47 protein-coding genes and 3 pseudogenes are annotated in these 50775 nt (G+C 43.0%); 20 read left to right on the top strand and 30 right to left on the bottom strand.

Annotated elements, in window-relative coordinates; translation table 11 throughout:
- The 10 genes and pseudogenes from E2K74_RS11950 to E2K74_RS14550 all read right to left on the bottom strand — a co-directional run.
- Positions 1-271, bottom strand: a pseudogene (locus E2K74_RS11950) (Fe/S-dependent 2-methylisocitrate dehydratase AcnD); the annotation flags it as partial.
- On the bottom strand, positions 271-1428 hold the full coding sequence (gene prpC / locus E2K74_RS11945) for a 2-methylcitrate synthase (RefSeq protein WP_151207837.1): 1158 nt from the start codon (positions 1426-1428) through the stop codon (positions 271-273). The gene prpC and the pseudogene E2K74_RS11950, both read right to left, overlap by 1 nt.
- A gap of 76 nt (positions 1429-1504) precedes the next feature.
- Entirely contained in the window at positions 1505-2389 is an 885-nt protein-coding gene (prpB, locus tag E2K74_RS11940; protein ID WP_151207835.1) for a methylisocitrate lyase, read from the bottom strand.
- A 447-nt stretch (positions 2390-2836) separates the two neighbouring features.
- Positions 2837-4474: a long-chain-fatty-acid--CoA ligase gene (locus E2K74_RS11935; protein WP_151207833.1), complete on the bottom strand. Its 1638-nt coding sequence runs from the start codon at positions 4472-4474 to the stop codon at positions 2837-2839.
- 402 nt (positions 4475-4876) lie between these two features.
- Entirely contained in the window at positions 4877-5896 is a 1020-nt protein-coding gene (locus E2K74_RS11930) for an AraC family transcriptional regulator (RefSeq protein WP_151207831.1), read from the bottom strand.
- Positions 5897-6058: 162 nt separating this feature from the next.
- Positions 6059-7891, bottom strand: a complete 1833-nt coding sequence (locus tag E2K74_RS11925) for a DUF1302 domain-containing protein (RefSeq protein ID WP_151207829.1) — start codon at positions 7889-7891, stop codon at positions 6059-6061.
- 249 nt (positions 7892-8140) lie between these two features.
- A complete protein-coding gene (locus tag E2K74_RS11920; RefSeq protein ID WP_151207827.1) occupies positions 8141-8884 on the bottom strand; it encodes a carboxymuconolactone decarboxylase family protein in 744 nt (247 codons plus the stop codon).
- A gap of 85 nt (positions 8885-8969) precedes the next feature.
- A pseudogene (locus tag E2K74_RS11915) lies at positions 8970-10801 on the bottom strand (DUF1302 domain-containing protein).
- 337 nt (positions 10802-11138) lie between these two features.
- Positions 11139-11732 (bottom strand): RBBP9/YdeN family alpha/beta hydrolase, encoded by a 594-nt coding sequence (locus E2K74_RS11910; RefSeq protein ID WP_151207825.1) that lies wholly within the window; start codon positions 11730-11732, stop codon positions 11139-11141.
- Positions 11733-11871: 139 nt separating this feature from the next.
- Positions 11872-12033, bottom strand: a complete 162-nt coding sequence (locus E2K74_RS14550; protein ID WP_153228204.1) for a hypothetical protein — start codon at positions 12031-12033, stop codon at positions 11872-11874.
- A 585-nt stretch (positions 12034-12618) separates the two neighbouring features.
- Here E2K74_RS14550 and E2K74_RS11905 point away from each other — a divergent pair.
- Entirely contained in the window at positions 12619-13632 is a 1014-nt protein-coding gene (locus E2K74_RS11905; RefSeq protein WP_151207823.1) for an AraC family transcriptional regulator, read from the top strand.
- Positions 13633-13854: 222 nt separating this feature from the next.
- Here E2K74_RS11905 and E2K74_RS11900 read toward each other — a convergent pair whose 3' ends face one another.
- The 7 genes from E2K74_RS11900 to E2K74_RS11870 form a co-directional block, all read right to left on the bottom strand.
- Positions 13855-14847, bottom strand: a complete 993-nt coding sequence (locus tag E2K74_RS11900) for a YeiH family protein (protein ID WP_151207843.1) — start codon at positions 14845-14847, stop codon at positions 13855-13857.
- A gap of 37 nt (positions 14848-14884) precedes the next feature.
- Positions 14885-15202 carry a Rieske (2Fe-2S) protein gene (locus E2K74_RS11895; RefSeq protein WP_151207821.1) on the bottom strand — a complete coding sequence of 106 codons (318 nt, stop codon included), beginning with the start codon at positions 15200-15202 and terminating at the stop codon, positions 14885-14887.
- A complete protein-coding gene (locus E2K74_RS11890; protein WP_151207819.1) occupies positions 15199-15855 on the bottom strand; it encodes a DsbA family oxidoreductase in 657 nt (218 codons plus the stop codon). The genes E2K74_RS11895 and E2K74_RS11890 overlap by 4 nt, the downstream gene beginning before the upstream one ends.
- Positions 15852-17189, bottom strand: coding sequence for an MFS transporter (locus tag E2K74_RS11885; RefSeq protein WP_151207817.1), 1338 nt, complete (start codon positions 17187-17189; stop codon positions 15852-15854). Before E2K74_RS11885 ends, E2K74_RS11890 begins: the two co-directional genes overlap by 4 nt.
- A 132-nt stretch (positions 17190-17321) precedes the next feature.
- Positions 17322-18371: a 3-keto-5-aminohexanoate cleavage protein gene (locus E2K74_RS11880; protein WP_151207815.1), complete on the bottom strand. Its 1050-nt coding sequence runs from the start codon at positions 18369-18371 to the stop codon at positions 17322-17324.
- Positions 18372-18432: 61 nt separating this feature from the next.
- Complete coding sequence (locus E2K74_RS11875; RefSeq protein ID WP_151207813.1) at positions 18433-19281, bottom strand: TauD/TfdA dioxygenase family protein; 849 nt, start codon at positions 19279-19281, stop codon at positions 18433-18435.
- 24 nt (positions 19282-19305) lie between these two features.
- On the bottom strand, positions 19306-20292 hold the full coding sequence (locus E2K74_RS11870) for a quinone oxidoreductase family protein (RefSeq protein ID WP_151207811.1): 987 nt from the start codon (positions 20290-20292) through the stop codon (positions 19306-19308).
- Positions 20293-20586: 294 nt separating this feature from the next.
- On the opposite strand from E2K74_RS11870, the gene E2K74_RS11865 reads away from it, so the two are divergent.
- From E2K74_RS11865 to E2K74_RS11825, 9 genes and pseudogenes are all read left to right on the top strand, one after another.
- Positions 20587-21468, top strand: a complete 882-nt coding sequence (locus tag E2K74_RS11865; protein ID WP_151207809.1) for a LysR family transcriptional regulator — start codon at positions 20587-20589, stop codon at positions 21466-21468.
- A 231-nt stretch (positions 21469-21699) separates the two neighbouring features.
- Positions 21700-22404 carry a CoA transferase subunit A gene (locus E2K74_RS11860; protein ID WP_151207807.1) on the top strand — a complete coding sequence of 235 codons (705 nt, stop codon included), beginning with the start codon at positions 21700-21702 and terminating at the stop codon, positions 22402-22404.
- A gap of 3 nt (positions 22405-22407) precedes the next feature.
- Positions 22408-23058 (top strand): annotated as a pseudogene (locus E2K74_RS11855) (3-oxoacid CoA-transferase subunit B).
- A gap of 700 nt (positions 23059-23758) precedes the next feature.
- Positions 23759-24817, top strand: coding sequence for a porin (locus tag E2K74_RS11850; protein ID WP_151207805.1), 1059 nt, complete (start codon positions 23759-23761; stop codon positions 24815-24817).
- A gap of 488 nt (positions 24818-25305) precedes the next feature.
- Positions 25306-25497: a cytochrome oxidase putative small subunit CydP gene (cydP, locus tag E2K74_RS11845; protein WP_151203213.1), complete on the top strand. Its 192-nt coding sequence runs from the start codon at positions 25306-25308 to the stop codon at positions 25495-25497.
- The gene (locus E2K74_RS11840) at positions 25497-27083 is read left to right on the top strand and encodes a cytochrome ubiquinol oxidase subunit I (protein ID WP_151207841.1); all 1587 of its coding nucleotides are present in this window, start codon (positions 25497-25499) and stop codon (positions 27081-27083) included. Before cydP ends, E2K74_RS11840 begins: the two co-directional genes overlap by 1 nt.
- Complete coding sequence (gene cydB / locus E2K74_RS11835; RefSeq protein WP_151203215.1) at positions 27080-28225, top strand: cytochrome d ubiquinol oxidase subunit II; 1146 nt, start codon at positions 27080-27082, stop codon at positions 28223-28225. The genes E2K74_RS11840 and cydB overlap by 4 nt, the downstream gene beginning before the upstream one ends.
- Positions 28226-28250: 25 nt before the next feature.
- Entirely contained in the window at positions 28251-28352 is a 102-nt protein-coding gene (gene cydX / locus E2K74_RS11830; RefSeq protein ID WP_002120988.1) for a cytochrome bd-I oxidase subunit CydX, read from the top strand.
- A gap of 3 nt (positions 28353-28355) precedes the next feature.
- A complete protein-coding gene (locus E2K74_RS11825; RefSeq protein ID WP_151203216.1) occupies positions 28356-28655 on the top strand; it encodes a cyd operon YbgE family protein in 300 nt (99 codons plus the stop codon).
- Between the two features lie 99 nt (positions 28656-28754).
- On the opposite strand, the gene rodA is transcribed toward E2K74_RS11825, so the two are convergent.
- The 6 genes from rodA to E2K74_RS11795 form a co-directional block, all read right to left on the bottom strand.
- Positions 28755-29894 carry a rod shape-determining protein RodA gene (gene rodA / locus E2K74_RS11820; protein ID WP_151207803.1) on the bottom strand — a complete coding sequence of 380 codons (1140 nt, stop codon included), beginning with the start codon at positions 29892-29894 and terminating at the stop codon, positions 28755-28757.
- A gap of 117 nt (positions 29895-30011) precedes the next feature.
- A complete protein-coding gene (gene ispD / locus E2K74_RS11815; RefSeq protein WP_151207801.1) occupies positions 30012-30722 on the bottom strand; it encodes a 2-C-methyl-D-erythritol 4-phosphate cytidylyltransferase in 711 nt (236 codons plus the stop codon).
- Complete coding sequence (locus E2K74_RS11810; protein ID WP_151207799.1) at positions 30694-31077, bottom strand: septum formation initiator family protein; 384 nt, start codon at positions 31075-31077, stop codon at positions 30694-30696. Before E2K74_RS11810 ends, ispD begins: the two co-directional genes overlap by 29 nt.
- 17 nt (positions 31078-31094) lie before the next feature.
- On the bottom strand, positions 31095-32384 hold the full coding sequence (gene eno / locus E2K74_RS11805) for a phosphopyruvate hydratase (protein WP_151207797.1): 1290 nt from the start codon (positions 32382-32384) through the stop codon (positions 31095-31097).
- A 60-nt stretch (positions 32385-32444) separates the two neighbouring features.
- Positions 32445-33302, bottom strand: coding sequence for a 3-deoxy-8-phosphooctulonate synthase (gene kdsA / locus E2K74_RS11800; protein WP_151207795.1), 858 nt, complete (start codon positions 33300-33302; stop codon positions 32445-32447).
- Positions 33303-33333: 31 nt separating this feature from the next.
- Positions 33334-34974 carry a CTP synthase gene (locus E2K74_RS11795; RefSeq protein ID WP_151203222.1) on the bottom strand — a complete coding sequence of 547 codons (1641 nt, stop codon included), beginning with the start codon at positions 34972-34974 and terminating at the stop codon, positions 33334-33336.
- Positions 34975-35200: 226 nt separating this feature from the next.
- Between E2K74_RS11795 and E2K74_RS11790 the strand changes: the two genes are divergently transcribed.
- Positions 35201-35638: a hypothetical protein gene (locus tag E2K74_RS11790; RefSeq protein WP_201798535.1), complete on the top strand. Its 438-nt coding sequence runs from the start codon at positions 35201-35203 to the stop codon at positions 35636-35638.
- 58 nt (positions 35639-35696) lie between these two features.
- On the opposite strand, the gene E2K74_RS11785 is transcribed toward E2K74_RS11790, so the two are convergent.
- The 3 genes from E2K74_RS11785 to E2K74_RS11775 form a co-directional block, all read right to left on the bottom strand.
- Positions 35697-36797, bottom strand: a complete 1101-nt coding sequence (locus E2K74_RS11785) for a YheT family hydrolase (RefSeq protein ID WP_151207791.1) — start codon at positions 36795-36797, stop codon at positions 35697-35699.
- 69 nt (positions 36798-36866) lie between these two features.
- Positions 36867-37277: a nuclear transport factor 2 family protein gene (locus E2K74_RS11780; RefSeq protein ID WP_151203225.1), complete on the bottom strand. Its 411-nt coding sequence runs from the start codon at positions 37275-37277 to the stop codon at positions 36867-36869.
- 221 nt (positions 37278-37498) lie between these two features.
- Entirely contained in the window at positions 37499-39523 is a 2025-nt protein-coding gene (locus E2K74_RS11775; RefSeq protein WP_151207789.1) for an NADPH-dependent 2,4-dienoyl-CoA reductase, read from the bottom strand.
- A 164-nt stretch (positions 39524-39687) separates the two neighbouring features.
- Here E2K74_RS11775 and E2K74_RS11770 point away from each other — a divergent pair, with 164 nt between their 5' ends.
- The 5 genes from E2K74_RS11770 (at position 39688) to E2K74_RS11750 (ending at position 43773) form a co-directional block, all read left to right on the top strand.
- Entirely contained in the window at positions 39688-40221 is a 534-nt protein-coding gene (locus E2K74_RS11770; protein ID WP_151207788.1) for a PadR family transcriptional regulator, read from the top strand.
- Positions 40222-40256: 35 nt separating this feature from the next.
- On the top strand, positions 40257-41207 hold the full coding sequence (locus tag E2K74_RS11765; RefSeq protein WP_151207786.1) for an alpha/beta fold hydrolase: 951 nt from the start codon (positions 40257-40259) through the stop codon (positions 41205-41207).
- Positions 41208-41222: 15 nt separating this feature from the next.
- Entirely contained in the window at positions 41223-41921 is a 699-nt protein-coding gene (locus E2K74_RS11760; RefSeq protein ID WP_151207784.1) for an SIR2 family NAD-dependent protein deacylase, read from the top strand.
- Positions 41922-42166: 245 nt separating this feature from the next.
- A complete protein-coding gene (locus E2K74_RS11755) occupies positions 42167-42505 on the top strand; it encodes a hypothetical protein (RefSeq protein ID WP_151207782.1) in 339 nt (112 codons plus the stop codon).
- Between the two features lie 371 nt (positions 42506-42876).
- The gene (locus tag E2K74_RS11750) at positions 42877-43773 is read left to right on the top strand and encodes a LysR substrate-binding domain-containing protein (protein ID WP_151207839.1); all 897 of its coding nucleotides are present in this window, start codon (positions 42877-42879) and stop codon (positions 43771-43773) included.
- A 265-nt stretch (positions 43774-44038) separates the two neighbouring features.
- On the opposite strand, the gene map is transcribed toward E2K74_RS11750, so the two are convergent.
- Positions 44039-44833 (bottom strand): type I methionyl aminopeptidase, encoded by a 795-nt coding sequence (gene map / locus E2K74_RS11745; protein ID WP_151203230.1) that lies wholly within the window; start codon positions 44831-44833, stop codon positions 44039-44041.
- Between the two features lie 346 nt (positions 44834-45179).
- Here map and brnQ point away from each other — a divergent pair, with 346 nt between their 5' ends.
- A complete protein-coding gene (gene brnQ / locus E2K74_RS11740) occupies positions 45180-46466 on the top strand; it encodes a branched-chain amino acid transport system II carrier protein (protein WP_151207780.1) in 1287 nt (428 codons plus the stop codon).
- 596 nt (positions 46467-47062) lie between these two features.
- Entirely contained in the window at positions 47063-47278 is a 216-nt protein-coding gene (locus tag E2K74_RS11735; RefSeq protein WP_151203232.1) for a hypothetical protein, read from the top strand.
- Between the two features lie 101 nt (positions 47279-47379).
- On the opposite strand, the gene E2K74_RS11730 is transcribed toward E2K74_RS11735, so the two are convergent.
- Positions 47380-47838: a hypothetical protein gene (locus tag E2K74_RS11730; RefSeq protein WP_151207779.1), complete on the bottom strand. Its 459-nt coding sequence runs from the start codon at positions 47836-47838 to the stop codon at positions 47380-47382.
- A 115-nt stretch (positions 47839-47953) separates the two neighbouring features.
- Here E2K74_RS11730 and E2K74_RS11725 point away from each other — a divergent pair, with 115 nt between their 5' ends.
- Positions 47954-48820 (top strand): alpha/beta fold hydrolase, encoded by an 867-nt coding sequence (locus E2K74_RS11725; RefSeq protein ID WP_151207777.1) that lies wholly within the window; start codon positions 47954-47956, stop codon positions 48818-48820.
- 381 nt (positions 48821-49201) lie between these two features.
- Positions 49202-49687 (top strand): Lrp/AsnC family transcriptional regulator, encoded by a 486-nt coding sequence (locus tag E2K74_RS11720; RefSeq protein WP_151203235.1) that lies wholly within the window; start codon positions 49202-49204, stop codon positions 49685-49687.
- Positions 49688-49894: 207 nt separating this feature from the next.
- Here E2K74_RS11720 and E2K74_RS11715 read toward each other — a convergent pair whose 3' ends face one another.
- Both E2K74_RS11715 and E2K74_RS11710 read right to left on the bottom strand, forming a co-directional pair.
- Positions 49895-50116, bottom strand: coding sequence for a hypothetical protein (locus E2K74_RS11715; protein ID WP_151207775.1), 222 nt, complete (start codon positions 50114-50116; stop codon positions 49895-49897).
- 21 nt (positions 50117-50137) lie between these two features.
- Positions 50138-50689, bottom strand: a complete 552-nt coding sequence (locus E2K74_RS11710) for a hypothetical protein (protein ID WP_151207773.1) — start codon at positions 50687-50689, stop codon at positions 50138-50140.
- Between the last annotated feature and the right edge of the window lie 86 nt (positions 50690-50775).

Here is a 50775-nt window from a genome sequence, read left to right as displayed (position 1 = left end):
GGTCAACCAGTGCAGTTTGACCGAGAATGTCATGACAGACCACGCGGGCGGGATACCAGGGGAAATCGTGATCCTGTTTACGGTAAATCAGTTCTTTTAACGACTGTTCAAGAATCGCGGGATCACAGCGGCGCACCAGCTGCTCGGCCAGTACTTTGGAGGTATAGGGAAGTTTGGCATAGGCGCCTGGCTGGATATCTTCCACGGCCTGACGCACGTCATAATATTCCAGCGGGGTGCCTTGCAGCGGTTTACGATATTTTTTGTTCATTAATCACGCTCCGCCAATGGTTTAAACTGAAGATTTTCAGGACCTGTGTAGTTCGCGCTTGGACGGATAATTTTTCCATCTTGACGCTGTTCGATCACGTGCGCTGACCAGCCTGCTGTACGGGCAATCACAAACAATGGCGTAAACATTGCAGTCGGAACACCCATTAAGTGATAGCTCACTGCACTAAACCAGTCGAGGTTCGGGAACATGTTTTTTACTTCTTTCATCACTGCTTCCAAACGCTCAGCGATTAAGTACATCTTGGTATTTTCTTGTGCTTCTGCCAAATCATGGGCCACTTTCTTGATCACTTCATTCCGCGGGTCAGAAATCGTATATACCGGGTGCCCAAAACCAATAATCACTTCTTTATTTTCAACACGTTTACGAATATCAGCTTCTGCTTCATCTGCATTGTCATAACGTTGTTGAATCACAAATGCCACTTCATTTGCCCCACCATGTTTAGGTCCGCGCAGCGCACCAATACCGCCGGTAATTGCCGAGTACATATCAGAACCTGTACCTGCAACCACACGTGAAGTAAATGTAGATGCGTTGAACTCATGCTCGGCATACAAAATTAATGAGGTATGCATGGCCTGAATCCATTCTTCAGATGGTTTTTCGCCATGCAACAAATGTAAGAAATGTGCGGCAATGGATTCATCATCAGTTTCAACTTCAATACGACGACCGTTGTTGCTGAAGTGATACCAATACAACAAGATTGAGCCCAAACTTGCCATTAATTTATCGGCAATATCTTTGGCACCCGCTTCGTTATGATCTTCATGTTCTGGTGTTAAACAACCCAAAACTGACACTCCCGTACGCATTACATCCATCGGGTGTGCAGACGGTGGTAATTGCTCAAGGGCGGTTTTAAGTGCGACCGGTAAACCACGCAGGGCTTTTAATTTGGCTTTATAGGCTTTGAGTTCGGCTTTATTTGGTAATTTGCCATGGACAAGCAAGTAAGCCACTTCTTCAAACTCGCTTCCTGCTGCAAGATCAAGAATGTCATAGCCACGGTAATGTAAGTCATTGCCGCTACGTCCTACGGTACAAAGGGCTGTATTGCCTGCAACCTGCCCGCTAAGTGCAACTGATTTTTTTGGTTTGAAGCCTGTTGCTGGTTCATATGAGCTCATAAGATCGTCCTTTCCTATTTATTCCTGTCTGTTTAATTTTTTTGTAGAACACGGCAACATCCGCCGTGTTTACTGCTTATTTGGTTTTGGCAAATGCATTGTCCAGATAGTCTTCAAATGCGTAGTAATTAATACGTTCATATAACTCTTTACGCGTTTGCATAATGTCTACTACGTTTTTTTGAGTGCCCTCTTTACGCAGGGTTTCATACACGGTTTCAGCAGCCTTATTCATGGCACGGAAAGCCGAAAGTGGATAAAGCGCCAGGCTTACATCGGCAGATGCCAACTCTTCAGTCGTAAACAGTGGTGTAGAACCAAATTCGGTAATGTTTGCCAAAATCGGCGCACCAGTTTTCTGTGCAAATTGCTTGTACATCTCAAGCTCGGTAATTGCTTCAGGGAACAGCATGTCGGCACCTGCTTCAATGTAGGCACCTGCACGGTCAATGGCTGCCTGTAAACCGTCAACTGCCAAGGCGTCGGTACGTGCCATAATCACAAAGCTATCATCGCTGCGGGCATCTACCGCAGCTTTAATACGGTCAACCATTTCTGCTTGAGTCACAATGGCTTTGTTCGGACGGTGACCACAACGTTTGGCACCCACCTGATCTTCAATATGCATTGCACCGGCACCATACTTGATGAGCGATTTCACTGTACGGGCAATGTTAAAGGCAGAAGACCCAAAACCTGTGTCGGCATCTACCAGTAATGGCAGATCACAGACATCGGTAATACGGCGTACATCGGTCAAGACATCATCAAGGTTACTGATGCCCAAATCAGGCAATCCAAGAGAACCGGCTGCTACACCACCACCTGATAAGTAAATTGCTTTATAACCGGCACGTTTTGCTAAAAGTGCGTGATTGGCATTAATGGTTCCGACCACTTGTAAGGGCTGCTCTTGGGCGACTGCATCGCGAAATAGCTGACCTGCGGTTTGTTTAGCCATTGTTATATTCTCCTTGTCCTTGTGATAGTATGTACTCAATATTTTTCTAAGACGGATTGATCTACCGATGCATGATTAATTCGCCAGGTTCACGATTAACTCATGCAGTTACACATTTAAAATATTGGTATTTTTTCCGGTGCTTCTTCAGTCAAGCGCGGATATTTCAAAAGTTGCTCAGATTAATCAGGCTGAAGTTTATATATTTTCAAATCAACTATTTATCTCAATAAAACGTATTACAGCATGTCGTTTTTATTTAGAAAATAGCCTATAAACCTACTTGCAATAATCTTTCGTATTGAAAAGATTTGATTTTAAACACTATTAATTCGATGAGCTTGAGAAAATCCAGCAAGATGATGAACAGCTTGATTCATGGCTCTTTCCTTTGTTTCTAAATACCTTAATAGTGATTATATTTTCCTGATTAATCCGATTAAAAAATTAGACCGGAATGGCTTCCAATAGCACAGAACCATATAACTCACGTAAGTCTTTTTTCAGGATTTTTCCTGTCCCACCTACAGGGATTGAATCTACAAAAATCACTTTGTCTGGAATCTGCCATTTCGCAATTTTATTGGTATAAAAATCCAGCACTTCACTTTCTGTTAATTGACTATGCTGTGATTTCTTTGCAATTAAAATAGGCCGTTCATCCCATTTAGGATGGGTCGCCGCAATCACCGCGACGCTATCCAGCTCCGGATGTGCGATGGCAATATTTTCCAGTTCAACCGATGAAATCCACTCACCTCCAGATTTGATCAGGTCTTTAGAACGATCACAAATCTGCATATAGCCATCTTGATCGAGCGTGGCAATATCGCCTGTATCAAACCAGCCATCCGCAGTTAAGGCTTGATCAAATTGATTAAAATAAGATTCAACAATCCAGTGACCTTTAATTTGCAGATGCCCCGGCGTGTAACCATCACGTGCAGATTGCTCAACTCCTTTCTCTTCATGACACAGGCGCAGACTCACACCATAAGGTGGTCGCCCCTGAGCGTATCGGATTGGGGTCTGCTCGGCCTCATCGCTATCTAAATGCTTGGATTTAAGCTGGTTCACCACACCCAGCGGGCTGGTTTCTGTCATGCCCCAAGCGTGAATCGTTTCACATTGAAAATCATCTTTAAACGCTTTCAGCATAGATGGAGGACATGCCGCGCCACCAACAATATTGCGCACCAGACTTTCCAGTTTACTGCCAGACTGATAGGCTGCCGTTAACAGGCCCTGCCAGATGGTCGGCACACCTAAAGCATTCGTGACTTTATATTTATCAATTAACTGCACCAGGCTCGCACCATCCAGCATCGGACCCGGTAAAACCAGACTGCATCCCACCATCGCAGCAGAGTATGGAGTACCCCAGGCATTGACATGGAACATCGGCACCACTGGCAAGATGCGGTCAAGCGCCGAGAAATTAAATGAATCTGGCAAGCTCGCAGCATAGCTATGTAAAACAGTAGAGCGATGCGTGTATAAGACACCCTTAGGATGACCTGTGGTCCCCGAGGTATAACACAATGAACTGGCTTTAGATTCTTCCAGTTCTGGCCACTCAAACTGATCTGACTGGGCGCGGATTAAATCATCATAAAAATAAACATTCGGTAAAGCTTTTTGAATTTCATCATCAAAGGCATCCAGACAAATAAAGTGTTCAACACATGGAATGGAATCTTTAATAGATAACACTAAATTAATAAATGTTTTATCAAAAATCAGAACCTTATCATTCGCATCATTTACGATATAGCTGAGCTGTTCTGGAAATAGTCGAGGGTTGATGGTATGACAGACCAATCCACTGCCTGAAATGCCATACCAGGTTTCCAGATGGCGATGATTATTCCAGGCAATAGTGGCTACGCGATCGCTAATCACCAAATCGAAAGATTCCAACACATTGGCAAAACGCTTTGCATTTTGTGCAACCTGACCCCAGTTGGTATGGGTCATCGTGCCATCCGTATTCTTTGAGATAATCGCCGTATCAGCATGATAGGTTGCGGCATGCTCGATGAGGCTGCTAATCAGCAGCGGCTGAAACATCATATTTCCGATCATCTAAAAACTTCCTTATTCACTAATTTTTTAGAGTAGTTTTTACATCCGTCGAGTATTTTCACACGGGAATTGCCCCTTAAATTACTCGCTTTTTTTATTTTGTTTTTGTCATTTGGTTTTGTATTTTTGTCATTTCGTCACAATCAGACAAAATATTTAAATATCCTCTATATCATTGTATTTATTCAATATAATTAAAACAAATGAAGCTTATTTATAAAACTGAAGCCGTTTTTTTGCTTTAAACCCGTCAGCCCCCCAATTCCGCTCTTGATCCTTTGATAAATAACGACAGGTTTAAAAAAATGCAGATAAAATTCACCCTTCATTTTTAGCAATGAAGGGTGAAATGGAAGATGGTTTGCTCATGGGTTCAGCTATCGCGCCATGACAGAAAAATGTTTATGTCGCGACATGCATTCGCCGCCAACGTCCAGGCGTTATTCCATACCAGCGCTTAAACGCGCGGGTAAAATTGGCCTGATCGTCATAACCGACTTGATTCGCCACATCAATAATCATGAGCTTTTTGTTTTTCAATAAAGTGGAGGCCAGATTTTTACGGGTATTTTCCAGCAACGCTTCAAATGTGGTCTGATCGCGATGTAAATAGCGGTACAACGTAAAGCGGTGTACGGAAAAATACTCGGCCACTCGTTCAATGGTACAGTTACGGTGCGGCAAAAGCTCTTCAATGATTTTACAAATCTGGCTGATCAGATCCAGACTTTCCCGGCTTTGTAATTCCGACAAATGCTGACGTAAAAACTGGTCAAGCTGACGGTCATGTCCTGCCCGTTGTTGATCCAATTGTTCTTGTGGAAACAAAATTTCATGCTGCATTTGCCCGAACCAGACCGGACAGCCAAACACTTTTTCATACAGATGCGCGCACTTTGGTTTTGCATAGGAAATACGTACCAAAGACGGCCGCCAAGATTTGCCTAAAATCATTTCAATAATAGACACCATCGCGACCAAATAAGCAGTTTGATATTGCTCTTTGCCTGGAATATCCCCATCAATATGCATACAAATACGTGCATACCCCTGATCTTCCTGCAAATCCAGTTTTTGACCGCGGTACCACATGCTGCCGTAATTAAACAGGCTCTGCATGGCATCTCGCATACTGGCGGCATTCAACACCAAAAACCGTAAAGGCCCGATATTTAAAAACTGGGCTTTTTTCCCAATCAATAACCCTAAATGGTCACAACCCGTTAACTCTTCCACAGCCTGAAAAATATGGCCTTGCGTTTGCAGGGAAATGGGCAGCAAATTATTTTTCAAGTCATCTAATTGAATAGCGAACTGATCGAATAATGCTTGCGCATCATGGCCCTGCTCTTGTAAATAATCGGCAATCAGATTAAGTATGCCAATAGGATTAGATTTTTCTTGAATAAAACTGTCCATCATTTACTTTGACCTCCTGAACTGCCGAAGGAAAACCAGCTTATCCTTAGCCTGTTTCAGTACTATTTTCATTTTGCTAATCTGTCGAATGTGAACCCAGCTGATCCTGTTGACAAACATCAGGATAGATCAGGTCTCCTTGCCTTTATATTTTAATCCCTTGCGTCAAAAATTCATTTTGAATACCAAAGAGGCAAAATCACGGTCATCTAAAACACTAAACTCGTTTGATCCAAAAAAGTTGGTATAGGCAAGTTCCGCTGTATATTTTTGCTGATAGGTAGCCGATACACTGGCACTCATGGCCATTTGCCCTTCCTGAAAATTTTGGCTATACCCATGAATATCATGACGAAACATGAGACTTGGAGTAATAACGGTAGCAGGCAATAACTCCGGATAATTTAACGCACCTTTTAAACGATACCCTAACGACCATTCACTGAAAAATCCATCTTTACTATTACAAAAACGCTCGTTCATTCGATCAATAGCTTCATCGGGTAAATGGGCTGTTCCATAGGCAGTACATTGAAACTCTTTGGTTTGCGGATTATAAGCTCCCGTCGATAAATCACTTCGACCAAATGCGCTACTGCGTCCGATACGATGATTAGCAATATCTGCAATATGATTAGCACCAAATTCTGCGGTCCATTTTAAATCTTTCCCACCCCAAAAATCAGGGAATGTATGGTTTGCACCTATGGAAAATTGAGTAACAGGCAATCGGACATAGCCTTTGATATATTGATTTAATTCCGGTGACACTCCCGGTTCGGTGAAAGGAGTATCCTTGGCTAAAATTTGAAAATAGACGATATCAGGGCCATTGAGCTGTAAGGGCTGGTTGGGCTTATGGTTGAGTTCACTATAAATAGAAGTCGCGCCAACTGTGGTACTCAAGCTTAAGCCATACATTTCAATATTTTCTGGATAAACTGCAAAAAAAGCAGCCGTATCAAAGTTTTCAGGGCCATAGCCTTTGACAGTGGTCGCATCAAAATTTGCAATCCGATTGTGAAAGTTGGCGTAATAAATTCCAAGTTCAGCATTGTTAAGAACCGGAATATTTTGTTTCAATGCCAAACCAAATTGTCCACTGTCCTTAGGCATACGATCACTGGTCCTTGGAATATAAGTCTGATTGTTTAGCGCCGTTTCAGACAACTTGTCTCCTGAGGCAATCAACATAGGGCCACAGTTTTTAGGTAATACATCGGAAACTTCAAAAAAAGTTCCGCAGCCATCGGCCACCGTCGGCCTGAACTTAAATTGATAAAATCCTTCTACTTTTAGTTTTGCATTAAGCTGGGTAGAAAATGAGAACATTTCAGCTGGAATAATGTTTTCTCGAAATTCTCCTCCTGGACTGTTCATTGCCGCGAAGTCAAACGCATTGACTGAATTAAGCCCATTTAATAGAAAACGGGATTTGCCCCAATTTAAAGCTTGCTTGCCAATTTTGATATTTAAATCTTGATCATTATCAAAGGTGAAGTTTTTCCAGATATAAGCATCCCACAGATCAATCCCTTTAAATTTGGCCAGGCGAGGCCAGGCAGAATCATCAAATGCTTTTAAATCGCCATGTCCGGTTTCATAAGCATGGTCATACCAGTATTTTGTACTCAGTACAGCCCCCTGATGTGTCCCGTCTACTTTGACTTGGGTAAAACCTTTTATAATTTGAGAAATAGCATCATTTTTACTGAAGTTCATCCGACCATCATCAGCATTAATATCGAGGCTATTGCCTGCTTTACCAATATGGTTTGCATCTGGTTTATACAGTAAATTTCTGTCTGCTGACTGAGTACTCCAGCTTCCCCCTAAACTTAAATAAGTCTCGGTTGAAAGTTTCCAGTTTTCATTGAGCTCAAAACTGCCTGCACTGGTGTGAGGCGTAATAACCAAAATACCAGACATTATTCCAATATATTGCTTGACCGATCTGCTGCTTCCTTTCCTATTGAAATATATAGATTGATTCACCATACCATCTCCATTTAGATATGATTGTTTTTGAGAATCCTGCTGCAACAATTGTGAAGAACCTAAATGAATGAAAGACCGTTAACCTCGAATTTGAAACTATCCGGTAACCAGTCCGCTTAAGCGGTCATTGTCTCCATACCGGGTCATCCTCCTCTCGCATTCAAGGCAGACAGCATCGAAATGAACAGCACACAAGCTTCCTCATGCGCTGTTTAAACTGCATGTCGCCTGTATTTAAGAAATCTCGCTTTAGAGCGCTGCAGGATATTCTTTTAGTACCTCTTGCAATAAAGAGACACCAACTTCAAAGGTTTCCAGTCCTTGTAAACTTACAATCTTAAAAACTTCCAGAATTTGTGCCTTGGTCGCCCCTAAAGCAAGAGCAGCTTTAATATGGCGCTGTATTCCGGGTTTCCACAGATGGGTAATATTGGCATCACCCGCTATGCAGAGAAGTTCAATCCAGAGCGGGGGTAATATGCCCCTACGCCAAACATCGGTGGCCATGTTTAAAAAATTTTCTAAATAGACAGGATCCCATAAATAAAGTGTTTCCCATGCAGGATTAAAACTTCCATTCTTACGCATCTCATCGCATATGGGAGTAGATGTTTTTTTAGCCTGGCTTTCTGGCATGCGGGTTAAAGATAATTCCTTAACTAAAATGGGAATTCCTAAGGCGCAGGAATGAATCCCCACAATACTAGCGAGTTTAAATACTTCGACAATTTCAGCTTGCGTAACCCCTAGTTTCAAGGCAGCCTGAACATGCTGTTTTACCCCTTCTGCATACAAATGGGTGGCGGTCACATCAATACATAAACGGATCAGAGTGACCAAGCGAGGATCTAGAGGCTGATTCTTCTGGTCATTCTGAACCAGATTTGTCAGCTTCTGTACCCATACAGGATCATTCTGAATCAGGAACTCGATGGAAGTATCTAAAAATCCAGTTTCCTTTAGTGCATCAGAATCATGAGTTTGGTTCTTCACTTTATCCCTTTTATTCTTTCAATCTCTGTTTAAACTTAGGGCGATTCATAAAATCTCGCCCTGTTTTCATTGAAGTTTTTTTTAATTAAAAATTCATTTTAAATACTAAAGAGGCAAAATCACGATCATCCAGCGTACTGAAGTCATTAGTGCCAAAGAAGTTGGTATAGCCAATTTCAGCGGTATATTTATTTTGATAAGTTGCAGAAACTCCAGCAGAAATCGCCATTTGTCCTTCCTGGAAATTTGGACCATAACCATGTACATCATGGCGGAAGATCAGACTTGGCGTCACCGTCGTTTGCGCTAACAGATCGTTATAAGTCAATGCACCACGCAAACGATACCCCGCCATTCTTCAAAAAAGCCTTTATCATTACAGTATTTTGCATTCAGTTTGCGAATTTCTTCATCTGACAATTTAGCGGTTTGAGGTGCAATACAGTAAGTACTCACATCATCCGGATCATAGGCGCCTGTGGACAGGCCACTACGGCCAAATGCACCACTACGGCCAAAATGATAGTTGCCCAACTCTCCAATATGATTGACGCCCAATTCGCCCATGAAAGACAAAGAGCTTGCACCCAGTACATTCGGAATTGCACTAGCCGCGCCAATCGTAAACTGGGTGACCGGTACACGCGCATACCCCTTGATGCGCTCACCTAACCCCAAGGTTTCGCCTGGCGCGGTAATCGGTGTATCGTCAAAGAGTGCCTGTGCGTAGACAATGTCGGTACTGTTAAAATGCAGTGGCATGCTTGGCTTATAGTTTAATTCACTAAAAATAGCAGTCTTGCCGACTTTGCCGCTTAAGCTTAGACCGTACATTTCAATATCTTCCGGATAGACTGAAACAATACGTGCAGTATGATAATTTTGGGCACCCGGTGCCGAAACCACCACCCCATCAAAATGCAGAATACGGCTGTGGTAATTGGCATAATACGCACCAAGCTCTGCATTATTTAAGCTCGGAATGGTTTGTTTAATGGCAAAGCCAAATTGTCCGCTATCTTTGGCATATTCGCTTGGCAGGCGGGCAATACTGAAATTCACTGGGCCATTGATCGCTTCATCCGTGGTAAAACCCGGACCGCCCACCAAAAGCGGGCCACAGTTTTCGGCAAAGACGTCCGAAATTTCAAAGAAAGTGCCGCAGCCATCAATAACGGAAGGCCTGAATTTAAACTGATAGAACCCTTCAACTTTAAGATTCTCATTTAAACCCGCTACAAAAGAGAACATCTCGACTGGAATAATACGTTCTTTGATGTCACCGCCCGGACGGTTCATGCTTGCAAAGTCAAAGGCACTGACCGAGTTTAAACCATTTTGGAAGAATTGAGATTTTCCCCAGTTCAAGGCATGTTTGCCCAGTTTCAGGTTCAGGCTTTTTGAGTCGTCAAAGTTAAAGTTCTTCCAGATATAGGCATCCCACAGGTCAATGCCTTTGTATTTTACAAGACGTGGCCATGCCGAATCATCAAATGGCAGAAAATCGCCACGACCGGTTTCATACGCATGGTCATACCAGTATTTAGCACTTAGTACTGCACCTTGCTGATCGCCATTTAAACGTAGCTCGGTTAAGCCTTTGATCACCTGTGAAATGGCATCGCCTTTTTCAAAGTTAGCACGGCCATTATCCCCATTAATGTCAATACTCGAGCCTTCTTTGCCAATACTGTTCGCATCTGGTTTGTACAGCATCGCAGGATCTGGATCCTGGGTACTCCAGCTCTGACCAATAGTCAGACTGGTACTGGTCTCCAGTTTCCATTGATCATTCAGTGTATAACTTGCCGCTTGTGTATAAGAAACCGTAAAGATTAACCCCATAAATAGACTCAGCCTAGTCCGCTGCATATTTGGGTGTTTACATTTTTTATTGTTTAGAACCTGACCCACCATATCATCTCCATATAGATATGATCATATTGCTTATGATGTGAATATCTGGATTAAGCTAAAAAAGCAGATTAATCCCTCGCTTGTTCTTCAAATACATCTTTAAATTGACCCAAGCTGACTTATGCCAAAATATAGGTTTCGCCATCCTTGGCTCAGACTAAGCTACTGAATTTGAATAAATGAAATTTGTCATTCAGCCATATTTTTTTGTCATTCTGTCACTTGGTACTGCTTTATCTTGCTCATTTTTTTAAAAAATTTAGAGCATAAAAGGCAATCTATAAAACTACACCGAATGTCTCGCGACATTACTGAACGCAAATATCTCTAGTACTGATTAAGCGCTTAAATTATCTTTTTGACCGAGCGCATCCAGCTGCAAAATATACTGTTCAGCATCAGGCCAAGCCCCATAACCTGCAGCTGGATTTAAATGTCCAACCGCACCTGCATTGACCAGTTGACTGCCCCATTGTGCTGCCATGTGTTCTACCGCTTCAAAAGAGGCCAGGTGGTCATTGGTACTGGCCACCACAATACTTGGGAAAGGCAGTTTATGGGTGGGCAAAGGCTCCCAGCCTTCTTGGCGCAGCGCTTCTGGACTTGGATAGTTTGCAGGCCAACTTTGTGACAAATCTGGCGGTGCTACCAATAAAGCACCCTGAATATTGGCATGGTGCAGGGCTGCCCAATGAACAGTCATTAACACGCCAGCACTGTGCGCCACCAAAATCACCGGGCCCTCAATTTTTTCCAGCTCAGCCTGAATACGTGCGACCCGATTCGCGCAGTTCAATTTATTGGTTTCGGCAGGTTCCACCGTCCGCACTTTTTGCAAACCTGAAGCTAACAATGTCTGCCAGTGTTCCTCTACATGATCGCGTAAGCCGGGAATAATCAGTACTGTCGAATGTGTAAATAGTTTTTCCATTTGCGCACCTATTAAGCATTAAATACTTTGCCGATCCTTGGGCAAGGCTTATTGCTATCCAACATAAATTGATGACACGGCAAACAATATACATAGCATGACAAACACTTGTCATTTGATGACATTTCAAAACAGCAATTCATTTCAAACGAACCAACAAACCAAAATAAGCATATGTTTTATTTAAATAAATTGGTTTTTTAATTCTTTTTCTTCCTGCACCGATGCTTTTTCTAACATTCCACCAATTGCCTAAAACAAATACAGCCCTAATAATAGGATCTGTTGACAATTCGTCCATGTTTCAACGCAAGAGACATATCTCGCAAGAGTTTTAGCTCAGATGAGGCAGGAAATTCAGCCATTTGAAATGAATGACTCATAATGAGAGAGCAGCAGAAGTATGCTTGCCCTGAAAGGCAATAAGCTAAAACCGGCTCGGATTTCATTATGAAAATGGGCACTAGTGTTGTGACTCCTTTCCTTTTCATGCCTGCTCTGCTCAGTTTTGGCTTACAGCGCAATCCTTATACAATGTCAACAGACCCTAAGGTAGAGTTTCGCTCAGGATGTGCTGAAACCTTCAAAACAATGAATCGTTGTAGAGAATAAAGGAGGCATCAACTGCTTAAAAGAACGGTAGCTCTTTCATATCTATACCCTGTAAATTTAGCTTAGGCAGATGGCCTTAGTCAGCAGCGCCCGGCTGTCCGTCAGTGCAGGCTGGATCCAGCTTAAACAGTGGCGCAGACAGATAAAAATCAGCATCAAAGGAGAACAGAAAAGTGGTATAAATTATCTACAGAATAATTGTATTTTAAGTATTAAATATCGGTTATAGATAAAACATCAATCAGGATGGATTGATGCAGACAGAGAGACAAAGATGGTCCCACTTGCACATACCGCTGTACTCAAAAACTATTTTGATGTCAGCCAACGACTAGCCTTAAATCCATATCACTTACTTTCCAATGCTGGCATTTTCCCTGCCCTGCTTAATGACGTCAAGCAGCGAATTCCGGTTGATAAAGCCATTCATTTACTTGAGCAATCAGCGCAAATCAGCGGCTGTGAAGCCTTCGGCCTTTATATGGCTGAACAGCGCCAGATCGCAGATTTCGGTGAACTAAGCCTGTTGCTGAGCTATCAGCACACCCTGCGTGATGCGCTGCAAACCATTGTCAGATACCGCAATATTATTAACAATGCGCTGGAAATGTGCCTTGAAGAAATTGGCAATACGGTGATTATCCGGCTGGAAGTCATTTCCGAGTTTAATAGCTACAGCCGTCAGGCAATTGAATTGGCGCTCGGCATCACACACCGTTTCTGCACGGCACTTCTCTCTCAAAAATGGAATCCTCTCAGTGTCCATTTTACGCATAATGCACCGCATGACCTGACTGTCCATCAACGTGTATTTGGCTGTCCTTTAGAGTTTGGCAGTGAGTTTAATGGTATTGTTTGCACCATAGCCGAACTGGACAAAACCAATCCGCAAGCCAATACCGCAATGGCGGATCACGCGCAACGTTATTTAGATATCGATCTTCTGCATAATGAAAATGAGTCTTCCATTATTTCTGATATTCGCAAAAGTATTTATCTGCTGTTGCCCATGGGACGTGCGACGATTGCTCAAGTTGCCCATACCCATGGGGTCAATGTCCGTACCTTGCAGCGACGTTTAGAAGCGTCTAATACCAGTTTTAGCAGTTTAATTAATGATGTTCGACGAGTTCTGGTTTTCCGTTATCTAAAAAATCCACATTATTCACTTGGGCAGGTTTCGGACATTTTAGGTTATTCGATGCCCAGCTCTTTTACCCGCTGGTTTATCAGCCAGTTTGGGGTCTCACCTACCGAGTGGCGTCACAACCATTTAATGGTACATTAAGTCCGGAATGGCAGGCGTCTAAAAAAGGGAAATAAAATATTTTATTTCCCTTTTTTGTTTCGTTCATTTTAAAGTTTTAACAGCACACAGCGCAGCATGCATAAAAAAACCAGTCAACGTTGCTGTTAAATGTTCAGCCTTAGGATCAAATTCGTCAGCTCAGCTTCAAAAGCTTCGCTGGCGAATTGCTGCTAATGATTGAATATCTTGAGAAACCAAGAATTAAAATAGCCAATACATCACGGCCAAGACCAGCACGACCAGGAAGATACTTTCACCGACCATAAAGAGTACCGGCTTTATTCCGACGGTTGCCAGTTCTTTAAACTGGGTTTTCATACCAAGGGCACTGATTGAAATAATCAAGCACCAGCGTGATAAGTCACTCACTCCCCCCTGCACGATGGACGGCACCCATCCTGTGCTATTGATGCAGGCAAGAAGTAAAAAGCCTACCGCAAACCACGGCAATAACGGTGGACGCTTGCCCGTTGAACTTACGCCTTGCATGCGGGTGATCATTGCTGCGCAGACAATAACCGGTAACAGCATGGCCACACGCATCAATTTTACTACGGTTGCCGTATCGCCTGTTTCCGTTGACATACTGTAGCCTGCACCCACCACCTGAGCCACATCATGAATGGTGGCACCTAAAAATATGCCGGCATGCTGTGGCGATAACTCCTGCCACTGCGCAATCATGGGATACACAATCATGGCAATGGTAGAAAGTGCAGATACGCCAATGACGGTAAATAAAGTCGCTTTTTCTTTCTGCGGATGGTTAGGCAGCGCAGCCGAGAGCGCCAATGCGGCTGAAGCACCGCAAATTGCCGTTGCACCACCCGTCAGCATGCCAAATAAACGCTGGAAACCAATCAGCTTGGCAACCACCACTGACACTGAAATGGTGACAATAATCAAAGTGAGTACCAGCACAATAGGCTGCCAGCCTAATGCTGTAATCTGTTCCAGGGTAATGCGCATACCCAGCAATGCAATACCAATGCGCAACACTGTACGTGCAGTAAACTCTATCCCGGCTTTACAATGACCTTCGGTAGCTAAAAAACTTAAACTCATGCCTAATAACAAGGCAAACAACATCACAGGTGCGCCATAATGCTCAGCCAGGAAACTCGCCGCAGCAGCAGCAACCAGACTCACGGTAAATCCCGGTGCCAATTCACGTGCTCGCTGTATCCAGCCCATTCTCTGCCCCAAGTTAGTTTGACCTGAACTATTCATGTCACGCTCCTTCGCCTAATCGAATGAATAGCTGCTCACCTTCAGTTTCAACGGTATAGGACGGCACTTTGAGCTGAGTTGAGTTCACCATATAACCGTCGGTCAAATTAAAACGCAGGCCGTGCGCACAACACTGAATGGTGCAGCCATCCAATTTACCGCTAAATAAGGATGCTCCCTGATGCGGACAGCTGTCATCAATGGCATAGAACTGACCATCAATATTGAAGAGCACGAGGAACTTCTCCACGACGTTTAAAAAAACACGCTCACCCAAGGAAGGGATCTTTTCATCTGGAACTTCAAAGCGTCGTGTCATACCACCGCCTTCCTTTGTACAGCCAGTACATCCAGCATGGTTTTATAAAGTGCGCTTGCAGGTTGCGCACCAGCCATAGCATAACTGCCATCAAATACAAAATACGGCACGCCTTTTCCGCCCGTGTTAGCTGAAATAAACGGCAAATGGGGCGCAGCCAAAAGTTCGGTGATCTGCTCCTGTGCATAACCACACTCTATTGCAATTTTCTGCAAAACCGCAGGATCTGAAATATTTTCAGACTGATGGAAATAAGCAGAAAATAGCTTTTCAAGCAAAAGATCATGCTGAGCCGAGTTACCGAGTTTCATGGCATAAGCAAATATCCTATGAGCTCGGGCTGTATTCGGCATACGCGCTATACGTTCAAAGTCGATATCTACCTCGACGGCTTTCGCTGCCTGACGCACCTGCTCCTGACGCATTTTCACAGCAGTTCGACTACCTAGACGCTGTAAATAAAAAGCTTTAAAGGGCACTCCTTCGACCGGAATGGAGGGTAATAGCTGTACGCCCAGCCATTTGACCTCCACTTCAACCTCGGGATGGCTCAGTTTCAATTGTTGAATGGCCGCTTGAAGTTGACGTTTTCCAATCAAACACCACGGACAAATAAAATCGAAAAATACGTCGATACCAATTTTTAATTTCATGTCTGGTCACCTTCTTTTGATGACATAGAATTTTGTTCAGATGCAGCTTGTACATTAAAGCCTGCCATATCACGCATATAATGGCGTTTGGCATAAAAGAAAACGGCTGCGGCTAGAATACTCATCGCTGGCACTAGCTGGAATGCAAGATGTAAACCAATAAAGTCGGACAGCTTGCCAACCACTAGCGGACCTAAGGCCAATCCCAGAAAATTATTAGCCAAAGTTAAAGTCGCAAATGCAGTACTGTGCACAGAGTTATGGGTCAGGTTGGCCACCATCGCACTCGATGGTCCATTGGTCCCTAATGCCAGGAACATGCCCAAAGCAATCATGATTAATTGTGGAGTGCCTGCGGGCATGGCAAAAGCAATCGATAGTAATACGCAGCCCAGCAAACAATACACAATAGCCAGCGTCACTTTACGATCTGGACGACCTTTGCCCAAACGGTCACAGAGCATACCGCATAAAATCGTACCGACTGCACTACTTAAAATAATAACCGCCGCAATTACGCCGGCTTTATCTGTACTCATACCATAGTAGCGGTTCAGATAACTCGGAAACCAGACAATTACCGTGCCGCCAACAAACAGCTGTAAGCCGCTGCCAATATAAGTTGCAATGACAGAACGGCTTGAATAGATAGATCTTAATGAGTTCTTGGCTAAACCATCTTTTTGCGTTGCATCTACTTTTTTCTTCGCCGAACCAATTTTTTTCTCTTTGACTAAAATTGGATAGAGCGTTGCTAAAGCCAGGCCAAATACTGCCATGGCACCAAAAGCCCAACGCCAGCCAAAATTCTCCGCCAGAATGCCGCCTAAGGCCATCCCTAAAAAAGACCCAAAAACACCGCCAGCCATAAATGAGCTAGCTAATGTTGCGCGCATATCTCGAGGAAAAACCGCCACCACAACCGCAATGCCTACACTGCCATAAGCCGCTTCACCGACCCCCACCAAAAAGCGGGCAAACAGCATATGCTCATAGCTTTCTGCAACGGCACAGCCCAAGGTGGCTAAACTCCATAGAACAGCCATTAGAGTTAAGCTTTTTACCTTGCCAAATTTGTCTGCCAAAATAGATAAAGGCAAAGTCAGCAAACCTACCATCAATGCCACAATACCGCTGAGCAGACCTAACTGCCCGTCGGTTAATGTCCATTCATTTTTGATTAAGGGAAAGACGGCATTAAGAACCTGACGTGACATATAGTCAGAAATCAGCAATCCGAATGTCAGTGCAAAAACAATCCAAGCATAACGGCGAGGAATTCCAATAGATGTATCGATGCCTGTTGCTGATGCTGAATACTGATGCGCACCCATACAACCTCCTTGTATTTTTTATTTTAAATTATTCATTTCATATACGAAGAATCACAAAGTGAAATCCTTTGCAATTCTTCGCATTTTGGTGCTTTTCTTGAAGCAAAAATCCTATTTGCTCAAGTTTTTCAACTAGCGTTGTGGTACACCTTTTTGGCCCGGCCTGCGGTTTGGTGCCATACCATTGGCCAGTAATGTTTCTTCAATAGTGTCGTACTGAACGCCAATACGATAAATTTCACGCGCTTCTTTACCATTTGCAACTTCACGGCCAAGTTCATGGGCAATACGAACCGTCTGTTTGATTTGCTCAACTGAAGAGAAACGCTCACCTTTATGATCAATGATCGTATCTTCATTACCGACACGTGCATGCAGCCCCATTGCCATTGAAATGGTATTCAGCGGCAGGACATTTTTCAGTAACGATTCAGAGGTCAAGGTACAGCCATCTGGAACACGATGCACGAAATTAAAGAAGTTAAATGGATTTGGTCCATCGAAACCACCGCCAATACCAATCCAGGTCAAGTTCATCGGGCCTTTGTAAAGACCTTTACGAACCAGTCGCTCCAAAGTTTCCAGGCCATGCATACCAGTCAACTGGAAATGTGGCTGAATCCCATTGGCAGCCAAGCGTTTAAGATGTTCAATAAGCCATTCCGGACCCGCTGGAACAGTCATTTCAGCATAAGCTGCCTGAACCGCAGGATTTTCCAGTGATGTACCTTTTAAATATTCTGGATATAGAAGTTCCATAATATTCATTTGTGTGGTGTTAACCGCAACCGTAACCTGATCTGGTTTCGGATCTAGCTCGGCCAGTTTGTGACGTGTGTCATCACTGAGCCAAAGGGCGGCCTCACCTTCGCTTTCAGGTGCAAAGGAAATAGAACCACCCACCTGAATAATCATATCAGGTACAGCTTTACGTACACCTGCAATCAGCTCATTAAACTTCGATAAGCGTTTTGAACCCTTACCGTCAAGCTCGCGAACATGCAAATGCAGTACCGATGCACCTGCTTCATAACATTCCACCGCTTTCTGGATTTGTTCTTCCATGGTCACAGGAATGTCTTCAGGAAAATCTTCTGGCATCCACTCTGGGCCATACGGCGCAACAGTAATGACCACTTTTTCCATGTTTTCTGGGTGCAAAGAATCGTCAAAGAATTGCATGTGCATCTCCTTATGTATTTTTAATTGTGAATTTAGCTCGTTGTGTGCGGTGTACTAACCTTTAATAGGTCGCGTCACCAATAATGCCTGCGCGCTCCATTTTGCGATGGCAAGCCGGATAATCCATCACGGCATAATGCTGTGTGCTGCGGTTGTCCCAAATTGCAATACTGTTCGGTTTCCAGCGCCAGCGTACTTGATACTCAGGAATATAAGCCTGAGAAATGAGGTAACGCAGCAAGTCTGAAGCACCCGGGTTTGCATCCTGCCCAAAGCGGACATGCTCTTTGGTATGAAAATTACTCAAATGCGTCGTGAATGCATTTACATATAAAATTTTTTCACCGGTTTCCGGATGGGTGCGTACTACAGGATGCTCTGCATCTGGATACTGGGCTTTTAATGCCAGCCGCTTTTCGATCGGCATGGCAGCACCGAAACTCGCCTCAATACTATGATAAGCCCGTAAATCGGCTATTTTTTCTTTAATATTTTCTGGCAGATTTTCATAAGCCAGCACCATGTTGGTCCACATAGTGTCACCACCGACCGGTGGGCATTCAATACAGCGCAGCACACAGCCCATCGGCGGAATTTTTCGCCAGCTGGCATCGCTATGCCAGGAATTTTCATAACGGTCGATTGGACTGTCCGGGTTTTTATAAATTTGCACCAGACCCGGATGTTCAGGGTGACTCCCCAAAGCCGGGTGATCTTCCAGTTGACCAAAACGCTCGGCAAAGGCCACATGCTCTGCACGTGTAATATCTTGATCTCTTAAAAATAAAACACGGTGCTGCAATAGATTACTGCGAATCTCTGAAAACAAGTCATCATCATGAATCGCATCGGCCACATTGATGCCGCTGATTTCTGCCCCGATATGGCAGCTTAATTTTTCAATTTGCATAAGAAATCCTTTCCAGCAAAATTCTTAAATTACGAAAATAGATGAACCTGTGGTTTTACGTGCTTCAAGATCACGGTGTGCCTGAACAGCATCCTTGAGTTCATAACGCTGATTGATTTCAATCTTGATACGGCCACTGGCCACATGATCGAACAACTCATCTGCCAGTTCCTGTTTTTCAACCGGATCGGCAATGTAATCTGCCAATGCCGGACGAGTAATAAACAATGAACCTTTCATTGCCAGTAAAACCGGATTGAAGTCTGGAATTGGGCCAGATGCAGTACCTACACAAACCAACAGACCACGGCGTTTCAGTGAGTCAAGGGAAGCCATAAGCGTGTCCTTGCCTACACTGTCAAATACAACGTTTACACCGACCCCATCAGTCAGTTCATGTACACGCTCAGCAACATTTTCATGACTATAATTAATGACATGATCACAGCCGTGCGCGCGGGCAATTGCTGCTTTTTCTTCTGAAGATGTGGTGCCGATCACAGTCAAGCCCAGCAGTTTTGCCCATTGCGCAACAATCAGACCCACACCGCCGGCAGCAGCATGTAGTAAAATGGTATCGCCTTTTTTAAAGTCATAAATACGGCGCATCAAATAGGCAGAAGTCAGTCCACGCATGGTCATTGCCGCTGCGGTTTCGCAAGAAATGCCTTCAGGGAGCTTGATTAATACATTCGCATCGACCAGTCTTGCGGTGCTGTATGCGCCCAGTGTATTAATAAAACCGGTATAAGTAACTTTATCGCCTACCTGAACATTGGTAACGCCTTCACCAATAGCCTCTACTACACCAGCTGCTTCAACTCCCATTCCGTTTGGGAGCGGAATCTTATAGGTGCCATCGCGAAAGTAGGTATCGGCATAATTTAGACCAACAGCAACGTGTCGAACACGAACTTGACCTGCTTCAGGTTCTCCTACATGAATATCTTCCAGATACATGACATCTGGAGCACCTGTTTCATCGAACTTGACTGCTTGATTTAAACTCATTTCCTTTCCCTGCTGATAATTATTCAGTGTCAACAATTCCTTTAGCAAAGCTACAACACTCGCGCAAATGAGCACTTTACATATCACGACACCGAGTTGTCATTTTGCGACAGCAGGCTTTTAAAGTTGAGTTGGCCCGGTGAAATACAATAAATATCCAGAATTTACTTATTAAAATTAAATGCTTTATCAGTATAATCATTTTGTTAAAAATACCTTTTAATAGCGCTCTCTCCACTTTTTCATTTCAATTTTTTTGTGTAATCGCACACTAAAAGATGATGAGGCTACGCAATGACCTTAAAACAATTAAAAGCATTTTTAGTCTTGGCGCGGACACTAAATTATGCCAGCGCAGCCGATGAACTTTGCCTGAGTCAATCCGCGCTCAGTATCAGCATCAAAACACTGGAAGAGGAGTTAGGCGGCAAGCTGTTCAGACGTAATACCCGCCGTGTTAATATCACCCCCGAAGGTCAATCCCTAATTCCTTATGCCAAAAAGCTGTTAGCCAATTGGGAAGATATGGAAAAAGACCTGAAACAGCGCTTTCAATTAAAGCGCGGCACATTAAATATCGCTTCCATGCCCTATGCAACGCATGCAGTTTTACCCGAACTCCTGCATCATTTTTCCAAACTGCATCCCAATATCAACTTTTCGATTCATGATGTTCCGAATGAAAAAATTATTGAAAAAATTCAAGACGGTATATTTGAAATTGGGATTTGCTTTAAGCCTGAAACATGCGGACAGATGAGCTTTCATCCCCTCTTTCATGAAGACTTTTTAGCCGTTTTGCCCAAAGACCACGTGTTAGCGCATCAGTCCCGTGTCAGCTGGAAAGAGCTACTGTCTTTTCCATTTATTGGCTTACAAAGCCCCTCAATCGTGCGGCATATTATAGAAAAAAAGTGTATCGAAAATAATCTGCAGCTGAATTTAAAACTCGAATGCCATCAGGTGAGTTCCTTGGCTCATTTTGTTGCTTATGGTTTAGGGGTGAGCGCCATTCCACGCCAATTTGGCAAGTTTATTGATACAGAGCACAGCACTTTAGTTGAAATTTCTGATGTTAATATTCAATTAGAATTGGGTATTTTGTATAAAAAAGATCTCGAACTTTCAAATATTTCTGCCCAATTTATCGAAATCGTCATGGCACATCAATTTTAGATTTTTATTTACAAATAACTTATTCCTAAACATCATCTTTTAAAATTATAAATTTTTTTGACATCCGTCGCCTCATCTCCTCATCTAAACCCGCTTTTTGATTTTTGGGCAGTTCATTTTGACTGCTCGCCATTATTTAATTTTTTTCATTCCACATTCAAAATAATCAATTTCTCAAACGGGCAGCCAAATGCTAGTAATACATCTATCTAGGAAAAAAGGATTCATCGGATGAATAAAGTTTTTGCCAATGCACAGCATGCATTAGCGGATATTATTAAAAACAATCAGAGCATCGCTGTAGGCGGTTTTGGTGTATGCGGTATTCCTGAAATGCTGATTGATGCCTTAAAAGATACAGGCGCTACAGGACTCACCTGTATTTCAAATAATGCAGGTACAGATGGCATTGGTTTAGGCAAGCTGTTGCTCAGCAAACAGATTAAAAAAATGATTTCATCCTATGTGGGTGAAAACAAAGAGTTTGAACGTCAATTTCTCAATGGTGAGCTTGAGGTTGAACTGACACCACAAGGCACTTTAGCCGAAAAGCTACGTTCTGGCGGAGCCGGCATTCCCGCTTTTTATACTCAAACCGGGGTCGGAACCCTGATTGCTGAAGGCAAAGAAGTCCGTAACTTTAATGGCAAGGATTATATTTTAGAACCAACCATCACCACAGATATTGCCCTGGTCAAAGCCTATAAGGCAGATAAAGCAGGAAATTTAGTTTTCCGTAAAACAGCCAGAAATTTTAATCCTGAATGCGCGATGGCAGGCAAAATCACCATTGCAGAAGTGGAACAGCTTGTCGAAATTGGTGAACTTGATCCTGACGAGATTCATCTTCCGGGGATTTATGTCAATCGAATTGTATTAAATCCGGCCCCGGAAAAGCACATAGAACAAATGACCCTGAAAGCAGCGGAGGCTTAAACCATGGCTTGGACACGCAATGAAATGGCGCAGCGCGCTGCACTGGAACTTGAAGATGGTTTTTATGTCAATTTAGGGATTGGCCTGCCGACCCTTGTAGCCAACTACATCCCTCAAAATATGAATGTATGGCTACAATCGGAAAATGGCCTGTTGGGTATTGGCGAGTTTCCGACTGAAGAAACGCTAGATGCCGATTTAATTAATGCCGGAAAACAGACAGTCACAGCACGCTCTGGTGCTTCTTTCTTTTCCAGCTCAGAATCTTTTGCAATGATTCGTGGTGGTCATGTCAATATTGCAATTTTAGGGGCAATGGAAGTTTCTGAAAGCGGTGATTTAGCTAACTGAATGATTCCCGGCAAGAAAGTTAAGGGCATGGGCGGCGCAATGGATCTGGTTGCCGGCGTGCAAAAAATTGTTGTCTTGATGGAACATACCGCAAAAGATAGCAGCCCTAAAATTTTAAAACACTGCTCTCTTCCGCTGACAGGCAAAGCGGTAGTCAACCGAATTATTTCAGATTTAGGTGTGCTGGATATTACAGCAGATGGAATTAAATTAATTGAGCTGGCAAAAGATGTTTCCCTGGAACAGATAAAGGCTGCGACCGGAGTAACACTCATTACAAATCACCTGAATGTGTCTGTATAGCACGCTAATTTTTCTCATCAAGCAGCTGCGATCGACTTATTATTTCCTCTTCACACAGGAGTTCATGAGCAATTTGAAACTCTGTCTTTTGCACATAAAGATAATAAAAAGTTGATCATGGCTGCCAGTATTGAAATAGCACCGTTCTAAATCTGCAGGCAAAGAATGGCAACTTTCTTACTTTTTTCCATTTGTATTGATCATTCGATTAATGCTCAGATTTGAATGCTTTAACCATCTTCCCCTTCTAAAAGTTACAGCCGATCAGACACTATGTAAGCTTCTTGTTCTAAAATAAATGCCTAGCCGAATAAAAACCGTTATTAAAGACAGTTTCTCAATGATCAACGATGTATCTTTCAATGAAATTCAATAGTTCATACACGACAACTGAGGTATCTCATAACCAGATTTTTTTGTTTCTTTTGTGGACTTTTAATAAAAAAACCATGTCTCATCCAAAAAACCTGTTTATAAACAATTCATTTTTAATAGATTAAAATAAACAAAGAGATTATTTTTCCAAGATATGTCAATAAAAATAAGTGGCTGATTGGCTTTCATATTTCTGCAATATTTCCTTAATCATACTGACTTATTTGTAATGAATACTTAGCACCAATACAGGACGGTAGCAAAAATTAACAAAGCTACTACAACCACCTTGTTAAGACACCAAAAAGTCTTATTGGAGCTATATATGAAAAAAACACTTTGCGCATTAGCAATTGGGGCAACTATTTTTACTCCTATCATGGCAGCCGCTGCTGATGTTAAGGTGTATGGCCGTGCACATGTTTCTTTAGACTATCTAGATGACGGCAAAGATTATAATGAAGTGGGGCTCTCTTCTAACTCTTCTCGCTTAGGCTTTAAAGCTGAACAAAAACTAGAAAATGGCATGACTGTTTTCGGTCAAATTGAACAGGAAATCAACTTCGCCAGCGGTGCAGCTAACGACGATGTTGAGTTTGCTACACGTGATACTTTTGTCGGTTTAAAAGGTGATTTTGGTCAGGTACGTGCAGGTCGTTTTGACAGTCCATTTAAAGTCGCTCGTGGTCCAGTTAACTTCTTTGGTGACATGGTTGGTGACATCCGTAACTTAACACGCGCTGGTGAACTTCGTTTCGATGAGCGTAATGCCAATACCATTGAATATAAATCCCCAAAACTTGGTGGTGGTTTCAATGTACTGGGCGCACTTTCCCTGCATGAAGCGAACAGCCCAGATACCGAAAAAGATGGCAAGAATAAAGACAAAGCTTATGATCTGGCTTTGACTTATAAAGAAGGTCCGGTAGATTTCGCCGCTGCTTATGAGCATTATGAAGAAGATGCTAGCAAAGGCGAACGTGATGGCTTCCGTGTAGCTGCTGCTTATAAAATTACACCTGAATTTAACTTGGGCGCACTTTATCAATACCTCACCCATGATCTAGAAGGTACCGCGGATAAATATGCAGATGCACAAGTACTGGGTGTAGCAGCAGACTATAAAATTGCGCCAAAAACTTCTGTACGCGGTCAAGTGTTCCACCGTGATGTAGATGCTGATGATGCAAATGCCACTTTATTAGCATTGGGTGTTGAACACCGCCTGGACAAAACGGTACGTGTTTACGCTAACCTGGCAACAGTACTAAATGATGATAACTCAAGTCTGACGCCTTGGTCTCAAGCTCGCACCAATAACATTGGCGGTGTAAAAGGTAAAGATGCAACTGGCTTATCTTTGGGCTTCCGTTACGACTTCTAAGTCCTTCTATAACGTTATTCAAAGAACACGCTTAGGCGTGTTTTTTAATTTGTGGAAATGCGCTTTAAAGCTTTCATGGCTCAAGACTGCACCCGATTGATACCAATAGCGCAATAAAAGGTTTTTTATCAGCTAAACCAATGAATATACTGAAAATTCATGAAATTCTGGCAAAAGTTCGTATTATTTTATAAATACAAAACCTAGCATTTTAATCTGCTTTAACTCATTATTTAAGAAACTCTAAACCAAGCAAAATAATATACTTTAAAAAAATAAATATAAGCATTTTAGTCGGGTTTAAAAAATAGCTTAAATTACACAAAATAATCAAAAAAATTTAGAATACCGTGCAATCTACTATTTTTATATTACATTAAAAAACAATAGCTTGTAAAATATATATTTATTAAAACTGTTTGGACTATTTATTTTTCACTTACAATGTATTAATAATATACCTTAAGTTTTATAACGGGCTTGTGCGCATGAGCTTAGTTCCTAAAAATCTCAACCAGAAAACAGTAAGAGAGCTTTCTTTTATTTTAATTATCAAAATTATTTTATTAATGATAATTAAAAACATCTGGTTTGATGCACCTACTATTCCCAAAGATTTTGACAATCAAGTCGCCGAGCGTATTGCCGGCAATCCTTCCCAAATCAAGGAGACACGTTGATGATATCTGAAAGCGTGGTCGATCTTTCGCGGTTCCAGTTCGCTATGACCGCGATGTATCACTTTATTTTTGTTCCACTTACCTTAGGCTTGGCTTTTCTTCTTGCCATCATGGAAACCACATATGTGATTTCTGGCAAAGAAATCTATAAGGACATGACTAAATTTTGGGGAAAACTGTTTGGTATTAACTTTGCCCTAGGGGTAACCACCGGTCTGACAATGGAGTTCCAGTTCGGGACCAACTGGGCTTACTATTCGCACTATGTAGGTGATATTTTTGGTGCTCCACTGGCCATTGAAGGACTAATGGCATTCTTCCTCGAATCAACCTTTATCGGTTTATTCTTCTTTGGCTGGGATCGACTTTCCAAAATCCAGCATTTATGCGTCACCTGGCTGGTTGCCTTAGGCTCGAATATGTCAGCCTTGTGGATTCTGGTGGCCAATGGATGGATGCAAAACCCGGTCGGTTCTACATTCAATTACGAAACCATGCGTATGGAGCTGATTGATTTTAGCGCACTGATTTTTAACCCGGTAGCTCAGGTTAAATTTGTCCATACTGTTTCCGCAGGTTATGTAACCGGTGCAATCTTTGTCCTCGCGATTTCAAGTTATTACATGCTGAAAAAACGCGACCTGCCATTTGCACGCCGTTCTTTTGCCATTGCAGCCATTTTCGGCCTGGCCTCTACGCTTTCAGTAATCTTACTGGGGGATGAATCGGGTTATGAACTGGGTGATGTGCAAAAAACCAAACTTGCAGCGATTGAAGCAGAATGGGATACCCACCCTGCGCCTGCCGCATTTACCCTGTTTGGTATTCCAAATAAAGAAACCATGACTACCGATTATGCGGTAAAAATCCCGTATGTCATGGGCCTGATTGCGACACGCTCAACCACTGAACAGGTGACCGGTATTAAAGACCTGCTGGTACAGCATGAAGAGCGTATCCGTAACGGTATGGTAGCTTATTCACAGCTTGAAAAATTACGTGCGGGTGATCAGTCTCCAGAATTAAAAGCTGCATTTGCCGAGTCTCAAAAAGACTTGGGCTATGGTCTGCTTCTGAAGAAATACACCCCGAATGTCGTAGATGCTTCTGATGAGCAAATCAAGGCTGCTGCCAAAGATACGATTCCACATGTACCAAGCCTGTTCTGGGCATTCCGTGCCATGGTCGGTTCTGGCTTCCTCATGCTGCTTCTGTTTGCACTGGCCACGTTTGCTGTAGCAAAACGTAATGCTGAAAATAAACCTTGGTTATTGAAGTTCGCTTTATTTGCGCTACCACTCCCATGGATTGCCGCCCAAACTGGCTGGTACGTGGCAGAAGTTGGTCGTCAGCCTTGGACAATTGGTGAAGTTCTCCCTACCCACCTGTCAACCTCCAGCTTAAGTACAGGCGATGTATGGGGTTCTATCCTAGCTCTGGCTGCGTTCTACACTGTACTGCTGATTATTGAAATGTACCTGATGATCAAATTCTCCCGTCTTGGTCCAAGTTCTTTGCATACAGGTAAATATCATTTCGAGAAACTTGAAGCAGCAAAAAAGTCAAATGAGGAGACTCAAGCATGATCGAATATGAATTACTGAAAATTATCTGGTGGGTTCTAGTCGGTGTGTTATTGATCGGCTTCGCCCTGACGGATGGTTTCGATATGGGTTCGATGGCGATCATGCCATTCGTGGGTAAAAACGATGATGAACGCCGTGCGGCCATTAATACGATTGCTCCGCACTGGGACGGTAACCAGGTCTGGTTCATCACCGCAGGTGGTGCACTATTTGCAGCTTGGCCAATGGTCTATGCTACTGCCTTCTCAGGCATGTACTGGGCGCTCCTTCTGGTGCTGTTTGCCCTGTTCCTGCGTCCTGTCGGTTTTGACTATCGTTCCAAACTAGAGAATACCAAATGGCGTACTTCTTGGGACTGGGGTCTGGCCATCGGCGGCGCAGTACCAGCATTGGTATTTGGTGTGGCTTTCGGCAACATGTTCCTAGGTGTACCATTCACCTTGGATGAAACTGTACGTTCAACTTACACTGGCAGTTTCTTTGCCCTGTTGAACCCATTTGCGCTGGTGTGTGGTCTGGTCAGCTTATCCATGCTATGTGCCCATGGGGGTGCCTGGTTAATGCTACGTACGGATGGCGATTTGCGTACTCGCTCTGCCAAAGCCACTCAAATTATGGGGGTCGTATTCTTAATATGCTTCCTGGGTGCAGGTGCGTGGTTATACTTCGGCGACATTCAGGGCTATACACTGGTTGAACCATTTGATACCAACGGTGTTGCTAACCCCCTTGCCAAAGAAGTTCTTACCAATGCCAACCCTGGCTGGATGAACAACTACTCAACCTATCCAATCACCATGGCTGCTCCAATTGCCGGCATTCTGGGTGGTCTGATCATCGTGCTTGCAGCAGGTAAAAATAAAGCAGGTTTAAGCTTCCTCGGCTCAAGTCTGGCCGTAATAGGTGCGATCTTGACTGCCGGTTTTGCCTTATTCCCATTCCTGATGCCTTCAAGCATTAACCCGATGGTCAGCCTGACCATGTGGGATGCTGTTTCCAGTCAAAATACCTTAACTGTCATGACTGTGGCAGCATGTATCTTCGTTCCATTGATCCTGCTTTACACCACCTGGTGTTATTACAAGATGTGGGGCGTGGTAACCAGCAAACATATTCAAGAGAATTCACACAGCCTGTACTAAGGCTGTGTCTTAAGGAGACGAAATTATGTGGTACTTTGCATGGATTCTCGGTATTTTGATGGCATGTTTCGCTGGTGTACTCAGTGCACTTTATATCGAACATCATCAAGATCTGGATGAGGAATAAAACATGACTCAAACTGCGATAGAAAATCAGGTAGACAAGAAACCGAACAAGTTTGCGATGATGATTTCCTGCCTATTGGCCTTTCCTCTCGCAGCGGTCCTACTGGTGCATCCTGCAGCAATGCTGGATGCCAATGGTGAATATAGCCACAGTGCCATGATGTACATCATGATTGGCATTTCAGGCGGCTTTGTTCATGGTGTGGGTTTTATGCCCCGCCACTGGTTCTGGAAATGGCTATTTAGCCCGTTTCTGGCCTGGCCTTTAATGATCTGGGGTTATTACACTTGGTTCCTGAGTTAAATGTTTAACTGCAAAAACAAAGCCCTCAATTGAGGGCTTTTCTATTTTTAGAGTTCTATACGCGCTTAAAGCTGCTTGCCGTCTAATTAATTTTAACAGTTAACGATGCGTATGAATCGACATGACAATACCCATTCCGGCCAGCAAAGAAATTACAGCGGTTCCGCCATAACTCATGAGCGGTAGAGGGTCACCCGTTACAGGTAAAATTCCGCTGACCATTCCCGAGTTTAAAAATACAAAAAAGAAAAAAGTCAGCCCTGTTGCACCCGCATAAAGCCGGCCGAAATTATGAAAACTTTGCAGACCGATCATCAAACAACGAATAATAATAGCGCTAAAGAGACTAAATAATAAAAATACCCCAATAAAACCAAATTCCTCAGCATAAGTCGACATGATGAAATCGGTGTGATGTTCCGGCAGATAACCCAAGTGTGACTGTGTGCCTTCAGAATAACCCTTGCCGGTCATCCCTCCAGACCCGATGGCAATTTTGGACTGGATAATATTCCAGCCTGCGCCCAGTGCATCAGATTCTGGATCAAATAAAGTCAGCACACGTTTCTTTTGATATTCCTGTAAAAAGAACATCCACAGTAATGGCGCTACGACCGCCAATGCAGCGAATGCCGCAAAAATCAAGCGCCAGGATATCCCACTTAAAAACAGCACAAAAATGCCCGGAATAATCAGCCCGATGTTTAAATCCGGCTGCAATGCCACCAGCACAAACGGAATCATCAGCAAGATCAAGGCACCGATGATATGCACCAGTTTCGGTGGAAACGGCCGCAAAGAGAAATACCAGGCCATCATCAAAGGCATGGCAAATTTCATCAGCTCACTGGGCTGCATACTGCCGACACCAGGTAAGCTAATCCAACGTGTCGCCCCTAAACGTTTTTCACCAATCACCAAGACCAGCAATAGCATAAAAATCCCAAAGACATAAAAATAGGGGCTGGCCGCCTGATAAACTTTTGGAGGAATCTGTGCACAAATAAAGAGCAGCACAAAACCGATCCCAAAACTGATCGCCTGACGTACCACCATTCCTGAATCTTGGGCGGTCGCGCTATACACCACCATCAAACCCAAAATAGCATTTAAGATCAGGAAGCTCAGCAACCAGGGATCAAGATGCAGTTTTGCCCATCGAGAGGAATTATGCTTATTTATGCTGCGTCCATCGCGTAAAGCATGACGCAAAAACCGATACTGCTGGGAAGGTATCATTGGCCTAAAAACAGAAAATAAAGGATGGCAAAATTATAAGTTAAAGCAGCCCAGAATAAAGCCTCATAACCGGAATTATTAGGCTTTTCTGAGAATATATTTTAATGACAGAGTATTTTAGCTTTGTGCGGCCAAAATCAGTTTAGCCAGCTCCAGATCATCCGGATAGGTAATTTTGAGATTATCTGAGCGCCCTTGCACCACACATACTGGCTCACCTACATGCTCCAGCGCACTGGCTTCATCTGTAATAGCAGCACCATCTTTCAAAGTCTGCTGAATGGCTCGCTTTAAGCTGCTCAGTCTGGCCATTTGCGGGGTCTGTGCCTGCCACAGCATCAAACGGTCAACGGTATGTTCAATCGCCTGATCTTTGGCCACACGTTTTAGAGTATCTCTTACTGGAATGGCCAGAATGGCCGCCTGATCTTTTTCTATAGCGGTATGAACCAGTGTTTCCAAAGACCCCAGGCTGACACATGGACGTGCTGCATCATGCACCAAGACCCAATCATGCTCAGAGGCAATAGCAGATAAATAATCCAGTGCATTAAGCACCGAATGCACCCGCTCGGCACCACCCAGACAAAAGTGGGCTCTGTCCCGATGGGCCAGTGGCAACGTTTTGGCCACATCATCATTGGCACCAATCGCCAGTACATAGCCAGCCAATGGTAAATGGTTCAGACGCGCGACCGTATGCTCAAGCACCGTCTGCCCGTGAATCATTTGATATTGTTTCAGTTCTGTTTTGGAAAAACGGCTACCTGAACCTGCAGCTGGAAGAATAACCCACAATTTATGGTGTGACTGTATCAGCTGACTCATTGGTTTTCAGGTCTACCTTAGTATTTGGATGTAAATAAATCGGTTGATATTGAGTACTGATCGTACTCATTTGTATAAATGTTTCATGCGGCTTGATCAAGCCCAAATCTAGTCGCGCATGTTCCTCGATGGCTTCAATACCATTCTTCAAATCATACACTTCTGCTGCAAGAATACGATTACGTTCTTTCAGGTCTTCATTCAATTCCATTTGTTGCTGGATTTTTTGAGTAAGCTGCTGGTGATCTTTATAACCACCCTCACCAAACCAGTATAAATACTGAAACCCTGCGATCAAAATGATCGCAAGGCCCAATAATATTTTACTCATCGTAGAGTCGAATACATTTAACATAAATAGCATTCAATCGCTTAGTTCAAACCTTTGAACTCAGCTTTACCGCGGTATGCAGCATTTGTCAATTCTTCAATACGAAGCAATTGGTTATACTTCGCTACACGGTCAGAGCGGCAAAGTGAACCGGTCTTGATTTGACCTGCTGCTGTACCCACCGCAAGATCCGCAATGGTTGAGTCTTCAGTTTCACCTGAACGGTGTGAAATTACCGTTGTGTAACCATTTTCTTTTGCAAGATAGATCGCATCTAAAGTTTCAGTCAAGGTACCAATCTGGTTATATTTAATCAGAATTGAGTTACCCACTTTTTCATTGATACCACGTTGCAAGATTTTAGGGTTGGTCACAAACAAGTCATCACCGACCAATTGAATTTTGTCACCCAGAATAGAAGTCAGGTAAGACCAGCCTTCCCAGTCCGATTCATCCAGACCATCTTCAATTGAGATGATTGGGTATTGGTTGACAAGACCTGCTAAATAGTCAGAGAATTGATTGCTGGTAAATGCTTTATTGCCTTCACCTGCAAGAATGTACTGACCATTTTTGTAGAATTCTGAAGATGCACAGTCTAGCGCAAGCATAATGTCAGAACCTGCTTTGTAGCCAGTTTGACCAATTGCTTCAAGAATCACAGTGATTGCTTCTTCGTTAGAACGTAAGTTCGGCGCAAAACCACCTTCATCACCTACAGCAGTGTTTAAACCTTTTTTGTTTAATACTGATTTGAGGGAATGGAAGATTTCAGCACCTGCACGTAATGCTTCAGAGAATGAAGTGAAGCCTACAGGCTCAATCATAAACTCTTGAATATCAACGTTATTATCCGCATGAGAACCACCATTGATGATGTTCATCATTGGTACAGGCATGGTTAAAGTGGTTTGACCACGTAAATCCGCGATATATTGGAAAAGAGGAATTTTCTTTTCATCGGCAGCAGCACGCGCAGCAGCAAGAGAAACTGCAAGTGTCGCGTTAGCACCTAATTTTTCTTTGTTTTCAGTACCATCAAGCGCAATCATCGTGTTATCGATATCTTTTTGCTCGAATACTGATTTACCAACCAAAGCATCACGGATTACGGTGTTGACATTATTAACCGCAGTTTTAACACCTTTGCCCAAATAACGTGCTTTGTCGCCATCACGAAGTTCTAAAGCTTCACGAGAACCAGTTGAAGCACCAGAAGGTGCACATGCACGGCCAACTATGCCAGATGCTAAGATTACGTCTGCTTCGATGGTTGGATTACCACGAGAGTCCAAAATTTCACGTGCACGGATGTCAACGATTTGACTCATGAACAATTCCTCAGTTGATTAATAACGAGATGCTTTAGATGGCATCAATAAGTCTATAATTTAATGTGTATCTAGTTTTTGGAAGCCTTTGACCAAGGTATCCAGTTCTTTCAGCTGCGCTAGGAACGGCTCAAGTTGAGACATACGCAATGCGCACGGACCATCACACTTGGCTTTTTCCGGATCTGGATGTGCTTCTAGAAATAAGCCCGCCAAGCCAGTGGCCATACCCGCACGCGCCAAGGTACTAATTTGAGCACGACGGCCACCAGCAGAGTCTGCACGACCACCTGGAGTTTGCAACGCATGAGTGACATCGAAGAATACCGGAACATTCATTTCCTTCATGATGTCAAAGCCCAGCATATCTACAACCAGGTTGTTATAGCCAAATGCTGAACCACGCTCACACAGAATCAGCTTGTCATTCCCGGCCTCCAGACACTTATGCAGAATATGACGCATTTCATGAGGTGCCAGGAATTGTGCTTTTTTGATATTAATAATGGCATCTGTTTTTGCCATCGCTTCAACCAGATCGGTCTGCCGGCTTAAAAACGCTGGTAGCTGGATAATGTCTGCTACTTCTGCAACAGGAGCCGCTTGGTACGGCTCATGTACATCGGTGATAATCGGCACATTAAAGTGTTTTTTAATGTCAGCTAACCACTCGAGACCTTTTTCAAGGCCCGGGCCACGAAACGAGTTCAGGCTTGAACGGTTGGCTTTGTCAAAGCTGGCTTTAAACACATAAGGAATACCCAAACGTGTACAGATATCGACATAAGCCTCTGCGATTTCAAAAGCCAGGTCTTTAGACTCAAGTACATTCATTCCGCCGAATAATACAAATGGCAAATGATTTGCCATTTGTATATCGCCTAAACGTACAATTTCTTGTGGTTTTAATGATGACATTTAAACTTCCTAGTGCCCTGTCCTGCAATTATTATTGGCTTTTTTGGTGCTGTTTTTTCGCAGCATCAATAAAGCTAGCAAATAATGGATGACCATCACGTGGTGAACTTGTAAATTCCGGGTGGAATTGTACTGCAATAAACCAAGGATGTGCAGGAATTTCAACAGTTTCCACCAAGCGCTGTATCGGAGAATAACCTGAAACCTTCAGGCCTTTTTCTTCAAGCACCGGGATATAACGGTTATTCATTTCATAACGGTGACGATGACGTTCGATAATTTCTTCCGAACCATACACTTCACATGTCTTTGTGCCCGCAACCAGTTCAGACTTTTGAGCACCAAGTCGCATCGTACCACCCAGATCAGAATCGGCATTGCGCTGCTGAACTTCACCGCGCTCATCCAACCATTCAGTGATCAAGCCAATCAATGGAGATTTAGTCGAGCGGTTAAATTCCGTAGACGTGGCATCTTTAATACCCGCAACATTCCGCGCGTATTCAATCACAGCCAGTTGCATACCCAAACAAATACCCAAGAATGGAATGCCATTTTCACGTGCGAACTGAATCGCTTGCATTTTCCCTTCTGTACCGCGCTCACCAAAACCACCTGGAACCAGAACTGCATCTGTATCTTTCAATACGACATTGACGTCCTGACTTTCCAGTTCTTCAGCATTGACATAGTCAATCTGAACTTTTACGCGATTTTGAATGCCAGCATGTAACAGTGCTTCGTTCACAGACTTATAAGCATCTGGAAGTTCAACATATTTACCGACCATCGCAACACGGACAACGTATTCAGGATTCAGTAAAGTTTCTACCACATTGTCCCAGTCAGTGAGATCTGCCTCTGGAAGATCGGTGTAGCCAAAACGTTCACAGATCAAATCATCAACGTCTTGTTCATAAAAAGTACGCGGAATTTCATAAATCGTACGGGCGTCTTTACACACCACAACTGCACGTGCTTCCACATTGGTGAACAAGGCGATTTTGCGTTTGGTATCTGCATCGACATCATGTTCTGTACGGCAAATCAGGATATCCGGCTGAATACCGATGGACAGAAGTTCTTTAACTGAGTGCTGGGTTGGTTTAGTTTTTAGTTCAGCTGCAGACTTAATGTATGGGAGTAACGTTAAGTGCATCAGCATCGTACGCTTGTGACCAAGTTCAACCATTAACTGACGTACGGATTCCATGAATGGGAGAGATTCAATGTCACCGACTGTACCGCCGATCTCTACGATCGCAACATCATAACCCTCGCCTGCGCGAAGGACACGTTCTTTAATATTGTCAGTAATGTGTGGAATAACTTGTACTGTACCGCCCAGGTAATCACCACGGCGTTCTTTATTCAGAACATCCTGGTAAACACGGCCTGAGGTGAAGTTATTCAGTTTGGTCATTTTCGCACGACGCAAGAAACGTTCGTAGTAACCCAAGTCTAAATCTGTTTCAGCACCATCTTCTGTAACAAAAACCTCACCATGCTGGAATGGGCTCATTGTCCCTGGATCGACATTAATGTATGGATCCATTTTTACCATGGTCACTTTTAAACCACGAGCTTCTAAAAGTGCAGCAACAGAAGCAGCTGAAATACCTTTACCTAGTGATGATACAACACCACCAGTCACGAAAATAAAATGGGTCATTGGGTTTCTCGTACAATCGAGCCTAAATCGGCCTGCAATGTTGCGCAATTTTACTTTACTCTGTACCAATAAAGCAAAGTCAATCCGCATCAATTCATAGAACAATAAACAATTGATTATTTTAACAGCAATTCAAATAAAAAATTACCGTAAGTTCATATGATTTTTATCTGGTATTTTGCTGCTATAATAGTGCAATTCTCTCCACCCTTTTCTGTTTGATGTAATGATGATGAAGAAACTTTTAATCTGTACCGCAATCCTGACAGGTCTTACATTGACCGCCTGTGTAAAAAAAGAAGCTCCGAAAGAAGAAGAACAAGTTGAAGTTACTCCAGCATCAGAAGTTACAACCTCTGAGCCGGCTCAGTTTGAACCACTTGAGCCTGTGGTAGAAGAACCGGCAGTTGAAGAAATTCCACCAGCTGTTGAAGTTCACCGTGAGGAAACTGAAAATACAACCACCGAAATCCGTCGTGAGATCAAACAGCCTGCGCCTGTTGAACCTGCTCCCGCTGCGCCTGCAGAGAAACAAGTAGAACCGGCTCCAGCTCCAGAGCGCGCTCCTGTAGCAACACCAAAGTCTGGCTCAGAGACCAGCAAATCTGAAGATGATGCTGTAGCAGATGCGATTGCTGCGGCAATGCCAGCACTTGAAAATTAATCGGGATTGACTGATTTTAAAAAACCCAGTTTTCACTGGGTTTTTTATGGTTTAAGCATCAGGTGGGGGCTTTAGATAATTGCAACAGATAATCCGCCATTAAACGGGTCGCCCAAGAGTCGGTCTGCATTAAGCCTTGATAAAACCCGCAATGACTGCCTTTACGTGTGGTGACCACCACAATATTTGGCATTGCCTGAATGACTTCTTTATAAGGTTCCAGATTCTGGATATGACAGACCGGATCATCTTCAGCATTCAAAATCATTAAGGGAATTTTAATATTTTCAAAAACATAAATTGGATTTGTGGCTTTGCTATAACTTTCATAATCCTCAAATCCAGCCAGACGATAATACATTTTTTCAAATTCCGACAGGTCTTTTACCTCAAGCAGTTGCTTCCAGGTCGGATATACCTGCCAGATTTCCTGATAAGGTTGAATAAAGCGCTTAATCAGTTTTTTCGCCATCACTTTACTATAAAACGGATGTACATACGCAAATCCGGTTTCAGTGTTATAGCCCGGGCACAGAGCAAACGCGGCTTTGAGTGGCGTTTGCTCTCCTTCTTCTCCCAGATAACGCACCAACAAACCGGTACCTGCCGAAGAACCGACGCCATACAGCTCAGATTTCGGAAATTTATCCTGAATATAAAGCAACTGTTCACGTAAATCCTGAGTAGAACCAAACAGGTTCATTTTAGGCACGGGCATCGGCAAGTCCGCATGCCCGCGACGTAAACACAGCGCCACGCGCCAGCCGGTATATTGATGCAAGTCACGTACCAGCTCCCGCATGGACTCAGGAGAGCCTGTAATGGTGTGGAGCAGAACAATAGTGGGCGTTCTTGGCGGCAATTTGAGTCCATACCAGGCAATGCCCGTAATGCCACCATCTGACATGGTCAACTGCTCAAGCACATCATATTGTAGCTTGATAGTTCGTTTTTTAATCAGGTCTAAATATAAAATATGCGCATGTGCATTGGATAACCAGGGTGTCGGACGGTATTTTTGTTTCAATAAGGGTAAGCGTTCAACAACACCCGAGAACACCCCATTGGGGTTGTAATACAAGGTAGGAAGATCTGCGCCGCTAAAACGATCCAAATATTCACTTGAAAGCTGGCCCAGTTTTTTAAGCAACATTTTCATCTGTCTTCCCCTTCTAGTTTTACTATCAGTTGCTACAAACTTTATGTCGACTTGAGTCAATGCCAGAAATTAAGTATTAGCCTGAAAAGCCAGAATCCGCTGGCCCATCTCTAAGGCTAAAGCTTCAAGTCCAGATTTTGGTCGGATCATCACTTCAAAATCAATAATCTTCCCTTCATCATTGAACTGAATCATGTCGATTCCTTTAAGTTTTTTATCGCCGACATTGGCTGAAAACTCAAGTACAACATTGTTACCATCCTCACTGAGAAACTCTCGATGATAGCGAAAGTTTTCAAAGACCTGTATGACGTTGGTCAAAATAAAAAACACCACCTGCTTGCCGGAATAAGGTGTAAATGCCACAGGTGAGCGAAATACCACCTCCTCTGCAAGCAGTTCATTCAAGATTGACATATCGCGGCTTTCTAACATTTCATGCCAACGCGTAATAGATTTTTTTATATATTCGGTGCCCATTTTGGCTTCCTTTTTTGTTATTGAAAAATTAGGCTTCCTCTAGCTGAAGGAAAAAGAGCTCATACTTCCTTCTATCCAGTGCCTCTTTCCTTTCAAGAGAGGACTCAGGGAGAAAATTGTTTCCAGCCCTACCCCTGAATATTATGTAACGAAACTCTTCCCAACCCCTCATTGATAAAGGGAGGGGATTTCTTACCTTTTAAAAGAGGGCTGGAAGGCAATTAAATCGCCGCAGCCAGTTCGGCACCCTGACGGATAGCACGCTTGGCATCCAGTTCACCGGCCTCTTTGGCTCCTCCAATCAGATGCACATTTTTACCTGCAGCTTTCAGTTCATCAAACATAGCTGTATATGATTCCTGACCTGCACAAATCACCACATGATCTACTTCCAGCAGCATAGGTTTGTCATTGACCGTGATATGCAGTCCCTGATCATCAATCTGGTTATAACTGGCGCCCGCGATCATTTTTACATCACGATGTTTTAAGCCGGTGCGGTGAATCCAGCCGGTAGTTTTACCCAGACCTGCACCAACTGAAACGGCTTTACGCTGTAATAAATAAATATCACGATTTGATTTTTCCAGTTCTGGCGCTTTCAGGCCGCCTACCTGGTTATATTCGGTATCAATCCCCCATTCATCATAGAATTTTTGCGGGTTAACACTGCCGCTTTCACCTTCGTGACTCAAGTATTCTGCGGTATCGAAGCCAATTCCTCCGGCACCGATAATCGCGACCCGCTGACCTACCGGCTTACGCTCTTTCAGCACGTCCAGATAGGACAGTACTTTAGGATGGTCAATACCCGGAATCGACAACTGGCGTGGTGTTACTCCAGTTGCCACTACAATGTCATCAAAACTTGAGCTGACAAGCTCTTCAAAACTGGCGCTATGATTCAGCTTTAATTTAATACGCGGCTGAAGTTCAATCTGACGTTTGAAATAACGTAAGGTTTCATAAAACTCTTCCTTGCCCGGAATGGTTTTGGCTATATTAAACTGTCCACCAATCTGCGCCGCCGCCTCAAATATAGTCACGTTATGCCCACGATTGGCAGCATAGACTGCGAAACTCAGACCGGCCGGGCCAGCGCCAATTACGGCAATATTTTTTGCATCATTGACTTCTTTAAAAATTAATTCAGTTTCATAGCAAGCTCGCGGATTGACCAGACAGGTGGCAACCTTCATCGAGAAAATATGGTCCAGACAAGCCTGATTACAGCCGATACAGGTATTAATTTCATCACTGCGCCCCTGCTCTGCCTTGAGGACAAACTCAGAGTCAGCCAGCATCGGACGTGCCATGGAAATCATGTCGGCATCGCCCGAGGCCAGTACATATTCAGCCATTTCAGGCGTATTGATCCGGTTAGAGGTGATCAGTGGAATATTAACCAGACCTTTCAGCTTGCGCGTTACCCAGGTAAAGGCTGCTCGTGGCACTTTGGTGGCAATCGTCGGGATACGTGCTTCATGCCAGCCAATTCCGGTATTGATAATCGTTGCACCAGCTTTTTCAATTTCTTTTGCCAGCTGAACCACTTCTTCCAGCGTTGAGCCACCCTCGACCAGATCCAGCATAGAAAGACGATAAATAATAATAAAGTTCTCACCGACCTTTTCACGGGTACGGCGAACAATCTCGATCGGGAAACGAATGCGGTTTTCATAGCTCCCCCCCCACTCATCATCACGGTGATTGGTACGTGCGGCAATAAACTCATTGATCAGATAGCCTTCTGAACCCATGATTTCTACGCCATCATAACCGGCATACTGGGCCAGTCCGGCGCAGTTAGTAAAATCATCAATGGTTTGCTGCACTTCTGCAGAAGTTAAAGCATGCGGTTTTACCGGATTAATAGGGGCCTGAATAGGTGACGGTGCTACATTTTCAGCCTGGTAGGAATAACGCCCGGTATGCAGAATCTGCATGGCAATCTTACCTCCCGCCTCATGGACGGCCCGGGTAATCACTTTATGCTTTTCTGCTTCTTCAATTGTGTCGAGCTTGGAGCCACCTTGAAAGGTCACACCATGATCATTGGGGGAAATCCCGCCTGTAACGATTAAAGCCACACCACCTTTGGCACGCTCCGCATAAAAGGCTGCCATCCGCTCATAGCCACCTGGTACTTCTTCAAGACCTACGTGCATTGACCCCATCAATACCCGGTTTTTTAAAGTGGTAAAGCCCAAATCCAGTGGGGCAAGTAAGTTGGGATATTTAGACATTTCTACTCCTGAGCGTGCGTTTATGCTGGCTATTGTTTTACAAGCTGACCATTTTCTCCCTCAACTATCAGCTTTAATGCAACTTGTTGCACTATTTTATATGTCAGAATTGATTTTTATGCAACATGTTGCATAATAATCCTGAGTCATTTTTTGAGACGTCTATGTCTTTAGCCCACGTTCTGCTGACCAGCCTGATTGAAAAACCCAGTACCGGTATTGAACTGGCACGCCGTTTTGACCGTTCCATGGGATTTTTCTGGAATGCCACCCATCAGCAAATTTATCGTGAATTAAATGCCATGTTAGGCAAAGGCTGGATTTCTACCCTGAAAGAAGAAAATGCCCAGTCACGTAAAAAAACCTATCAGGTCGAGCGTCTGGGCCGTGAAGAGCTGACCAGCTGGATGCTTGAGCAAAGTCCGCCAGCACAATTGCGTGAAGAACTAATGGTACGTTTACGGGCCGAAGCGCAGCTTGGAGGCAATAGCACCTTGTCTGAACTTGAACGCCACCTGGAATTGCATAAAGAAAAATTAAAGACCTATCAGCAGATTTTTGCCAAGGATTTTGCCCAAGCCGATGAAAATGACCGTACCTTGTATATTCACAAAATGATTCTGCAACTGGGTATTGATCAGGAAACGGGCTGGATTCACTGGTTAGAACAGCTCATTCCGCGTCTCAAACAATTTTAAGGTAATTACAATAAAATACACCCTGGAGTATAGCCATGCCTTTTTATACCATGCCCGATGCTGAACAACTGTTTGTCCGCGAATACGGTCAGGGACAACCGGTGCTGGTATTATCCGGTCTGGGCATGCTGAGCTGGCAATGGGCTGCTTTTCTCTATCCGCATCGAAAAAATTTCCGTTTTATTATTCCTGAATGGCGTGGCTTTGGCGCATCCGGCAACTGTAAAATCCCGTCCGATCTGGATGCCATTTCCAGTCACTGGCAAGATGTACGTTCGGTTCTAGCCCAGTTAAATCTGGACAAACTCATGGTAATTGCTTATTCCATGGGTGCCACGACGGCGATGCATGGCCTGCATTATGATCACTTTGCCCAACATATTTCCGCCTATTTACATATTGATCAGTCCCCTAAAATATCGGTAGACGATGCTTGGGCATTTGGACTTTTTGGTTCGCGCCATCAAGAATTTATCGGGATTTTGCAGGAGATTTCCCTGCTTCTGGCTCAGCATGTCCATCTTGGCTCCATCCGGAAGCTGGAAAGCTCAGTACGTGCAGCGCTGGCTGCTCTATGGCTGCGCTTTATACAACTGCAAAATGGAGATAAGCTCAGCTTAAAATCCTGTGAATTTATTCTGAATCAGCCGCGTTTGCAGGGTCTACTGCTTCCCACTCAGCGCATAGACTATATGCTGTGGTATATCAACAACTATCTATATCACCGGGAAGACTACCGCGCAGCTCTTAGCCAACTCTCTTGTCCAGTAACCTTCTTTAGCGGCGTTCAGTCCAGACTCTATCCCTTTGAAGGTCAACGTTTGATTTCAGAAAGCCTGCCACAGGCCAAACAGGTACTATTTAACAAATCTGGTCATGCTCCTTTATTGACTGAACCGGTCAAATTTGCCAAAGAACTGTCCAGATTTCTGAAAGAACATCACCCCGCACCCTCGACAGTAAACTCGTTCGGAACAGCAATTTAACCCAGGAGAATGGCGATGAAAAAACTGGTGGTCTTTTCCGGTGCAGGCATAAGCGCCGAAAGCGGAATCAATACTTTTCGTGACAGTGATGGGCTTTGGGAACAATATCGTATTGAAGAAGTCGCCACTCCTGAGGCCTGGGCTAAAAACCCAGAGTTGGTACAACGTTTTTATAATGCACGGCGCAAAAATATTCTGGAGGCACAGCCCAATATTGCCCACCAGCACATTGCGCGCTTAGAAAAAAATTATGATGTCTATGTCATCACCCAGAATATTGATGACTTACATGAACGTGCGGGCAGCTCCAAAGTCATCCATTTACACGGCAACATCCGGCTGGCCAAAAGCTCTGGTCCGGACGCAGAAAATACCCGGGAATTCTATTCCGTGGAAGGCGCCGAGCTGAATCTGAACAAGCATTTTTGCAGGCAAGGTTATCCATTACGCCCGCATGTGGTCTGGTTTGGCGAAGCGGTGCCGGCTTATACAGATGCCCAGCTGTGTGTTGCAGATGCAGATATTTTTATCGTGATTGGTACCAGCTTACAGGTCTACCCAGTGGCCGGGTTAATTCATGACATTCCTGCCAGTTGCACCGCCCACTATATTGACCCCAAAGCAGAGCAACAGCATCTTCCTGCCCAGTTTCAGAAAATTGCCAAGACAGCAACCGAAGGCCTGTCGATTTTAGTGGAGCAGTTGCAGTCCTGAATATCAAACCGTACATAGTTGGTTATTGATATAATCATCAAAACAGTCTCTTAGTTTTTAACCCACCCTCATTAGCCCATGTTGCGACCCAACTTATGTCATTTTTGGATAAATACTTTTTAGATGCAGGATCGATAACAAGCTCTTTTTATGCAGCAAACAATATGTTAAACAATTAATTATTTAAAAAAATTTAGTTATATTCTGCCATACCGAACTAAACTCATAAGCGTTGAGAAAGATGAATGTACCATCCAATTTTTATAATACATATCACTTATCTAAGAGTAATAAATGAAAAATTAGTGGTAGTTGCTTATACGGAACGGTTAAGTTCTTCATCAATGAAGACAGTTATACAAGGTATCTCTGTCATTGCAGCTGATGTCGTAAAGAGGGGTACTGGAGCAGACTCATCTACTTTGCTGAATGAAAGATTATTTGATTGGGTTTCTGGTATAGATTCTATTGGAAAATTTAGACAAGACTCAGGTTTTACTTCTTGCTTTTGTACAGGCTGTGGTTCTCTAATTCCTAAAAAGTTAGAGATAGCTCGTTCATATGGATTCCACCTGGATGATTAAAAGAAATGCCAGTAATTAAGAAAAGATGGGCATTCTGTCTTCATCCAAAGGGTAATTGGTCACCTGCAATACAACTAGACTTGGCCTCCTTAGAGTGACCCAGTTGGAGTGGGCTAGCAGTTTATTTTGATTAAGCTAATTTAATAGTTTCTAAAATGAACCCAATACTCTCTATAAAAGCCCTTTAAGAACAAGAGGATTAATATTTTCAAAAAACCTATTCATACCGAATGGGCTTTTCCTATGAGCAACGATGAATCGCGTCATGTTGAATAATTGCCTTGTCCAATTTTTTTTAATCAGCTGCAATTGACACTATGCAACAATCAGACTTTAATCAGCATATTGTTGCATATATGGAATCAAAGAAAATGCTGACGGATCTGGATGACTTTTATTGCTTTGCCCAAGTGGTCGAATATGGCGGCTTCAGTGCTGCTGAACGTGCTACGAATATTCCCAAGTCCAAACTAAGTCGACGCGTTTATAATCTGGAAGAACGTTTGGGCGTCCGTCTGATTCAACGCAGTTCACGCCATTTTGCCGTGACCGACATCGGCATGAATATCTACCGGCATGCCCAGGTCATGCTAAATGCCGCACAGGCTGCACATGATCTGGTGGATCATTTAAGTACCGAACCACGTGGCGTAATTAAAGTCAGTCTGCCAGTTTCAATGGCTCAAAATGAAATGGCCAAAATCCTTCCAGACTTTCTCAAAAAATATCCAGAAATCAAGATTCAGATGCTGGTGACCAATCGTCGTGTCGATATTATCAATGAAGGATTTGATCTGGCCTTAAGGGTTCGATCCAGTCTGAATGATGATCCAAACCTGGTGATTCGCCAGCTTGCCAAACTGGAGCAGCATCTGTTTGCAAGTCAGGGCTATCTAAATCAATTCGGTGATCTTAAAAGCCCTGAGCAACTGGCCGACCACAAAATTCTCAGTATGGTTGAAGAACATAGTGAGCAATTTCTGGTCTTGCAAAATGGACAGCAGCAAAAGAAAATCCAGGTTAGCCCAACCGTATGCGGTTCAGACCTAAACATGTTGACCCAGCTGGCCGCCTCGGGATGTGGCGTGGCCTTATTGCCGGATCACGTCGTCGAACACTACCTACAACGTGGTGAGCTGGTACAGATCTTACCTGAATGGAAAGCAGCCCACGGGATTTCCCATGTTGTTTATCCATCACGTCGCGGCCTGTTGCCTGCGGTGCGGGTATTTATTGACTATCTGGTAGAGCAGCTACAACAGGATTAAAGTTGAGATAAACAGACTTTGAAAGAATTTTCGCTCACATAAAAAAAGCTCATTTTCTAATAAAAATGAGCTGGAAACTACACGACAGCACTTGAGTGAAAAGAGGAAACATCTAGGCTAAACAAGATAAATATAAGCTTTGTCAAAGCTCGAAACCACTTCTTGCTGTAGTCTTTTGTAGGCTTTCGTCCACAGAATACTAGCTGCTGTAAGTTATGTGAGCCGGTGTAATGGGTTACTGTATTTTCATTGGCTATAGCAGAATTTAAATTTCCGGATATTCCCCAGTGCCTTCAGGCCATGGCGATAACAGTTCAAAGCCTGTTTCAGTCACGGCAACCATATGTTCCCATTGCGCAGACCAGGATTTGTCTGCGGTGACCACCGTCCAGCCATCTTTAAGTTCTTTGACCCGCGCTTTGCCCATATTCACCATCGGCTCAATCGTAAAGACCATACCCGGCACCAGTTTAATGCCCTGCCCCGGTTGTCCATAATGGAGAATATTCGGCTGTTCATGATACACCTTGCCAATCCCATGCCCACAATATTCTCTGACGATGCTATACCCCTCCCGTGTTGCCACAGTCTGAATGGCATAGCCAATATCGCCCAGTGTTGCCCCCGGTTTCACGGCATGGATACCGGCCACCATTGCCTCATAGGTCGTATTAACCAGACGCTTCGCTTCAGCTGATGGCGTACCGACATAGTACATACGGCTGGTATCACCAAAATAACCATCTTTAATAATAGCGACATCAATATTGATAATATCGCCGTCTTGCAAGATGGTTTTGGCAGAAGGAATACCATGACACACCACTTCATTTGGAGAAATACAGGTGGTTTTGGTATAACCATAATAGCCAATATTGGCAGGTGTCACTTTCAAAGTATTGACAATAAAATCATGGCACAGATCATCCAGATATTCAGTGCTCACCCCTGCTTTCACGTGCGCTCCAATCATCGCCAGAACCTGCGCGGCCAAGCGCCCGGATATGCGCAGTTTTTCAATATCCTGCTCGGTTTTAAGACTAATGGCTGGCGCTCGCATCAATTTATCCTCAATCTGAATCATCCAATTATAGTCCTTTTTAGCTGAGAATGCCGAGGTTCTTGGGCTAGCCAGGCATTTAACGTTAGGCAAAACAATTTTTTAATGCTGACTATTTATACAAACAATAAAGTTTTCAATTTATTGTAAATTCTGAATAATTTGTCAGAAAAATATAGATTTTATTTTTCTTTAAAAATATCAATAACATATCTCCACCAAATTTAGAATATCTGTTTACTCACTTAGCAAGAGCAATACGATCAGCGCCTTTCCAGCTAAAATAAACTCCAAAAACCCGTACAGATATTCTAAAATCTATTTTTCATTTTACTACTCTCCCTTTATGACAAGTCTCCGTACTCGGGATATTGTTGCCTTGGGTTTTATGACCTTTGCACTATTTATTGGTGCAGGTAACATTATCTTTCCACCGATTGTGGCGCAACAGGCCGGTGAACACGTATGGTTAGCTGCTTTCGGTTTTCTGATTACTGCTGTCGGCTTACCAGTTATCACTATTGTTGCATTATCTCGTGTTGAAGGTTCTATCCAGATTTTAAGCTCGCCTTTGGGCAAAGCCGCCAGTATTTTGCTGACTGTGATCTGCTATCTAGCCGTCGGTCCTTTATTTGCAACTCCGCGTACCGCCACCGTTTCTTATGAAATCGGGTTTTCTTCCTATTTCGGTAATGAATCCAGTAGCCTGCTAATTTATAGCAGTATTTATTTTGCTGTCGTGATGCTCGTTTCCCTGTATCCGAACAAGATTCTGGATACTGTCGGCTATTTTCTCTCTCCGCTTAAGATTATCTCCCTGATTATCTTAGGAGTGGCCGCTGTCATGATTCCGGCTCAGGCACCACCTGCACCAATCAACAGCTATATTGACAGCCCGGTTTCTGAAGGGATTGTGAATGGTTATCTGACCATGGACACCTTGGGTGCTCTGGTTTTCGGTATTGTGATTGTAAAAGCAATTACATCGCGTGGCGTAACGGACAAGAAGCTGATTACCAAATATGCAGTGAATGCTGCGATTATTTCGGGGATCGGTTTAACCCTGGTTTATCTGAGCCTGTTTAAACTGGGTCTGGGTAGTCATGAAGTTGCTCCAAATGCGGCCAATGGAGCGGTTATTCTGCATGCGTATGTGCAATATGCCTTTGGTGACATGGGCGCATACTTCCTGTCCGGCATGATTTTTATTGCCTGTATGGTAACTGCAATCGGCCTGACCTGTGCCTGTGCAGAGTACTTCTCCAGCCTGACCAAAATTCCGTATAAAGTTCTTGTCCTGATCCTGATTGGTTTTTCGCTGCTGATATCTAACCTCGGTTTAACCAAACTGATTGCAGTTTCAGTCCCGGTATTAAGTGCGATCTATCCACCCGCCATTACAGTTATTATGCTGAGCTTCTTGACAGGCTTCTTTAAGAAACCATCGCATGTCATTGCTCCAGTGACCTTGGTTGCCTTGATCTTTGGTATCTTTGATGGCTTAAAAGTTGCCGGTTTCAGTTTACCTGCTAGCTTAGAGAGCTTGCCACTTTCTGAACAAAATATGGCCTGGTTTATCCCCTCCATGATTGTTCTACTGATTGCAGCTGTGATTGACCGTATTAGAAACTAATCTTTCTAGCATGTTGAGGTCATAAAAAAGCGAATTTTTACCCAAAATCCGTTTTTTAGCGTGATCAATAATTGTCAGGTTTTACCCAAACGGACATTTATTGTTTACACCCTGCAAAGCCCTGTTAGCGCAAATAAGTCAAAAATTGATATAAAAATAGCAAAAAACGATTTTTTTTACTGGATAGCTTGGCACAATAAGATTTATAATCTGGCTCAAATAAAAATATATTTATGCGTTTTAAATACTTAAGGTTTTTGACTTAAACCAAAATCACCTCCCACTTATACAAACACTTACACAAAATTGATTATTTCTCCATCAGTTAAGCGTAAAATTTTTCTCTTTCACCTAAGATGAATCTAAAAAGTTGCAAACTTTTGCAATTGACGTTCTGGCCTTTGGCATGCAACTATAATTCATTTTAAATCAATTGTTTATGCAGATACTTGACTAAAGTCAAGCTTTTTCACTGTGAAAGCTTTCTGGAACAGTTGCAAAAGCTGAAATTAAACAGTACAACTGTATATTCAATTCTGACTAAGTTACTCTATTTTAGTCATTTAATAAGATCAATAACTATAGGAGAAATGGAGATGTTATCAGTACATTTCAACAAGCAAGTCTTCATTGATGCTCTTAAAACCAATACCGACTTGGTGACCTTTTTAAGCACTAGCATCGCGCTCATGCTGACTTTATTTGTTCATTGTTTAATTCAAGGCAATTTAAAACTTGAATATTTCGGTTATGCGATGATTGTCTCGATGGTCTTTTTCCTCTGGGCCCTCGTTGACCAGAAATACCGCTAATCACTTCCTCAATTTTTAGATTGCCCCAGATGGATGAGCTGCCCCCTCATCCATCTGGACAGAAAAAATCATAACGCATCCAAAATAATAAAAGATAGAACCTAAAATAACCCTAAAACTGCACCATACAGCAAGATTCCTGTCCCTCCTACTTCTGTAATAATTAGTCCTAGCATAGCGACTGTCATCAAAATACCAGGGAAATTCCACCTGCCCAATTGATGCGGTGTCTTAAACTGATTCGTGGTATCTCTCAAATAGCCGTGCAGAATATAGGCCCCGATTGAAAAGCTGAAAAAGACTATATTCACGATGACACAGATCAAGTTAAGCGCTGCGGAAAATGCCGATACATAAGCGAGTACCGCCAAAATCAAGGATGCAGGTGCATAGAGCAAACTACTACGATGTGCAATATCAACATAATAATGCGCCCGAGATTGTGCAGAGTTCCGGATCTGCCAATATTTCCACACGCCGGTCAGCATGCCCACCCACAAGAAAATCCCACTAAAAATGATGGCAATTTTGACTGCCAGATCAAGTGCTGCTACTTCCATAGTTTTATTCCCTATCGTCATCCTACTGACTTTTTAGTCATTATTTGAGCGAGTTTCTTTTTAGAACTGGTGTACATTAAATCAATCATTCTGATTTAAAAATATAGTGTAGCTTATGTCTAAATTTGAAACATTGACCCTAAACTGCCAAGATGGCTACCAATTAAGCGCATGTTTTTATGAAGCATCTGCATCCAAACAACAACCCTATCCAATTTTAATCTGTCCAGCGACGGGAATTACCAAACAGTTTTATCATCGTTTTAGCTGCTGGTTACAGGCACAAGGCTATGCCGTCTTGGTCTTTGACTTTCGGGGAATTGGTCAATCTTTATATGGACCTTTAAAACAGTCGACAGCCAGCATCGTGCAGTGGGGACAGCAGGATATTCCTGCGGCAATTGATGCTCTTTTAGATAAAACTAAGGCTGAACGGCTCATCTTGCTGGGTCATAGTGCAGGTGGACAGCTACTCGGCCTTGTGCCAAACCATGCAAAAGTGGCTAAGGTAATTGCCATTTCTGGCTCCACAGGCCATATCAAAGGCTTAAAAGGGCGAACCAAATTACTGGCACCCCTCATGTTTGATGTGATTTTTCCCTTATCACGCTTCACTCTTGGCTATGGACCCACCCGTGCCATTGGGATGGGAGAAAACCTACCCAAAGATGTAGCACGTGAATGGGCACAATTTTGCAGCAAGCCAGGTTATGTAATCAATGCCATTGGTAAAACCGTGACCCGACAGCAGGATTATCATGCGCAAATTGAGTGTCCTATTACGGCCATCTGGTCTACAGATGATGAAATTGCTACCGAAGCCAATGTAAAAGACCTGTTACGCCTGTATCCAAATGCTGCAACAAAAACCATTGAGTTGAATCCTTCCACTTTAGGACACAAGGCGATTGGGCATATGTCAATGTTCAAATCTTCACATGAAAACTTATGGCCTATTATTGAAAAAGAAATTGCAGCTTAGGCTATTTTTAGCTCAACAATTCAAGTAAGCCTCGGCCCTTTAACAGAAGCTCGACTTTAAATTGTTCGAATGGTCTACTACAAAGCCAAAACTTTAAAGTAGACCCTCTTTTTTATATCCTGCTATTTTAGGCAAGCACTCCTTGAGAGAATCACCTCAAGATTAACCATGACATCCGATTTGTTAAATAAGATAAAAGCTGCATTTACCATTGCTGTCACTAAGCCTCAATGCAAAGTGGTATTTTCAATTTTTTGGTATGATCTTTTTTAAGCTTGACTACTTTTAGTGCAAGCGCACACTCATATACACAATGTATGTTCACTTCCTGGTTATCAATGGTATAACTTATTTATATGTTTTAATTTGCTTTCTTTCAACATGACTGATAATGACTACGTATTGGATCGCATTGATCGCAAAATTCTCCGAGAACTTCGCAAGGATGGTCGCCTAAGTGTGACCGAACTGGCGGAGAAAGTAAGCCTGTCCACATCTCCCTGCTGGACGCGCTTAAAACGCCTGGAAAATAATAATATTATTGAGGGTTATACTGCCAATATTAATGCCAAAGCCTTAGGGATTAATGAGCTGTTCTTTATTGAAATCACGCTTGAACGTCATGATGATGAAATCTTAAATGAGTTCAGTGAAGCCTTAGCCAATATGCCTGAAGTGGTAGAAGCTCATCTGGTCACGGGTGATTATGATTATCTGGTCAAAGTCGCAGTGAAAAACTCTGAACACTATGAACGTTTTTTGCGTAAAAACTTATATTCCATGAAAGGGATTCGTCACACCCGTTCGATTTTTGCCCTGCGTCCTTTAAAACTGGCCAATAATACGGATTTGTTGATGATTGAATAATCTGAAAAGAAGGATCAGTTATCTCACACAAGCGGATATATTTATGTTTTAATACGCTCAGTATGAGATGAGCCTTATATGAGTATAACGTGAGTTATACGACTAGCCCCTAACCATGGGGCTTTTTATTGTCTGAATATTTTAAAACATATATAAAAATGGGCTGACGATAACGCCAACCCATGTTTTTCTTTATCGAATTAAATATTATTTTGACTCAATGTCATAGACCCAATTTCGTGCCTGTTTGTCTGTGGTCGTTTCACAAACGTAGTAATCGTGATCCCATGAATCAGGATGGAATATTTCCTTTTTGGTATAGGTGACATTTTTGCCTTTTTCGACGCAGATAAAGCTGTCACCTTGGTCTTTGACTTGCGTTCCGTTGAGGAAACCGCCAATACAAAGGAAGCGGGATTGTTTGGGCATAGTTTATTAGCTAATTAACGATTATAAAGATACAAAATCATGCTCTTTTAAAGCATATTTTTCAATAAAATCTGTATATGATTTTAAATTCTGAATAGTTTTTTCGATATTAATTAATTTTGCTTCTTCATCTTTAACTAAATATTCAGTTGTAAGAATTGTCATTGTTTCGCCATTACCAAAACGTACCGGTTTTTTAAAACTTAAATTCTCTCGCTTCGCCTTTTCTACATAATATTTATAACAATAATTTCTAAATTTAGTGTAATTTTCAGGTTTTAATGCATTTATTTTCAAAACAAGTTTATCTTCTTGAATTTGAAGGTATTGCCAACAACTCTCATTTTTTTGAAAAGCCCACCAATAACCCATAAATCCACCATTTTGGTTAGGAACATATCCCCAATTACCATTGTTTAACTCTTTTTGAAGATACTTAAAAAATCCAATCCAATTTTTATGATTCCACTCTTGCTTAGTAGTAAATGCATTAACTTCATTTTCAATTGAATTTATATGTTCTTTAAAGTCACTTAGATTAGCATTTGAAGTGCAACACCATGTTGTTGCCATAATACCTGACTCGGACTTTTAAAGCCGAGTCTTTTTCTTGGACGATGATTCAAGCGCTGAGTAATTTCTGCAATATATGCATCCGT

It is taken from the genome of Acinetobacter sp. RF15B (genome assembly GCF_007558235.1).
GTDB classification, from domain to species: domain Bacteria; phylum Pseudomonadota; class Gammaproteobacteria; order Pseudomonadales; family Moraxellaceae; genus Acinetobacter; species Acinetobacter lwoffii_C.
This window is presented reverse-complemented; position numbering and strand designations above follow the sequence as displayed.

Coding starts and splice junctions, on each gene's coding strand:
- eno (WP_151207797.1), bottom strand. CDS start 32,384: ATGAGTCAAATCGTTGACATCCGTGCACGTGAAATTTTGGACTCTCGT.
- E2K74_RS11755 (WP_151207782.1), top strand. CDS start 42,167: ATGTACCATCCAATTTTTATAATACATATCACTTATCTAAGAGTAATA.
- E2K74_RS11930 (WP_151207831.1), bottom strand. CDS start 5,896: ATGATGGACAGTTTTATTCAAGAAAAATCTAATCCTATTGGCATACTT.
- E2K74_RS11910 (WP_151207825.1), bottom strand. CDS start 11,732: ATGGAAAAACTATTTACACATTCGACAGTACTGATTATTCCCGGCTTA.
- E2K74_RS11735 (WP_151203232.1), top strand. CDS start 47,063: ATGTTATCAGTACATTTCAACAAGCAAGTCTTCATTGATGCTCTTAAA.
- E2K74_RS11870 (WP_151207811.1), bottom strand. CDS start 20,292: ATGAGTTTAAATCAAGCAGTCAAGTTCGATGAAACAGGTGCTCCAGAT.
- E2K74_RS11795 (WP_151203222.1), bottom strand. CDS start 34,974: ATGACCCATTTTATTTTCGTGACTGGTGGTGTTGTATCATCACTAGGT.
- E2K74_RS11890 (WP_151207819.1), bottom strand. CDS start 15,855: ATGAAATTAAAAATTGGTATCGACGTATTTTTCGATTTTATTTGTCCG.
- prpB (WP_151207835.1), bottom strand. CDS start 2,389: ATGGCTAAACAAACCGCAGGTCAGCTATTTCGCGATGCAGTCGCCCAA.
- E2K74_RS11770 (WP_151207788.1), top strand. CDS start 39,688: ATGTCTTTAGCCCACGTTCTGCTGACCAGCCTGATTGAAAAACCCAGT.
- E2K74_RS11865 (WP_151207809.1), top strand. CDS start 20,587: ATGACCTTAAAACAATTAAAAGCATTTTTAGTCTTGGCGCGGACACTA.
- ispD (WP_151207801.1), bottom strand. CDS start 30,722: ATGAGTCAGCTGATACAGTCACACCATAAATTGTGGGTTATTCTTCCA.
- E2K74_RS11780 (WP_151203225.1), bottom strand. CDS start 37,277: ATGGGCACCGAATATATAAAAAAATCTATTACGCGTTGGCATGAAATG.
- E2K74_RS11880 (WP_151207815.1), bottom strand. CDS start 18,371: ATGCAATTCTTTGACGATTCTTTGCACCCAGAAAACATGGAAAAAGTG.
- E2K74_RS11730 (WP_151207779.1), bottom strand. CDS start 47,838: ATGGAAGTAGCAGCACTTGATCTGGCAGTCAAAATTGCCATCATTTTT.
- cydB (WP_151203215.1), top strand. CDS start 27,080: ATGATCGAATATGAATTACTGAAAATTATCTGGTGGGTTCTAGTCGGT.
- E2K74_RS11715 (WP_151207775.1), bottom strand. CDS start 50,116: ATGCCCAAACAATCCCGCTTCCTTTGTATTGGCGGTTTCCTCAACGGA.
- cydX (WP_002120988.1), top strand. CDS start 28,251: ATGTGGTACTTTGCATGGATTCTCGGTATTTTGATGGCATGTTTCGCT.
- prpC (WP_151207837.1), bottom strand. CDS start 1,428: ATGAGCTCATATGAACCAGCAACAGGCTTCAAACCAAAAAAATCAGTT.
- cydP (WP_151203213.1), top strand. CDS start 25,306: ATGAGCTTAGTTCCTAAAAATCTCAACCAGAAAACAGTAAGAGAGCTT.
- E2K74_RS11750 (WP_151207839.1), top strand. CDS start 42,877: ATGCTGACGGATCTGGATGACTTTTATTGCTTTGCCCAAGTGGTCGAA.
- E2K74_RS11790 (WP_201798535.1), top strand. CDS start 35,201: ATGATGATGAAGAAACTTTTAATCTGTACCGCAATCCTGACAGGTCTT.
- E2K74_RS11775 (WP_151207789.1), bottom strand. CDS start 39,523: ATGTCTAAATATCCCAACTTACTTGCCCCACTGGATTTGGGCTTTACC.
- E2K74_RS11760 (WP_151207784.1), top strand. CDS start 41,223: ATGAAAAAACTGGTGGTCTTTTCCGGTGCAGGCATAAGCGCCGAAAGC.
- E2K74_RS11810 (WP_151207799.1), bottom strand. CDS start 31,077: ATGTTAAATGTATTCGACTCTACGATGAGTAAAATATTATTGGGCCTT.
- brnQ (WP_151207780.1), top strand. CDS start 45,180: ATGACAAGTCTCCGTACTCGGGATATTGTTGCCTTGGGTTTTATGACC.
- E2K74_RS11785 (WP_151207791.1), bottom strand. CDS start 36,797: ATGAAAATGTTGCTTAAAAAACTGGGCCAGCTTTCAAGTGAATATTTG.
- E2K74_RS11905 (WP_151207823.1), top strand. CDS start 12,619: ATGGTCCCACTTGCACATACCGCTGTACTCAAAAACTATTTTGATGTC.
- E2K74_RS11840 (WP_151207841.1), top strand. CDS start 25,497: ATGATATCTGAAAGCGTGGTCGATCTTTCGCGGTTCCAGTTCGCTATG.
- E2K74_RS11900 (WP_151207843.1), bottom strand. CDS start 14,847: ATGGGCTGGATACAGCGAGCACGTGAATTGGCACCGGGATTTACCGTG.
- E2K74_RS11935 (WP_151207833.1), bottom strand. CDS start 4,474: ATGATCGGAAATATGATGTTTCAGCCGCTGCTGATTAGCAGCCTCATC.
- E2K74_RS11875 (WP_151207813.1), bottom strand. CDS start 19,281: ATGCAAATTGAAAAATTAAGCTGCCATATCGGGGCAGAAATCAGCGGC.
- E2K74_RS11850 (WP_151207805.1), top strand. CDS start 23,759: ATGAAAAAAACACTTTGCGCATTAGCAATTGGGGCAACTATTTTTACT.
- E2K74_RS14550 (WP_153228204.1), bottom strand. CDS start 12,033: ATGGACGAATTGTCAACAGATCCTATTATTAGGGCTGTATTTGTTTTA.
- E2K74_RS11725 (WP_151207777.1), top strand. CDS start 47,954: ATGTCTAAATTTGAAACATTGACCCTAAACTGCCAAGATGGCTACCAA.
- map (WP_151203230.1), bottom strand. CDS start 44,833: ATGCGAGCGCCAGCCATTAGTCTTAAAACCGAGCAGGATATTGAAAAA.
- E2K74_RS11925 (WP_151207829.1), bottom strand. CDS start 7,891: ATGGTGAATCAATCTATATATTTCAATAGGAAAGGAAGCAGCAGATCG.
- E2K74_RS11895 (WP_151207821.1), bottom strand. CDS start 15,202: ATGACACGACGCTTTGAAGTTCCAGATGAAAAGATCCCTTCCTTGGGT.
- E2K74_RS11710 (WP_151207773.1), bottom strand. CDS start 50,689: ATGGCAACAACATGGTGTTGCACTTCAAATGCTAATCTAAGTGACTTT.
- E2K74_RS11825 (WP_151203216.1), top strand. CDS start 28,356: ATGACTCAAACTGCGATAGAAAATCAGGTAGACAAGAAACCGAACAAG.
- E2K74_RS11720 (WP_151203235.1), top strand. CDS start 49,202: ATGACTGATAATGACTACGTATTGGATCGCATTGATCGCAAAATTCTC.
- E2K74_RS11765 (WP_151207786.1), top strand. CDS start 40,257: ATGCCTTTTTATACCATGCCCGATGCTGAACAACTGTTTGTCCGCGAA.
- rodA (WP_151207803.1), bottom strand. CDS start 29,894: ATGATACCTTCCCAGCAGTATCGGTTTTTGCGTCATGCTTTACGCGAT.
- E2K74_RS11860 (WP_151207807.1), top strand. CDS start 21,700: ATGAATAAAGTTTTTGCCAATGCACAGCATGCATTAGCGGATATTATT.
- kdsA (WP_151207795.1), bottom strand. CDS start 33,302: ATGTCATCATTAAAACCACAAGAAATTGTACGTTTAGGCGATATACAA.
- E2K74_RS11885 (WP_151207817.1), bottom strand. CDS start 17,189: ATGGGTGCGCATCAGTATTCAGCATCAGCAACAGGCATCGATACATCT.